At 73.9% G+C, this 56,408-nt stretch carries 34 protein-coding genes, 3 tRNA genes and 2 pseudogenes; 23 read left to right on the top strand and 16 right to left on the bottom strand.

Going from position 1 to position 56,408, the window contains the following annotated elements; genetic code table 11:
- Nucleotides 1-337: 337 nt before the first annotated feature.
- The 3 genes from AB0D08_RS19775 to trpS form a co-directional block, all read right to left on the bottom strand.
- A complete protein-coding gene (locus AB0D08_RS19775) occupies nucleotides 338-1,072 on the bottom strand; it encodes a nucleoside/nucleotide kinase family protein (RefSeq protein ID WP_359890224.1) in 735 nt (244 codons plus the stop codon).
- Nucleotides 1,073-1,112: 40 nt separating this feature from the next.
- On the bottom strand, nucleotides 1,113-2,132 hold the full coding sequence (locus tag AB0D08_RS19780; protein ID WP_359890227.1) for an LD-carboxypeptidase: 1,020 nt from the start codon (nucleotides 2,130-2,132) through the stop codon (nucleotides 1,113-1,115).
- Nucleotides 2,133-2,262: 130 nt separating this feature from the next.
- Complete coding sequence (gene trpS, locus AB0D08_RS19785) at nucleotides 2,263-3,273, bottom strand: tryptophan--tRNA ligase (protein ID WP_359890229.1); 1,011 nt, start codon at nucleotides 3,271-3,273, stop codon at nucleotides 2,263-2,265.
- Nucleotides 3,274-3,597: 324 nt separating this feature from the next.
- Here trpS and AB0D08_RS19790 point away from each other — a divergent pair, with 324 nt between their 5' ends.
- On the top strand, nucleotides 3,598-4,554 hold the full coding sequence (locus AB0D08_RS19790; RefSeq protein WP_359890231.1) for a hypothetical protein: 957 nt from the start codon (nucleotides 3,598-3,600) through the stop codon (nucleotides 4,552-4,554).
- Nucleotides 4,555-4,657: 103 nt separating this feature from the next.
- Here AB0D08_RS19790 and AB0D08_RS19795 read toward each other — a convergent pair whose 3' ends face one another.
- Entirely contained in the window at nucleotides 4,658-5,206 is a 549-nt protein-coding gene (locus AB0D08_RS19795) for an NUDIX domain-containing protein (RefSeq protein ID WP_359890233.1), read from the bottom strand.
- Between the two features lie 118 nt (nucleotides 5,207-5,324).
- Here AB0D08_RS19795 and AB0D08_RS19800 point away from each other — a divergent pair, with 118 nt between their 5' ends.
- Nucleotides 5,325-6,203: an ATP-grasp domain-containing protein gene (locus AB0D08_RS19800; protein ID WP_033818170.1), complete on the top strand. Its 879-nt coding sequence runs from the start codon at nucleotides 5,325-5,327 to the stop codon at nucleotides 6,201-6,203.
- A gap of 116 nt (nucleotides 6,204-6,319) precedes the next feature.
- Here AB0D08_RS19800 and AB0D08_RS19805 read toward each other — a convergent pair whose 3' ends face one another.
- Together AB0D08_RS19805 and AB0D08_RS19810 are read right to left on the bottom strand one after the other, a co-directional pair.
- Nucleotides 6,320-10,354, bottom strand: coding sequence for an ABC transporter transmembrane domain-containing protein (locus AB0D08_RS19805; protein WP_359890236.1), 4,035 nt, complete (start codon nucleotides 10,352-10,354; stop codon nucleotides 6,320-6,322).
- 357 nt (nucleotides 10,355-10,711) lie between these two features.
- A complete protein-coding gene (locus AB0D08_RS19810; RefSeq protein ID WP_149037910.1) occupies nucleotides 10,712-11,359 on the bottom strand; it encodes a TetR/AcrR family transcriptional regulator in 648 nt (215 codons plus the stop codon).
- A 129-nt stretch (nucleotides 11,360-11,488) separates the two neighbouring features.
- Between AB0D08_RS19810 and AB0D08_RS19815 the strand changes: the two genes are divergently transcribed.
- From AB0D08_RS19815 to AB0D08_RS19830, 4 genes are all read left to right on the top strand, one after another.
- A complete protein-coding gene (locus AB0D08_RS19815) occupies nucleotides 11,489-13,246 on the top strand; it encodes a carboxyl transferase domain-containing protein (protein WP_082526213.1) in 1,758 nt (585 codons plus the stop codon).
- A 154-nt stretch (nucleotides 13,247-13,400) separates the two neighbouring features.
- The gene (locus tag AB0D08_RS19820; protein WP_359890240.1) at nucleotides 13,401-15,692 is read left to right on the top strand and encodes a biotin carboxylase N-terminal domain-containing protein; all 2,292 of its coding nucleotides are present in this window, start codon (nucleotides 13,401-13,403) and stop codon (nucleotides 15,690-15,692) included.
- A 107-nt stretch (nucleotides 15,693-15,799) separates the two neighbouring features.
- Nucleotides 15,800-16,756, top strand: a complete 957-nt coding sequence (locus AB0D08_RS19825) for a hydroxymethylglutaryl-CoA lyase (RefSeq protein ID WP_033818167.1) — start codon at nucleotides 15,800-15,802, stop codon at nucleotides 16,754-16,756.
- 261 nt (nucleotides 16,757-17,017) lie between these two features.
- Nucleotides 17,018-18,208 (top strand): acyl-CoA dehydrogenase family protein, encoded by a 1,191-nt coding sequence (locus tag AB0D08_RS19830; protein ID WP_359890242.1) that lies wholly within the window; start codon nucleotides 17,018-17,020, stop codon nucleotides 18,206-18,208.
- A gap of 393 nt (nucleotides 18,209-18,601) precedes the next feature.
- Here the strand turns inward: AB0D08_RS19830 and AB0D08_RS19835 are convergent.
- Nucleotides 18,602-19,027, bottom strand: a pseudogene (locus AB0D08_RS19835) (universal stress protein); the annotation flags it as partial.
- Nucleotides 19,028-19,904: 877 nt separating this feature from the next.
- On the opposite strand from AB0D08_RS19835, the gene AB0D08_RS19840 reads away from it, so the two are divergent.
- The gene (locus AB0D08_RS19840; RefSeq protein WP_199520248.1) at nucleotides 19,905-20,834 is read left to right on the top strand and encodes an HAD family hydrolase; all 930 of its coding nucleotides are present in this window, start codon (nucleotides 19,905-19,907) and stop codon (nucleotides 20,832-20,834) included.
- A 190-nt stretch (nucleotides 20,835-21,024) separates the two neighbouring features.
- Here AB0D08_RS19840 and AB0D08_RS19845 read toward each other — a convergent pair whose 3' ends face one another.
- Nucleotides 21,025-21,879 carry a GNAT family N-acetyltransferase gene (locus tag AB0D08_RS19845; protein WP_359890245.1) on the bottom strand — a complete coding sequence of 285 codons (855 nt, stop codon included), beginning with the start codon at nucleotides 21,877-21,879 and terminating at the stop codon, nucleotides 21,025-21,027.
- 1,400 nt (nucleotides 21,880-23,279) lie between these two features.
- Between AB0D08_RS19845 and AB0D08_RS19850 the strand changes: the two are divergent.
- The 5 genes and pseudogenes from AB0D08_RS19850 to AB0D08_RS19870 form a co-directional block, all read left to right on the top strand.
- Nucleotides 23,280-24,227 (top strand): annotated as a pseudogene (locus AB0D08_RS19850) (helix-turn-helix domain-containing protein); the annotation flags it as partial.
- 962 nt (nucleotides 24,228-25,189) lie between these two features.
- Nucleotides 25,190-25,792 (top strand): oligoribonuclease, encoded by a 603-nt coding sequence (orn, locus tag AB0D08_RS19855; protein ID WP_033818153.1) that lies wholly within the window; start codon nucleotides 25,190-25,192, stop codon nucleotides 25,790-25,792.
- 100 nt (nucleotides 25,793-25,892) lie between these two features.
- Nucleotides 25,893-25,968: transfer RNA gene (locus tag AB0D08_RS19860), tRNA-His, on the top strand.
- Nucleotides 25,969-26,098: 130 nt separating this feature from the next.
- Nucleotides 26,099-26,545 (top strand): DUF4442 domain-containing protein, encoded by a 447-nt coding sequence (locus AB0D08_RS19865; protein ID WP_033818152.1) that lies wholly within the window; start codon nucleotides 26,099-26,101, stop codon nucleotides 26,543-26,545.
- Nucleotides 26,546-27,032: 487 nt separating this feature from the next.
- Nucleotides 27,033-28,004: a hypothetical protein gene (locus tag AB0D08_RS19870; protein ID WP_359890250.1), complete on the top strand. Its 972-nt coding sequence runs from the start codon at nucleotides 27,033-27,035 to the stop codon at nucleotides 28,002-28,004.
- Nucleotides 28,005-28,153: 149 nt separating this feature from the next.
- Here AB0D08_RS19870 and AB0D08_RS19875 read toward each other — a convergent pair whose 3' ends face one another.
- Both AB0D08_RS19875 and AB0D08_RS19880 read right to left on the bottom strand, forming a co-directional pair.
- Nucleotides 28,154-29,101: a fused MFS/spermidine synthase gene (locus AB0D08_RS19875; RefSeq protein WP_359890253.1), complete on the bottom strand. Its 948-nt coding sequence runs from the start codon at nucleotides 29,099-29,101 to the stop codon at nucleotides 28,154-28,156.
- A gap of 88 nt (nucleotides 29,102-29,189) precedes the next feature.
- Entirely contained in the window at nucleotides 29,190-29,711 is a 522-nt protein-coding gene (locus tag AB0D08_RS19880) for a hypothetical protein (protein WP_359890256.1), read from the bottom strand.
- Between the two features lie 344 nt (nucleotides 29,712-30,055).
- Between AB0D08_RS19880 and AB0D08_RS19885 the strand changes: the two genes are divergently transcribed.
- The gene (locus AB0D08_RS19885) at nucleotides 30,056-31,441 is read left to right on the top strand and encodes a hypothetical protein (protein WP_033818150.1); all 1,386 of its coding nucleotides are present in this window, start codon (nucleotides 30,056-30,058) and stop codon (nucleotides 31,439-31,441) included.
- 84 nt (nucleotides 31,442-31,525) lie between these two features.
- Here the strand turns inward: AB0D08_RS19885 and AB0D08_RS19890 are convergent, their stop codons facing one another.
- Entirely contained in the window at nucleotides 31,526-32,164 is a 639-nt protein-coding gene (locus AB0D08_RS19890; RefSeq protein WP_033818149.1) for a histidine phosphatase family protein, read from the bottom strand.
- Between the two features lie 245 nt (nucleotides 32,165-32,409).
- On the opposite strand from AB0D08_RS19890, the gene AB0D08_RS19895 reads away from it, so the two are divergent.
- The 6 genes from AB0D08_RS19895 (at nucleotide 32,410) to AB0D08_RS19920 (ending at nucleotide 38,228) form a co-directional block, all read left to right on the top strand.
- Nucleotides 32,410-33,681 (top strand): hypothetical protein, encoded by a 1,272-nt coding sequence (locus AB0D08_RS19895; protein WP_359890260.1) that lies wholly within the window; start codon nucleotides 32,410-32,412, stop codon nucleotides 33,679-33,681.
- Nucleotides 33,678-35,258, top strand: coding sequence for a hypothetical protein (locus AB0D08_RS19900; RefSeq protein WP_033818147.1), 1,581 nt, complete (start codon nucleotides 33,678-33,680; stop codon nucleotides 35,256-35,258). Before AB0D08_RS19895 ends, AB0D08_RS19900 begins: the two co-directional genes overlap by 4 nt.
- Entirely contained in the window at nucleotides 35,255-36,670 is a 1,416-nt protein-coding gene (locus AB0D08_RS19905; protein ID WP_359890263.1) for an AAA family ATPase, read from the top strand. Before AB0D08_RS19900 ends, AB0D08_RS19905 begins: the two co-directional genes overlap by 4 nt.
- A gap of 179 nt (nucleotides 36,671-36,849) precedes the next feature.
- The gene (locus AB0D08_RS19910; RefSeq protein ID WP_233288901.1) at nucleotides 36,850-37,248 is read left to right on the top strand and encodes a hypothetical protein; all 399 of its coding nucleotides are present in this window, start codon (nucleotides 36,850-36,852) and stop codon (nucleotides 37,246-37,248) included.
- A gap of 90 nt (nucleotides 37,249-37,338) precedes the next feature.
- Nucleotides 37,339-38,025, top strand: a complete 687-nt coding sequence (locus AB0D08_RS19915; RefSeq protein ID WP_199520249.1) for a bifunctional DNA primase/polymerase — start codon at nucleotides 37,339-37,341, stop codon at nucleotides 38,023-38,025.
- Nucleotides 38,026-38,154: 129 nt separating this feature from the next.
- Nucleotides 38,155-38,228, top strand: a tRNA-Lys gene (locus tag AB0D08_RS19920).
- A gap of 372 nt (nucleotides 38,229-38,600) precedes the next feature.
- Here AB0D08_RS19920 and pgi read toward each other — a convergent pair.
- Nucleotides 38,601-40,262 carry a glucose-6-phosphate isomerase gene (gene pgi / locus AB0D08_RS19925; RefSeq protein ID WP_359890265.1) on the bottom strand — a complete coding sequence of 554 codons (1,662 nt, stop codon included), beginning with the start codon at nucleotides 40,260-40,262 and terminating at the stop codon, nucleotides 38,601-38,603.
- A 214-nt stretch (nucleotides 40,263-40,476) separates the two neighbouring features.
- Nucleotides 40,477-42,057, bottom strand: a complete 1,581-nt coding sequence (locus tag AB0D08_RS19930) for a Na+/H+ antiporter (protein ID WP_033819474.1) — start codon at nucleotides 42,055-42,057, stop codon at nucleotides 40,477-40,479.
- 171 nt (nucleotides 42,058-42,228) lie between these two features.
- Between AB0D08_RS19930 and AB0D08_RS19935 the strand changes: the two genes are divergently transcribed.
- A tRNA-Lys gene (locus tag AB0D08_RS19935) sits at nucleotides 42,229-42,302 on the top strand.
- A gap of 67 nt (nucleotides 42,303-42,369) precedes the next feature.
- On the opposite strand, the gene AB0D08_RS19940 is transcribed toward AB0D08_RS19935, so the two are convergent.
- Both AB0D08_RS19940 and AB0D08_RS19945 read right to left on the bottom strand, forming a co-directional pair.
- Nucleotides 42,370-42,747 carry a VOC family protein gene (locus tag AB0D08_RS19940; protein WP_033819479.1) on the bottom strand — a complete coding sequence of 126 codons (378 nt, stop codon included), beginning with the start codon at nucleotides 42,745-42,747 and terminating at the stop codon, nucleotides 42,370-42,372.
- Between the two features lie 23 nt (nucleotides 42,748-42,770).
- Nucleotides 42,771-47,198: a hypothetical protein gene (locus tag AB0D08_RS19945; protein WP_359890268.1), complete on the bottom strand. Its 4,428-nt coding sequence runs from the start codon at nucleotides 47,196-47,198 to the stop codon at nucleotides 42,771-42,773.
- 161 nt (nucleotides 47,199-47,359) lie between these two features.
- Here AB0D08_RS19945 and AB0D08_RS19950 point away from each other — a divergent pair, with 161 nt between their 5' ends.
- Nucleotides 47,360-47,566 carry a hypothetical protein gene (locus tag AB0D08_RS19950; protein WP_359890271.1) on the top strand — a complete coding sequence of 69 codons (207 nt, stop codon included), beginning with the start codon at nucleotides 47,360-47,362 and terminating at the stop codon, nucleotides 47,564-47,566.
- Nucleotides 47,567-47,634: 68 nt separating this feature from the next.
- Here AB0D08_RS19950 and AB0D08_RS19955 read toward each other — a convergent pair whose 3' ends face one another.
- Entirely contained in the window at nucleotides 47,635-49,308 is a 1,674-nt protein-coding gene (locus tag AB0D08_RS19955) for a glycosyl hydrolase family 18 protein (RefSeq protein ID WP_359890273.1), read from the bottom strand.
- Nucleotides 49,309-49,608: 300 nt separating this feature from the next.
- Here AB0D08_RS19955 and AB0D08_RS19960 point away from each other — a divergent pair, with 300 nt between their 5' ends.
- Nucleotides 49,609-49,944, top strand: a complete 336-nt coding sequence (locus AB0D08_RS19960) for an acyl carrier protein (RefSeq protein WP_033819471.1) — start codon at nucleotides 49,609-49,611, stop codon at nucleotides 49,942-49,944.
- A 69-nt stretch (nucleotides 49,945-50,013) separates the two neighbouring features.
- Nucleotides 50,014-56,298, top strand: a complete 6,285-nt coding sequence (locus AB0D08_RS19965; RefSeq protein WP_359890276.1) for an SDR family NAD(P)-dependent oxidoreductase — start codon at nucleotides 50,014-50,016, stop codon at nucleotides 56,296-56,298.
- Nucleotides 56,299-56,408: the final 110 nt, after the last annotated feature.

Raw genomic sequence — 56,408 nt, forward strand, 5'->3', positions numbered from 1 at the left:
GGAACGGACACTTCCTTCGGACCGCCTTCCAGCGGGCCCTCCGGGCGCTTCGTTCTTTCGTGTTTCAAGCTTATCAGATGTTTTCCGCTCCGTTTCCGGGGCTTCATTCTCCGACTTACTCTCAGTCGAGCCGGCCTGACGGCCTGTCCGACGTTTCAAACCTTAGCCGATCCACGCTCCGAAAAGCGAATCCGGCCGCAATCCATAAAAGCGCTCACGCCAATTCGCACTGGAGCACGACAAGACGCGCCCAGTCGAATGGGAAGTGGTGTTTCAAGGGATTGGCCGCTCCGGGACCGTCCGCGTAGACACGTGTCCGGTGCTCCCAGCCGAGCGACTAGAGAACAGTACGCCCGTCCGTGGCCGAAGGCAAATGCCCACTTGGGACGGCCCAGTCGCACCCCGCAGCGCCCGGCCTCACGTACTCGCCGTTGGGGTGGTCGTTGACGGCGATCCGCTGCTCGGCGCTCTCGCGGGTCTCGCCGGTGCTCCGGTGGCGGCGGAGCAGGCGTTCGGCGCGGACGGTGTCGTGGGCCTCGACCCACCAGAGTTCGCGCAGGAGCCCGCGGACCGTCTGCCAGGGGGCGGCCGGCACGGCGAGGTAGTTGCCCTCGGTCACCACCAGGCGGGTGTGCGGCCGGATGATGTGGCGGGCGGCGATCGGCTCGTCGAGGTCCCGGTCGAAGTCGGGGACGTAGATGTCCCGGAAGCGCTCGGTGGCCGCACGGGTCACCAGGGCGGCGTACCCCCAGGCGTCGAAGGTCTCGGGGGCGCCCTTGCGGGTCCGCAGGCCGAGGCGGTCGAGCTGGGTGTTGGAGAGGTGGAAGCCGTCGAGCGGGAGGTGGGCCGCGGTGTCCGGGCCCTCCCGGCGGTTGACCTCGTCGACGAGGTACCGGGCCAGGGTGGACTTGCCCGCGGCCGGCGGGCCGGCCAGGCCCAGGATGATCCGGCCTGTGCGCCCGGCCCGCCCGTGCAGCAGGCGCAGCGCCCGTTCCAGTGCGGCGGCGGGCGGGTCCGCCGGGTCGGTGGGGGTGGTGGCCGCTCCGCCGTCCTGGCCGGCTTTCTCGTGCATGGCCGCACCTTACCCACGCAGTGCCGGCTCCGGACGGCCCTCACCCGGTCGTCGGCGGTGCGCCGTCCGGACGGGCGGGGGCGGAGGCTGAGGCGGGGGCGGGGGCGGGGGCGGCCAGGGCCGGCTCGTCGAGGGTGAGGGTGCCGGTGCCCGCGTCGAGGGTGACGGTGACGCCCAACGGGACGGTCAGGGTGGACGGGCTGTGGCCGAAGCCCAGTTCCCACAGGACGGGGACGCCCAGGGGCGCGAGGCGGTCCAGCATGACCGCGCGCACCCGGTCGGCGGGGCCGCAGCCCGCCCAGGAGCCGAGGGCGATACCGGCCACACCGTCCAGTGCCCCGGAGCGCAGCAGCTGGGTCAGGATGCGGTCGAGTTGGTAGGGCTGCTCGTTGACGTCCTCCAGCAGCAGGACGGTGCCGGCGAAGGAAGGGCGGGCGGTGCGGGTGCCCCGCTCGGCGGCGAGCACGGCGGCGCAGCCGCCGGCGGTGGTGCCTCGGGCCCGGCCGGGGACGAGGGGGGCGGCGGTGCGGGAGGTCAGCACCGTAGTGCCGGCGGGCTCGAACAGGGTGCGGCGCAGGTGCTCGGCGGTCGGGGGGTCGGCGGAGAAGGAGACGGCGCCGGGCATGGGTCCGTAAAGGGTGGGGATGCCCAGGTGCCGGGCGACCGCCTCGTGCAGGACGGTGGCATCGCTGAAGCCGATCAGGATTTTGGGGGGTGCGGCGCGCAGCGCGTCCCAGTCGATCAGCTCGACCATGCGCTGGGTGCCGTAGCCGCCGCGGGCGCAGAAGACCGCCGCCGTTCTGGGGTCGAGCCAGGCCGACTGGAAGTCGGCCGCGCGGTCGGCGTCGGTGCCGGCGAGGTGGCCGAGGACAGGGTGGCGGTCAAGGAGGTGCGGTGCGGGGCGCGGCCGCAGGCCCCAGGACCGGAGGATCCGGGTGCCGAGTGCCAGCCGGGCGGGGTCGACCGGGCCGCTGGGCGCGACCAGCGCCACCTGGTCACCGGGGACCAGGTGGCGCGGTCGGGGGCCGCGGTCGGCCGGCGGGGACGGTAGCTGAACCATCGACAGGCCCTTCCGGTCGTCGGTGCACTGCCGATGACGTTATCCCCCTTAGGCGGGCCGGAATTCGCGGCGGACTCCCCCGTGCCCCACGGACTCCGGCGGACTCCGCGGCCTCGGCGTCCCGGGCGCGTCAGAGCGAGCCCATGGCGGCCCGTACTTCGTCGAGGGTGGCTTTCGCGACGGCGTTGGCCCGTTCGCTGCCGGCGGCGAGGACGGCCCTCAGGTGGCCCCGGTCGGTGGCGAGTTCGGCGCGTCGGCGGCGCAGCGGGCGCAGGTGCTCGTTGACCGCCTCGGTGACGGTGGCCTTGAGCCGGGCGGCGCCGCCGGATCCGATCTCCGCGGCCACGTCGTGCGGGTCGCGGTCCTGGCAGAGCGCGGCGAGCTGGAGCAGGCCGGCGACTCCCGGCCGGTTCCGGGGGTCGTAGCCGATGTGCCGGTCGGCGTCGGTGGTGGCGCCGCGGATCAGCCGGGCCGTCTCGTCCTCGGTGGCGCCCAGCGCGATGGCGTTGCCGCGGCTCTTGCTCATCTTGCCGCCGTCGGTGCCCGGGAGCAGGGGGGCGGTGGAGAGCAGTGCCTCGGGTTCGGGGAACAGGCCGGTCCGGTAGCGGTCGTTGAAGCGCCGGGCGATGGTGCGGGTGGTTTCCAGGTGCGGGAGCTGGTCCTGGCCCACGGGGACCAGGTCGGCCTTGCAGAACAGGATGTCGGCCGCCTGGTGGACCGGGTACGTGAACATCAGGCCGCTGACGGCGGACTGCCGGGAGTGTGCGATCTCGTCCTTGACGGTCGGGTTGCGGCCGAGTTCGGCGACGCTGACCAGGCTGAGGAAGGGCAGCAGCAGTTGGTTGAGCGCGGGGACGGAGCTGTGGGTGAAGACCGTGGCCCGCTGGGGGTCGACTCCGGCCGCCAGGTAGTCGAGCACCAGGTTCTCGGCGTGCTCGGCCGGGCGGTCGGCGACGTCCCGGTCGGTGAGGACCTGGTAGTCGGCGATCACCAGGAAGAGTTCGACCCCGGCGTCCTGGAGGCGGATGCGGTTCTGGAGGGTGCCGAAGTAGTGGCCGAGGTGGAGCGGGCCGGTGGGGCGGTCGCCGGTGAGGACACGGTGGGCGTGCGGGCTGCGGCGGACGGATTCGACGGTGTGCACGGGGGTGGACCTCCGGTGACGGGCGCGGGCGCGGGGTGGGTGCGGCCGTCCGCGGCGGTCGGGGACCTGTCCGTCAGGAGATGCAACAGGGCCGTCCGAGCGGACGGCCCTGGTCGTGCTGAAGGGGTGGCCGTCCTAGGACGGCCACCAGCTCAGGCGGGAAGCGAGGTGCGGGGGCTTCATGCCGCCGATGCTACGCCGGGGGCGGGCGGCGGCGGTGGGGGTTTTCTGCCGGTGGTGTGCCGTGGGGCCGGGGCGCCCTTGGCCCGTCACGGCTTGTGGGGCAGGATCGTCGGTGTCCCGCACACGGAGGGCCCGTAACCGATGACCACGCTCGACCGGACCAGGTCCACGTCCGAACCTGCCCAGCCCGACCGGCCGTCAGCTGACGGACCGGTACGCGACCGGCCGGAGCTCTGGCAGGCCGGTGACGCGCTGCCGGCCGGCAGCGCCGACGTCGAGGCGCGGACGGCCGCCAAGCTGCTCGGCGCGCTCGGTGCCCGGCTCCGGACGGCCTACGAACGGGGCGCGGACGTCGGGGAGTTGGCCGCTGCCTGTCACCAGCCGGAGGCGGAGGTGCGCCGTCTGCTGGAGGCCGCCGGGGTGGATCTGTCGCGGGAACTCCCGCCACCGGACCACCGCTCGACGGCGGACCGGGGCGCGCGGCCGGGTGCGGGGCCGGGTGCGGCCGGGCCGGTGGCGGAGTACGGACCGGGAACGGGCGCGCGGGTGGGTGCGGAGGCCGTCGGCGGGCAGTTGCGGCGGCTGCGGCGGCCGACGCCTTCGCGCCGGCTGAGCCGGATCCATCCGCAGCCGGGGTCCCCGGAGAACGGCGCGCGGGCGGCCGGGCCGGTGGCAGAGTACGGCCCCGCCGAGGCGTCGGTGGGGTCGCCGGTCCAGGACGGGACGGCCGACGGGACGGCTGACGGGACCACCGACGGGACCGCCGCGGTGAAGGCGGGCGCGCCGCTGGGGGTGCTGATCGGTGCCTCCCCCGCCCATCTGGAGGTGGCGGCCCAGTCGAGCGGCCGGCCGCCGCTGCGGGTGGCCGCCACCCTGGTGCGGGCCGGCCGTGGAACCAGCCTGGTGGTGCTGCCCTCGTGGCGGGCCGCGATCGTGGTGTCGGTGCCGACCGAGTTGCTGCTGGCCGCGACCGGGCTCGTGTTCGAGCAGTTGGCTGGGGTGCGGCTGTCGGTGCTGATCAATCCCGACGCGCTGCACGACCGGGAGCTCGACCTGCACGGCTGGAAGGCCGAGAACCGCCGGCCGCGGAACTTCTGAGACCAGCGGGCCCCACCCGGCCGATCCGCCGCCCGCCCGCCCGCTGCCGATCAGCAGCCCGTCCGCGGCGGGGTCGCGGCGGGGTCGCGGCGGGGTCGCGATGTCAGCGCCCTCGCGGTGGCCCGTTCGGGACGTACCCGAGGTGGACCGGTTCGGTCGGCGCGAGGCCGTTCGACCAGTCCGGGCGCACGGTGTCCAGCAGCGCAGGCAGGTTCGGCGGCCAGAACGGTCCGGCGTCGGCGCGGGCCAGCTCGGCGGGGCTCCACCAGCGCCAGTCGAGGATCCCGTCGGTCCGGTGGACGGCGCTCAGGTCGCCGGCCGGCTGCCTGCGCGGGCCCCGGCCGAGGAAGATGTGCTCGTGCTGGCGGACGGGGATGCCGTGCCAGGTGAAGTCGTGCTCCCAGGTGCACAGCAGCGGGCCGGGTGCCAGGTCGGTCCAGCCGGTCTCCTCGTGGAGTTCCCGGCACGCCCCGTCCTGCGGGGACTCGTCCTCCTCCAGGCCGCCGCCGGGCATGTTCCAGTGCACGCCGACCTCGCTGTTGTCGGAGCGCAGCAGAAAGACCCAGCCCTGCGGGTCGAGGACGGCCGTCCGGGCCGCCTGCCGGGGCCGGCGCCGGACCGGCGGGTTCGGCCGTAGCCGCGGAATGCGCATCGGGCCACCCTGACAGCCGCCGCCGGGGCGTGTCGACCGGTTTCGGTGGCTGTGGCGCGTGTCCCACCGGACCGGAACCGCCCTGTCAGCAGGGCGGTTCCGCCGTACCCTGATCCACATGCAGGCACCCTCGATCCTCTTTCCGGCGGACCCGCTCGCACCGCGCCGCCCCGACCCGCACTACGTCTGGGAGGCGCAGCAGGTACGGGAGTTGGGCGGCGAGAGCGTCCTGGTCGACCATGACGCGCTGCTCGCGGGCGACGCCGAGCAGGCCGTCCGGCGGGTCCCGCCCGGGCAGGGGCCGCTCTGGTACCGGGGGTGGATGATGCCGGTCGCGGCGTACGCGGCGCTCGGCGAGGCGCTCGCCGCCCGGGACTGCAGTCTGCTGACCACCCCGGCCGGCTATGCGGATGCGCACCAACTGCCCGGCTGGTACGAGGTGTTCGACGGTGTGACGCCGGCGAGCACCTGGATCCCGGGTGGCGCACCGGACAGCCGGGCGCTCGCGGCGGCGGCCGAGCTGCTGGGCGGACGGGGTCCGGCGGTGGTGAAGGACTACGTGAAGTCCCGCAAGCACGAGTGGGACGAGGCCTGTTACGTTCCGGACCTCGCCGACCTGGAGGGGCTCGGGCGGGTGGTCGGGCGCTTCGTCGAGCTGCAGGGCGAGTTCCTGGCGGGCGGGGTGGTGCTGCGGCGGTACGAGGAGTTCGCGCGCGACGAGGCGGGCCGCACCCAGGAGGCCCGGGTCTGGTGGGTGGACGGCGAACCGGTGCTGGTCGGGCCGCACCCGGACGTTCCCGAGCTGGAGCCCGAACCGGATCTGTCCGAGGTCCGGCCGCTGGTCCGCCGGCTCGGCTGCCGTTTCATCACCACCGACCTGGCCCAGCGCGCGGACGGCGGCGGGTGGCGGGTGGTCGAGGTGGGCGACGGCCAGGTCAGCGACCTGCCGAAGGGGATGCGCCCGGGGTCGCTGCTGACCTCGTTGATCGCCGCCTGACCGCTACCCGACCGCTACCCGATTGCCGCCTGACCGCTGGTCGAGTGCTGGTCGACCGTTGGCCGGTCTGCCCGTACCCACCGGGGGTAGGGGCGGGCCGGCCGGGCCGACGGGGCTCAGGTGCCGACGGGTGCCGGGTGGCCGTCCGCGATGAACGCCTCCCACAGGCGGGTGTAGGTGCCGCCGAGGGCGAGCAGTTCGCTGTGGGTGCCGTCCTCCACCACCCGGCCGTGGTCCAGCACCACCACGCGGTCGGCGCGTTCGGCGGTGCTGAGCCGGTGGGCGATGACCAGGGTGGTGCGTCCGCCGCTGAGCCGCTCGGCGGCCCGGTTGACGGCGGCCTCGCTGGCCAGGTCCAGGGCCGCGGTCGCCTCGTCGAGCAGCAGCAGGTCCGGGTTGACCAGTTCGGCCCGGGCCAGCGCGATGAGCTGGCGCTGCCCGGCCGAGAGGTTGCGGCCGCGGGCGGCGACCGGGTGCCCGTAGCCGTCGACCAGCCGCATGATCATCTCGTGCGCGCCGACCGCCCGTGCGGCCTCCTCGATCTCGGCGTCGGTGGCCTCGGGCCGGCCGTACGCGATGGCCTCGCGCACGGTGCCCGCGAACAGGTACGCCTCCTGCGGGACGACGCCCAGGCGGTGCCGGTACTGCTCCAGGTCGTACGAGGTGACGTCGCGGCCGTCGATCCGGACCGTGCCGACCGTCGCGTCGTAGAACCGCGCGACCAGCTTGACCAGGGTCGACTTGCCCGCGCCGGTCTCGCCGACCAGAGCGACGGTCTGCCCGGCCGGGATCCTCAGGTCGATGCCGGTGAGCACCTGCGGGTTGCCCTCTCCACCGCCGTTGTAGGCGAAGCCGACCCCGGCGAACTCGATCTCGCCGCGCAGGTCCGCCACCGGAACGGGCCGCTCGGCCTGCGGGGTGCTGGTCGGGGTGCGCAGCAGGTCGCGGATCCGGCCGAGGCCGACTGCGGCCTGCTGGTAGCCGTCGAAGACCTGGGAGAGCTGGTTGACCGGTGCGAAGAACAGGTCGATGTAGAGCAGGTAGGCGACCAGGGCGCCGATGGTCAGGGTGCCCGCCTCCACCCGGGAGGCGCCGACGATCAGCACCAGGGCGGCGGCGACGCTGGACAGGAACTGGACGAACGGGAAGTAGAGCGAGATGTAGAGCTGCGCGCGGGCCCGGGCGTCCCGGTAGGCGAGTCCGTTGGCGACGAACCGGTCGGTGTTGATGTCCTGGCGGCGGAACGCCTGGACGATCCGCATCCCGGCGACGTTCTCCTGGAGGTCGGCGTTGACGGTGCTGATCAGGTCACGGGAGATCTGGTACTGCGCCGCCGACTTCTTGCGGAACACCAGGGTGGCCACCACCAGCAGGGGCAGCACGGCGAACACCACCAGGGCCAGCCCGGCGTCGATGACCAGCAGCGCGACGAAGATGCCGAAGAAGGTCAGCAGGCTGACCACCGCGGTGACCACGCCGGTCTGCAGAAAGGTCGAGATCGAGTCGACGTCGGTGGTCATCCGGGTCATGATCCGGCCGGTCAGCTCACGCTCGTAGTAGTCCAGCCCGAGCCGGTTGAGGTGGGCGAAGATCTTGAGCCGCAGGGTGTACAGCACCCGCTCACCGGTCCGGCCGCTGATCCTGGTCTCGGTGGTCTGCACCAGCCAGTCGAGCAGCACGATCACCAGCGCGGCGAGCGCGGCGACCGCCACCCCGGACATTGCGGCCTTGGTCACACCGTCGTCGATGCCGTGCCGGATCAGGATCGGGATGGCCAGACCGGCCGCCGTGTCCAGGGCGACCAGCGCCAGCGCCAGCGCCAGTGGACGCCGGAACGGGGCGAGCAGCCGGCGGAGGCTGAAGTCCGGGTCGCCGGCCTCGGCGGCGGCGACCGGGACCTCCGGTGTGTCGGTGGCCGGAGGAAGGGCGGCGACCTTGGCGAGCAGGTCGGGGGTGGCACCGGCCGGACCGCGCGGGGCCCGGGCGGCGGGGCCGGTGGACTCGGCCGGGGCGGCCGAGCCGGTGGAAGCAGCCGGGGTTCCGGCCTGGTCGGCGGGGGCTGCGGCGCCTGCGGGGTCGGCGGCGTCGTCGAGCGGGGGCTCCGGCTCGGCGAGCGCGTCCGGGTCGGTGATGAGCGCCCGGTACAGCGGACATCGCTCTTCCAGCTCGTCGTGGGTGCCGAGGTCGACCAGGCGGCCGCGGTCGAGCACCGCGATCCGGTCGGCGAGCTGGAGGGTCGAGCGCCGGTGCGCGATCAGCAGGGTGGTGCGGCCCTCCATCACGCTGCGCAGCGCCTCGTGGATCTCCGCCTCCACCCGCGGGTCGACGGCCGAGGTCGCGTCGTCGAGCAGCAGGATCCGCGGGTCGCTGAGGATCGCGCGGGCCAGGGCGATCCGCTGGCGCTGACCACCGGAGAGGGTGAGGCCCTGCTCGCCGACCTTGGTGTCGTACCCGTCGGGCAGTTCGCGGATGAAGCCGTCCGCCTGGGCGGCCCGGGCGGCCGCCGTGATCTGCTCCTCGGTGGCCTCCGGGTGGCCGTAGGAGATGTTGGTCCGGACGGTGTCGGAGAACAGGAAGCTGTCCTCCGGCACGATGCCGACGGTGGAGCGGACCGAGTCGAGGGTCAGCTCGCGCAGGTCGTGCCCGAAGAGCCGGATCTCACCGGCGACCGGGTCGTAGAAGCGCGGGACCAGCTGCGCCACGGTGGACTTGCCCGAACCGGAGGCACCGACCAGGGCGACGGTCTCGCCGGGGGCGACGCTCAGGTCGAGGCGGTGCAGGACGGGCTCGGCCTTCCGTGCCGCCTGCTCGCTGCGCGCGGGCCCGGCGGACGCGAGGCCGTCGTCGTGACCGTCGTGACCGTCGGGCTCGGGCTCCTCGTGATCCTCGTTCTCGTCGTTCTCGTCGTGCTCGTCGTGCTCGTGGTCGTAGTGGAAGTCGACGCCGGCCAGTTCGAGGGCGGGGGTGCCGGGCGCGGCGAGCGCGGGGTCGAGCGCGTGGGCATCCGGGCGTTCCTTAATCTTCGGCTGCTGGTCGACCAGCTGCATCACCCGCTCGACACCGGCCCTGGCCTGCTGGCCGACGGTGATCACCATGGCCAGCATCCGTACCGGGCCGGTCAGCTGGGCGACGTAGGTCGAGAAGGCGACGAAGGTGCCGAGCGAGACGTTGCCGCGGACCGCGAGCCAGCCGCCCAACGCGAGCACGGCGACCTGCGCGAGCGCCGGTACGGCCTGCATGGCCGGGGTGTAGCGGCTGTTCAGCCGGATCGAACGGAGCCGGGCCGCGTACAGGTCGCGGGACACCCGTTCCAGCTTGGTCCGCTCCTGGGCCTCCTGGCCGAAGCCCTTGACCACCCGGACACCGCCGACGGCCGCGTCGACCACGCCGGCGACCGCGGCGGCCTCCTGCTGCGCGGCCCAGGTGGCCGGGAACAGGCGCTTGCGGCTCAGGGTGCTGAGCCACCACAGCACGGGGCCCATCACCAGGGCGATCAGGGTGAGCGGCGGCGAGAGCCACAGCATCACGCCGAGGGACATCCCGAACATCAGCAGGTAGCCGGTCATCATCGGGAGCATCGACAGCAGCCCGTTGACCAGCTGGAGGTCGGAGGTGGCCCGGCCGACCACCTGGCCGGTGTCGAGCCTGTCCTGCCGGGCACCGTCCAGACGGGTGAGGGAGCGGAACAGGTCGGCCCGCATCTCGTGCTGGACGTCCAGTGCGAGCTGGCCACCGTAGTAGCGGCGCACCTGGGTCGAGACGAAGACCAGCAGCGCGGCCAGCACCAGCACGATCGCCCAGGGGGCGAGCGGCCGGGTGTGCGCGGTGATCACGTCGTCGATGATCAGCTTGGTGACCAGCGGGACGACCGCGGTCACCGCCATGCCGAGGAGCGAGGCGCCGAACGCCAGCAGAACGTTGCGGCGGTAGTGCCAGCAGTAGCCGGACAGGCGTCGCAGCCACCCCGCGCCGGCCCGGGAAGCGGGCGCGGTCGGCGACGGGGCCGGGGTCCCGCGGGAGGGCTTCGGCTGCCCGGTGGACGGCGTCGGCCGCCCGGTGGCTGCGTGCCCGTGGCGGCTGCTGCCGGTGTTCTCGCTGGTCCTGCCGTTTCGCCGGGATATCTCCGCGGTGGAACCTTGATTCTCAGGCATATTTAGGGATGCTAACCATTCGCAGGTGGGGCGTCCATCGCGGTCGAACGAGATGAACGGACGGCAGGCTCAACGACCGGTGGCCGCGGTTCCTTCCCGCCCTCCCACCATGCCCCGCCCGGCCGCCCCGCCGCAGCGGACGGGCGGCCTCGGCCGGATCCCCCGTTGGTCCTAGATCTGCCGACCGCCGGCGCCGTCCGGCGCGGTCGACGCCAGGGTGGGCCGGCCGATGTGCCGACGCCGCAGGAAGGTCGCGCCGCCGCGCGAAGGTCGCGACGCCGCAGGGGCGCCCGAGGGGCGACGGGGGCGTGAGGAGCCTTTGCGGGGAGCGTGCAGGGCGGTTGGGCGGTGCGGGGCTCAGGCTGCGGCCGGGCTCCCGGCGGCGTCGGCGGCCGCCGCGAACGCCCCCTGGGCCAGACCGCGCAGCAGGGTCGCCATGCCGTCCCGCGGCAGGGCCGAACGGTCCGGCTGGGCCTGGCTGGACCCGGCACTGTGCGGGGTCGAGTTCAGCAGCCCGAAGACCGCGTGCACGGCGGCCCTGGCCAGCGGCTCGGCCCCGGGGTCGGCGAGGCTCGGGTACGCCTCGCGGACGATCTCCACCCAGAGCTCCACGTACTTGCGCTGCAGCCGGCGCACCCGCCGCCGGTCGTCCTCCTTGAGGTGCAGCAGCTCGCGGTCGTGCAGAGTGATCAGATCCGGGTCGTCGAGCGCGAAGTCGACGTGGCCGCGGATCAGGGCGTCCAGTACGGCGACGGGGCCGTCGGCCTGGGCGGCGCGGCGGCGGCCCTCGTCCAGCAGCCGCTCGCTGATCCCGACCAGCAGGTCGGCGAGCATGGCGTCCTTGCCCGCGAAGTGGCGGTAGAGGCCGGGGCCGCTGATGCCGACGGCTTTGCCGATCTCGTCGACCCCGACCCCGAGGAAGCCGCGGGCCGCGAACAGCCGGGCGGCCTCCTTGCGGATCTGATCGCGACGGGTGAGCCCGGAGGCGGCTGGGGCGTTCGACATGCCGCCCATCGTAGACAGCCGGGTTATCGCCGGTTAACCTGACGGCAGGAGTTAACGGTCATTAACATGGGGGCGCGGGCACCTCCGTCCGCCCACCTCTTCGGCTCCGAGGGCAAGGGAGCTCTTGGGATGGTCCTCTCAACCTTTGGATCGACGACCGGTGCGGCGGTCGGCGCCAACGCCAGCGTGGCGGCCCGTTCCGGGCTCGGCCTCGACGGCGTCGCCGACCTCGACGGAGCGGCCGGCTCGGGCCGCAGCAGCGCTGCCGCCGCGCCCGCGCCCCGGCTGGAGAGCGCGGCGGACCCGGGGTCCGCGGCCTACAAGGCCAATGTCGAGGCGCACCGGGCCCTGGTCGCCGAACTCCGGGCGAAGCTCTCGGCCGCCGCGCTCGGCGGCGGCGCCAAGGCGCGGGCCCGGCACACCTCCCGCGGCAAGCTGCTCCCGCGCGACCGGGTGGACACCCTGCTCGACCCGGGCTCCCCCTTCCTGGAGCTCTGCCCGCTGGCGGCCGACGGCCTGTACGACGGCGCGGCGCCCGCCGCCGGCGTGATCGCCGGGATCGGCAGGGTGGCCGGCCGCGAGGTCGTGGTGGTGGCCAACGACGCCACCGTCAAGGGCGGCACCTACTACCCGATGACGGTCAAGAAGCACCTGCGCGCGCAGGAGGTGGCCCTGGAGAACCGGCTGCCGTGCATCTACCTGGTCGATTCGGGCGGCGCTTTCCTGCCGATGCAGGACGAGGTCTTCCCGGACCGGGACCACTTCGGCCGGATCTTCTACAACCAGGCCCGGCTGTCGGCCGCCGGCATCCCGCAGATCGCCGCGGTGCTCGGCTCCTGCACGGCGGGCGGGGCGTACGTCCCGGCCATGAGCGACCAGGCCGTGATCGTCCGCAACCAGGGCACCATCTTCCTCGGCGGCCCCCCGCTGGTGAAGGCCGCGACCGGTGAGGTGGTGACGGCCGAGGAGCTCGGCGGCGGCGACCTCCACTCCCGCACCTCCGGGGTGACCGACCACCTGGCCGAGGACGACGCACACGCGCTGTCCATCGTCCGCACCATCGTCGCCGGGCTCGGCCCGCGCGCGCCCCGGCCCTGGCCGCTGGCGCCGGTGGAGCCGCCGGCCGTCGACCCCGCCGGGCTGTACGGCGCGGTGCCGGTGGACCCGCGCACGCCGTACGACGTCCGCGAGGTGATCGCCCGGCTGGTCGACGGCAGCCGCTTCGCCGAGTTCAAGGCCGAGTACGGGAACACCCTGGTGACCGGGTTCGCCAAGATCCACGGGCACCCGGTGGGCATCGTCGCCAACAACGGCGTGCTGTTCGCCGAGTCCGCGCTCAAGGGCGCGCACTTCATCGAGCTGTGCGACCAGCGCGGTATCCCGCTGCTGTTCCTGCAGAACATCACCGGTTTCATGGTCGGCCGCCAGTACGAGGCCGGCGGGATCGCCAAGCACGGGGCGAAGATGGTCACCGCGGTGGCCTGCACCCGGGTGCCCAAGCTGACGGTGGTGATCGGCGGCTCGTACGGTGCCGGTAACTACTCGATGTGCGGCCGGGCGTACTCGCCGCGGTTCCTGTGGATGTGGCCCGGGGCGAAGATCTCGGTGATGGGCGGCGAGCAGGCCGCGTCCGTGCTGGCCACCGTGCGCCGGGACCAGTTGGAGGCCCAGGGCGAGCAGTGGCCCGTCGAGGCCGAGGACGAGTTCAAGCGTCCGGTCCGGGAGCAGTACGAGCGCCAGGGCAACGCGTACTACGCCACCGCCCGGCTCTGGGACGACGGCGTGATCGACCCGCTCGACACCCGCACGGCGCTCGGCCTCGCCCTCACCGCCTGCGCCAACGCACCGCTGGCCGAACCGCGGCCGTACGGCGTCTTCCGCATGTGACCGGCGGCCGTCCCCGGCCGTACCGCCCGAACTGCCTGGGTCGCCCGAACTGCCTGGACCGTCCGGACCGACCGAACCCGAACCGCACACCCTCGCTGCCCCACCCCGGCCGCCACACCCAGGCGGCTCTCCTCGACCAGGAGGAACACCTCCCATGTTCGACACCGTTCTCGTCGCCAACCGGGGCGAGATCGCCCTGCGGGTGATCCGCACACTGCGGCGGCTCGGCGTCCGGTCGGTCGCGGTCCACAGCGACGCGGACGCCGACGCGCCCCACGTCCGCGCCGCCGACCTGGCCGTACGCCTCGGACCGACGGACCGCAGCGACAGCTCGGCCGCCGAGACCTACCTGCGCACCGACCAGATCCTGGCCGCGGCCCGGCGGACCGGTGCCCAGGCCGTCCACCCCGGGTACGGGTTCCTCGCGGAGAACCCGGGTTTCGCCCGGGCCTGCGCCGAGGCCGGGCTGGCGTTCATCGGCCCGCCGCCGGGTGCGGTGGAGCTGATGGGCGACAAGATCAACGCCAAGGAGGCCGTCCGGGTCGCCGGCGTGCCCGTGGTCCCGGGCAGCCAGGGCGGCTCGCCGACCGACGAGGACCTGACCCGGGCGGCGGACGAGATCGGCTACCCCGTCCTGCTCAAGCCGTCCGCCGGTGGCGGCGGCAAGGGCATGCGACTGGTCCGCGACCCCGCCGACCTCCCGGCCGAGCTCGCGGCGGCCCGCCGGGTGGCCCGCACCGCGTTCGGCGACGACACCCTGCTGCTGGAGCGCTGGGTCGACCGCCCACGGCACATCGAGGTCCAGGTCCTGGCCGACACCCACGGCCGGACCGTCCACCTCGGCGAGCGCGAGTGCAGCCTGCAGCGCCGCCACCAGAAGCTGATCGAAGAGGCACCCTCCGTCCTTCTGAACCCGGAGACCCGCGCGGCCATGGGCGAGGCCGCCGTCCGGGCCGCCGAGGCCTGCGGCTACACCGGGGCCGGCACGGTGGAGTTCATCGTGCCCGGCCTGGACCCGGACCGGCCCGCCCCCGAGGGGGTCATGGACTTCTTCTTCATGGAGATGAACACCCGGCTCCAGGTCGAGCACCCGGTCACCGAGCTGGCCATCGCCGTGGGAGCGGACACCGCGCACCCCCAGCGGCTGGACCTGGTGGAGTGGCAGCTTCGGGTCGCCGCCGGCGAGCCGCTGCCGTTCGAGCAGACGGACGTCTCCTTCCTGGGCCACGCCGTCGAGGCCCGGATCTGCGCCGAGGACCCCGACCGCGACTTCCTGCCCACCGGCGGCCGGATCCTGTACCTGAGCGAGCCGACCGGCGAAGGCATCCGGGTGGACAGCGGTGTCACGGCCGGCACCGAGATCGGCAGCCTGTACGACCCCATGCTGGCGAAGGTCATCGCGTACGGGCCCGACCGCCCGACCGCGCTGCGCAGACTGCGCGCCGCACTCGCCGACACCGAGATCCTCGGCGTGACGACCAACACCGGTTTCCTCCGGCGCCTGCTGGCACACCCGGACGTCGTCTCCGGGCACCTGGACACCGGACTGGTCGAACGGACCACCCAGCAGACCCCTGTACTGCTGGCCTCTCCGTACGCCCAGACCGACACCGACGCCGGCACTTCCACCGACGCTCGGGGTGGCTCGAACGAGCCGTCACCCGCGGCCGGATCCGAAGCGCCCGGCCCCGAAACACCGGCCTCCGAGGCGACTGCGGTGGAACTGCTCCTCCACGCCGCCGCCTTGGCCCGGCAACTGGAGCTCGACCCCGCCACGGCGGGCGGCGGCTGGACCGATCCGTTCTCCCTTCCGTCCGGGTGGCGCATGGGCGGCGAGGCCGCCTGGACCACCCACCACCTCCGGCTGCCGGGCCGGGACCCGGTCACCGTCCAGGTCCGCCCCAGCACCGCGGCCACCCTTGCAGACGCCACTGACAATCCGTCAGGCGGTGGCGCTGACCTGGACGTCCGGCTCGGCGACGGACCGATCCGGCGCGCCCGGGCCACCCGTGCCGGACACCGGCTCACCGTCACCGTCGACGGGTTGCAGACGACGTTCGCACACACCACTGACAACGCGCCGTTCCACCCGGTCCGCTGGCTGGGTCTGGCGGGCGACGCCGCGGCGGTCCACCCCTACGACCCGGTCGCCGAGCGCACCGCCGCCGGCGCCACCCAGCACGGCGCCCTCACCGCGCCGATGCCCGGCACGGTGACGGTGGTCAAGGCCGCCGTCGGCGAGCAGGTCAAGCGCGGGCAGGCCCTGCTGGTCCTGGAGGCGATGAAGATGGAGCATGTGATCGCGGCCCCCTACGACGGCACGGTCAGCGAACTCCGGGCCACCGCGGGCGGCACCGTCGCGATGGACGAGTTGCTCGCCGTGGTGACGGCGCCCGAGGACGCCGCAGCCGCCCAGGCAGGTTCACCCGTGGAGGTGGCATCGTGACGGCGCAGGCGCAGCACGAGCCCGCGCCGGACACCGCCACCGCGCAGGCGGCGACCGCTGCGGACGCCGGTACCACCGCGGCGGGGGACGGCGGCCGCGAGCCGGGCGTGCTCGAACTCGGTCTGCCCGACCCGGTGACCGACCCGACACTGCCGGCCCGGGTGCGGATCCACGAGGTCGGGCCGCGCGACGGGCTGCAGAACGAGAGCGCCCTGGTGCCGCTGGAGGTGAAGGCCGAGTTCATCGCCCGGCTCGCCGCCGCCGGGCTCCGCACCGTGGAGGCGACCAGCTTCGTCCACCCGAAGTGGGTGCCCCAGCTGGCCGACGCCGAACAGCTGATGCCCCGGCTGGCCGACCTGCCCGGGAAGCACCCGGGACTCCGGTTGCCGGTGCTGGTGCCGAACGAGCGCGGCCTGGACCGGGCGTTCGAGCACCAGGTCTCCGACGTCGCGGTCTTCGCCAGCGCCACCGAGACCTTCGCACGGCGCAACCTCAACCGGTCCGCGGACGAGGCGATGGCGATGTTCCGGCCGGTCGTCGAGCGGGCCACCGCGGCCGGGGTGCCGGTCCGCGGCTACCTCTCGATGTGCTTCGGCGACCCGTGGGAGGGCCCGGTGGCCGCCGAGCAGGTGGTCCGCCACGGTCTGCAGCTGCTGGAGTTCGGCTGCACCGAGCTGAGCCTCGGCGACACCATCGGGGTGGCCACCCCGGGCCAGGTGCAGGGCCTGCTGGCCGCGTTCGTGCGGGTCGGCGTGCCGATCGAGCGGCTCGCGGTGCACTTCCACGACACGTACGGCCAGGCGCTGGCCAACACCCTCGCCGCGCTCAGGAGCGGCGTGACGGTGGTGGACGCGTCGGCGGGCGGCCTGGGTGGCTGCCCGTACGCCAAGAGCGCCACCGGCAACCTCGCCACCGAGGACCTGGTCTGGATGCTGCACGGCCTGGGCATCGAGACCGGGGTCGACCTGACCTCCCTCGTCGCGACCAGTGGCTGGATGGCCCGGCAGCTCGGCCGACCCAGCCAGTCGCGGACCGTCCGCGCCCTGCTCGGCCCGGGCGACTGAGCCCGGCCGACCGAGCCCGGCCGGGTCCGCGACCGTCACAACCCGCACTTCCGCCCCGGGTGCTCCCCCGGACGCCGGCCACCCCGGCGTCCGGGCCCCGGACCGACAGCTGAACACCACGGTCGGGCCCGACGGCTGACCCCGCCGACCCGGCAACGGCCACCGGCCCGCCCCGGACCGACCGGTCCGCGCCGGACCCTCCGGCCTCCCACCGAATCTCCCTCACCTCGGCCTCATCGGCCCGATCCCAGGAGGATCCCCATGCTCGACCACCGACTGGACCACGAGTACGAGCAACTGCGCCGCACCGTCGAAGAGTTCTCCCAGGACGTGGTGGCGCCGAAGATCGGCGACTTCTACGAGCAGGGCGAGTTCCCGTACGAGATCATCCGGGAGATGGGTCGGATGGGCCTGTTCGGCCTGCCCTTCCCGGAGGAGTACGGCGGCATGGGCGGCGACTACTTCGCGCTCGGCCTGGTGCTGGAGGAACTGGCCCGGGTGGACTCCTCGGTGGCCATCACGCTGGAGGCCGCGGTCTCGCTCGGCGCGATGCCGATCTACCGGTTCGGCACGGAGGAGCAGAAGCGGACCTGGCTGCCCAAGCTGACCTCGGGCGAGATGCTCGGCGCCTTCGGCCTCACCGAGCCCGAGGGCGGCAGCGACGCCGGCGCGACCCGCACCACGGCCCGCTTCGACGAGGCCACCAACGAGTGGGTGATCAACGGCACCAAGTGCTTCATCACCAACTCCGGTACCGAGATCACCGGGCTGGTCACGGTGACCGCCCTGACCGAACCGATCGCTCGTTCGAGTGAAGGTGGCACGGAGTCCTCGCCAAGCCGCGAGATCTCGTCCATCATCGTGCCCACTGGAACTCCGGGGTTCCAGGTGTCCAAGAAGTACTCCAAGGTCGGGTGGAACGCCTCCGACACCCGCGAACTGTCCTTCACCGACTGCCGTGTCCCCGCTGAAAACCTGCTCGGCCCGCGCGGCCGCGGCTACGCCCAGTTCCTGCGGATCCTCGACGAGGGCCGCATCGCCATCGCAGCCCTGTCCACCGGCCTGGCGCAGGGATGTGTCGACGAGTCACTCAAGTACGCCGGCGAGCGCCGAGCCTTCGGCCGCCCGATCGGCGCCAACCAGATCATCCAGTTCAAGCTTGCCGACATGGAGATGCGCGCCCACACCGCCCGCCTGGCCTGGCGGGACGCCGCCTCCCGGCTGCTGCACAACGAGCCGTTCAAGAAGGAGGCTGCGATCGCCAAGCTGTACGCGTCCGAGGCCGCCGTCGACAACGCTCGCGAGGCCACCCAGATCCACGGCGGCTACGGCTTCATGAACGAGTTCCCGGTCGCCAGGTTCTGGCGAGACTCCAAGATCCTGGAGATCGGCGAGGGTACCTCCGAGGTGCAGCGCATGCTCATCGCGCGCGAGCTGGGCATGAAGTACTGAACCGGCTTGCCGGTAAGGACATCCGTCGCCGACCGGCTGCCGGGAGCCCATCCACCGGGGGCAACCGGCTGTCGGAGGCACGCCCCCTCGGGGCCGGCCATCAGGTCGGCCCCGGGGGGCCACACCGACCCGCCGACCCGCCAACCAGTCCGCCCGTTCCACCGATCCAACCGACCCGCCGACCGGTGCGCGGCCACGCCGGCCGCACGCTCGATCCCGTGGCCGATTCCGCCCTCACTCTCACCAGCCGCTATACCCTGACGCCGGTCGGCGACCGGAGGCGACCCGGGCGGCACCCGGGCAGGCGGCCGGAGAGATCAACGCGCTGCCGGCCGGCCGGTCAGGCGCCGGACCGCCTACTTCGGCGGTGCGTCCGTCGGCGCCGACACCCCGTCAGGGGATCACGATGACGGGCCGGTTGGCCCTGCGGGCCAGCCGGCTCGACACCGATCCGAACAGCTTGCCCAGCAGCCCGTGGGTGCTGCCGACGACGATCGCGTCGGCGGCGTACTCGCGGCCGACCTCCTCGATCTCATGGCAGATGTCCCCACCACGCTCGACCAGGATCCACGGCACGCCGGCCAGGAAGTCGGCACAGGCGAGTTCCAACCCCAGGATCTCGGTGCGGTGGTCGGGTAGATCCACGAAGACCGGCGGCTCGCATCCCGCCCAGACCGTGGCCGGCAGCCGGTTGGCCACATGGACGATCACCAGCCCGCACTGTGAGCGCCTGGCCATGCCGACGGCGTAGGCGAGCGCACGCTCACTCGACAACGATCCGTCGAAGCCGACGACCACGCCGTGCTGGAAGGCCGGATCCAGTTCCCGCGCGGCCTGCTCCTGAACGCCCGGCTCCCCGTCCATCGGGCCGCCGACCGGACCGGCATCGGTCCGCCGTCCTGGCACGGCCCCGGCACCGCCGGTCTGTGCGGCGTCGCCGGCGCCGTCGCGGCGTACGGCTTCCGCCCGGGGCGCCGGCATCCCTGACACCCGCTGCCGCCCCGACACCTGTCCCTTCAACGTCACCCGGTTCGTCCGACCCAACCGGACGAGCTCACGCACCCATGCCAGGGCAAGCCACCGGGGCGCCCTGGGGCTCGGTACGGAGTCATCGACCCGTCGCGCGGCGGCATCCGCAGGGGCGGATCCGGGAGGCTCAAAACCAACCATGGCTCAAAGCTCTTCACACTGAGGCGGGCCGACAGGAGAGGCCTGAACGGCCCCGACAACAGATCCACTCCGCGGCATCGCGCCGGTCCACGCCGAGCACCACTGAATGCGACCTGTTCCTTTCAGAGTACGACGAGCCGGGGCTCCGGCCCAGCGCCGGAGACCGGATCCGGCGGACGATCCCGCCAATGGCGGGGTGCACGCCGAACCGAACGCGCCCCCTCCGCCGACCGGAGCCGGAGGCGGTACCGAGCCCCGAACGGAGAGAAGGTTCCCTGGAGCTTGACCGAACAGTCGCCCGCACGCAACAGGACATACACACAACGTGACCCGACCGTCATCCCCCTGCGTCCTGTCCCTTCCGCCCGCCCCCGCGGCCGATCCGTCCTGAACCCTTTCGCCCCACCCGACCCGCGTATCCCTCCCGTCACACAGTGTCGACTCGATCCGGCCATTCCCCTGCATTTCGGGCCGCCCGTTGGCAATTGCCAGATGCATACGGTTCGTCACTGGCAGCATGCTGCGCATGTCGCTGCTCCTGTTCGACCTCGACAACACGCTCCTCCCGAGGGACGCCGCCTACCGATCCTGGGCACAGGACTTCCTGGCCGAGCACAGCCTGCCGGCCACCGACATCGAGTGGATGTCCACCATCGACGGGAGCGGCTACGTGCCCCGGGAGACGGTGTTGGGTGCCACCAAACGCCGTTACGGACTCGACCACTCGCTCGACCTTCTTCTTGCCCACTACCGCCGGGGAATCAACTCCCATATCGCCTGTCCGGATTCACACGTCCAAGCCCTCCGGGCCGCCCGCTCGGCAGGCTGGACACTCGGCATCGTCAGCAACGGGGGCACCCGCCCGCAGTTGGAGAAGATCCGGCGTACCGGGCTCTCCGCCCTCGTCGACGGCTGGGTGATCTCGGAGGAGGCGAACTGCGTCAAACCCGACCCGTTGATCTTCGAGATCGCCGCACAGCGATGCGGCGTACCGCCGATGGCCGACTGGGTCGCCGAAACGTGGATGGTGGGTGACCATGCACCGGCGGACATCGCGGGCGCGGAGGCGACGGGGCTGCGCAGCGTCTGGCTGCACCACGGGCGCCCCTGGAGCGAACAGGGGTACCGGCCGACCCTGAAGGCCCGCGGGCTGCCCGAGGCCGTCGGGATGGTCCTGACCGCGCGCAACGCCCCGACCGCGGTCGGCTCCCGGGCTGCCCGGACACCGGCCCGACCCCGGCTCCGGCCCCAACTGGCCCGTGCCGCACGGATCGTCCAGGGTGTCGCCCAGGGCGTCCAGGGCGTGGGACCGGAGACGCAGGTCATCCCGGGCATCCCCGGCGTACCGGCCACGCCGCTCCCCCGTCCGCTGAAGCTTCCCCAGACCGCGCAGCTCCCCCAGACCACACAGCTGCCGCAGACCGCCCAGGGCCGCCAGGCCGCCCAGCCCGCATAGATCGGGACCGGGCCGGCGACCGGGAGCGAGACCGGGACCGGGACCGGTACCGAGTCAGCCGGCCACCGCACCGGTCCGGGGTGCCCGGAGCGTGCTTGCTCCGGCCTCCGGTCGATCAGGACGCGGGTGGCGATGCCGATCGCCACGCAGACCGCCTACGTCGAGTTACGTCGGGCTACGTCGAGTCCACCTACCTCGGGCCCGCGGCCGATGACGCCGCGGGAACGGTCCGCGGGTAGCGCCACCAGCGGCTCACGCCCTGTTCCCGGAAGCCCATCCGGCGGTAGAGCGGTTCGCCCGACTCGGTGGCCGTCAGAGTGGCGAGCCGGTCAGGGTGGGCCGCGAGGGCCTGGCCGATGACGGCTCCGGCGGCTCCCTTCGAGCGGTGTTCCGGGAGTGTGGCGACCCAGTACACGCCCACGGCCGCTCCGTCGTCGTACGTCACGCAGGCGCTGGCCGGCGTACCTCCGCGCCGGGCCAGCCAGACCCGGTAGCCGGGACGTTCCAGCAGCGCGGCCGGGAACAGGCCGCCGCGCTGCCAGGGCAACCGGGCGAGTTCGGGGAAGCCGTGGACCACGGTGCGCTCGGCCTCCGCGAGGTCGTCCACGCCGATCACCTCATGGACCGTCAGGCCGACGTCGGCCGGATAGCGGCGCCGGCCGGCGTCAGCATTGGCGCCAGCGTCGGCGTCGGCATCGACATCGGAATCGGGCGGACCTGGCGGGCGGGCCATCACCGGCTTCCCTCGCGCCGCCTCGCAGCCGAAACGGGAGAGGTCCAGGCGCCCGTACGGGTCCTCGAGACAGAGGTGGCCGGTGTCCCACTCCTTGAAGAGCTCCACGAGTTCGGCTTCCAGCGCGCTCGGGTCGGCGTACGGCCGGGTCACCACGACGCGGTCGGCCTCCACCTGCTCGGGGCCGCGGTCCGGCCGGACCGCGGCGAACCCGGGACGCCGGAGAGCGAGCCACCCCCGGGCCTCGGCCTGGGCGAGTTGGAACGCGGCCGCGTTGTCGTTGGCCAGTTCGAGCCGGCCCGGTATCTCCATGGCCCGACGATAACGGGCTCACGGGCGGGCACCGGCCGGCCCGTCAGCCGGCCACTGCAGCGCACCTTCACCGGCAGCCGCCGCCGCAGAGCACCGCCTGCACCCCGCGCACCCGCGCACCCGCGCGCCCGCGGTCACCACTCCCCAGGCTCCCGGCGACTCCCGGCGCCCCACGGCGCCCCACGGCGCGTTCATCGTGCCCGGCACGCGGCACGGTGAGGCCGTCGCGCCCGGCCACCTGTCCGCCCCACGGGTCCTGCCGGGAACCGTGCGTGAGCTCGGACGCCAACCCCGCCGCTCCGACTCGTGCGCCTACGGCGGAACCCCTGTGTCGTCAGGCCTCAGGAGGCGCGCGTGAATGGCCTGCGCGCCCCTGTCTCCCACCGCCTATTTTCGGTCAATCTGCAGACACCCCCTTCCGCTTGGACAAAGCCGCAGCCCAAGCCGATGACAGAGGGGTGGCGGTCGGCGACGGCGGGTGATCGGTCGTGTGACAACCAGCCACCATTGCGCCCGCCCCCTTCACAGGGGGGTCGACGGGTGCCACGCTTCGTGATCGAATGCATCGCGCCAAATTGCCATGTCGACATAGCGTCGGATGGTGAACTTGTCACAACGGCAACGGTCCACCAAGTAGATTCGATCTTGGCGAGCAGCGCGGCACCACCACACCACACCACCGAGGGGGCTGGAGCGCCTTGAGCAGGGTGAGCAGGAGCGACACGGGTCCTGACAGCGGCCAGCCGTCGACCAGTCTCCCGGGCCGGGCCTCCAGAACTGGTGCGTCCAGGCCGAATCGGGTCGCCCCGGCGAGTCCCGGCCACCCGACCGGCGGTCAGATCGGCTACCGTCCCGCCGATTCCGCCACCTCGCCCGCCGCCCCGACCGCAGCCACCGGCTCAGTCCTCGGCACCGGAAGCGGCCCCGGCCCCGGCCCCGCTCACAGCGCAAGCATCAACACCGGGCTCGGCACCGGCTCCGGCCTGACGCACGGCCAGTTCCCGTCCGGCGCGCGGGCCTCGGCGGCGTACGCTCCGTCCACGCACCTCACCCCGCGCGGCGCCGGGCCCGGCCTGCCGTCCGGACCGCCGTCCAACGGCACGGCTCTCAGCGGCGGAACCACCGGCAGCATGGGCGGCGGCAGCGGCTACGGCACCTCCCTGGGCCACCCGGCCGGTCCGTACGGGACCCCGGGGCCGGCCGCCACCGGCCTGCCCACCGGCTCCGCTGTCTCCTCGTCGGCCCTGAGCGGTCCGGGTGGAGTCGGTAACGGAGGCGGCGCCACCACCGGCTCCGGCACCGCCCTCGCCGGCGGCAATGGCGGCACGGGGACGAACGGACCCGTCCCGCTCTCCGGCCCCGCCCCCCGCAAGCTCTCCGGTCGACGCCGCCGGGAGACGGTGGCGGTGCTGATCTTCAGCGGCGCGCCGATCTTCGAGAGCTCCATCCCGCTCTCCGTCTTCGGCGTGGACCGCCAGGACGCCGGGGTGCCACGCTACCGGCTGCTGGTCTGCGCCGGTGAGGAGGGCCCGCTGACCACCACGGGCGGCCTCACCCTGACCGCGCCGTACGGGCTGGAGGCGCTCGCCCGGGCGGGCACCATCGTGGTCCCGGCCTGGCGGTCGATCTCCCAGCCGCCGCCGGCCGAGGCGATCACCGCCCTGCGCAAGGCGCACCACGAGGGCGCCCGGATCATCGGCCTGTGCACGGGCGCGTTCGTCCTCGCGGCGGCCGGCCTGCTCGACGGCCGTCCGGCCACCACGCACTGGATGTACGCGCCGACGCTGGCCAAGCGGTACCCGCGCGTGCATGTCGACCCGCGCGAGCTCTTCGTCGACGACGGGGACGTGCTCACCTCCGCGGGGACGGCGGCCGGCATCGACCTCTGCCTGCACGTGGTCCGCAGCGACCACGGCACCGAGGCGGCCAACGCCCTGGCCCGCCGTCTGGTGGTGCCGAACCGGCGCAGCGGCGGCGGTCAGGCCCAGTACATCGATCAGTCTTTACCTGAGGAGATCGGCAACGACCCGCTGGCCGAGGTGGTCACCTGGGCGCTGGAGAACCTCAACCAGCAGTTCGACGTGGAGGTGCTGGCCGCGCGCGCGTACATGAGCCGGCGCACCTTCGACCGGCGGTTCCGCACGCTCACCGGCAGTGCGCCGTTGCAGTGGCTGATCACCCAGCGGGTGTTGCAGGCCCAGCGGCTGCTGGAGACGTCCGACCTGTCGGTGGACGATGTCGCGCGCCGTTGCGGTTTCCGGTCGCCGGTGGCCCTGCGGGGGCACTTCCGGCGCCAGTTGGGCGTGTCACCGGCCGCGTACCGGACCACCTACCGGGCCCGTCGGCCGGCACCGTCCGGCCTGGTCCCGGCGCAGGGGCTGCCCGGCGACCGTCCGGCTCCGAGCCTGGCCTCGGCAGGCCAGGGCGGCGTGACGGGCGGTCAGGGCATGGCGGGCGGGTACAGCGGACCGGGTGCCCAGGCGGGCACGTCGGGGTACCTCGGGGCGCCGTCGAACGCGCCCGGCGGCCAGGGGCTCCCGGGCGCGCCCGGCATCCACGGCGCCGTGGCCTCCGGACAGCCCGCGGGATCGCCGGCGGGCGCGCGCAACCGTGTCCGCCCGATGGTCCCGCCCCAGCCGGGTCCGTCCTCCACCGGCGGGCGTCCGGTCCGCAGCTCCGACCGGCTCCCGGACCGCATGCCGGACCGTGCACCGGACCGGGGGGCCGACCGCAGCGCGGACCGGGTGGGCGAGCGCCCGCTCGAACGGCCCCTGGAACGTCCGCTAGGCCGTACCGGCGGGCTCGCGCCCGACGCCCCGGGTCCGGGACGGCTCGGTCCACGGTTCGACCCTCGGACCGGCCTGCACACCGGTCCCCGGGAGGACCAGCGTCGGGAGGACCAGCGACGGGAAGATCTGCGACGGGATGACCTGCGGCCGGGCGACCGGCGCTCGGACGACCGGTCCGACGACCGCGGCAGCAACCGCGGCGGCGAAGACCGGGCGGGCGGCGGGATCGACGGCCGGACCAGGGGCAGGGGCGAAGGCAGGGCCGTGGAGCACGCGGTCGCCGACGACCAGGGCCAGGACCAGCCGAGCGCCCGCGACCAGGGTCTGGGCCACCGTCCGGACGGCGGCCCGGGACCGGCCGCTCCCCATCCGGACGAGGACGACGGGGCGGTCACCGGCGTCCCGGGTCCGGAGGCGGCGCCGCGTGCGGGCGACGAGCAGGCCGAACGCGGCGAGGCTCCGCACGCCCGTACGGCCCGACCGCTCTCCGCCACGCGTGATCGCGCCGTAGGGTGAGTGGCGTGAATGACCGCTTGGTATGGATCGACTGTGAAATGACCGGCCTCGACCTCGACCGGGACGCCCTGGTCGAGGTCGCCGCGCTGGTGACCGACTCGGAACTGAACATCCTCGGCGAGGGCGTGGAGGTCGTGATCCGCCCGCCCGCCGAGGCGGTGGAGACCATGCCGGAGGTGGTGCGCACCATGCACACCTCCTCCGGCCTGCTCGCCGAGCTGGAGGACGGCGTCACCCTGGCCGAGGCCGAGGAGCTGGTGCTCGCGTACATCCGCGAGCACGTGCCCGAGGCCGGCAAGACGCCGCTGTGCGGGAACTCGGTCGCGACCGACCGCGGCTTCCTGTCCCGGGACATGCCGACGCTCGAGGGGTACCTGCACTACCGGATCGTGGACGTCTCCTCGATCAAGGAGCTGGCCCGCCGCTGGTACCCGCGCGCCTACTACAACAGCCCGCAGAAGGGCGGAAACCACCGGGCCCTCGCGGACATCCGCGAGAGCATCGCCGAACTCCGCTACTACCGCGAGGCCGTGTTCGTCGAGCAGCCCGGGCCGGACGGGGACACCGCCCGGGCCATCGCGACCAGGCACCAGCTGCCGACGCCCTGACCAGCCCTCCGGTCCGGAGGGTGTGCGAAACCCTGGCGCGAGCACCCTTCCGGATCCTGTAGAGTTCTTCCTGTCGGAGCGGGAACGCCCCGGACAGATGGTGGGTGTAGCTCAGTTGGTAGAGCACCTGGTTGTGGTCCAGGTGGCCGCGGGTTCGAGTCCCGTCACTCACCCCATCGACCAGAGGGTCCGATCTCTTCACGAGATCGGGCCCTCTGGCGTTTCCGCGTACACAGACCGGCCGGCACCAACTCCACGTGCGGGCACCCCTCCCCGATGAAGCTACCCACTAGTAACATTGCTGCCATGACCACACCTTCGATCGGGCAGCTGCTCGACTCCACCGTCCCCATGGCTCACACGCTCAAGATCGAGTACCTGGAGACGACCCCCGAGCGGGCCGTGCTCCAGCTGCCCGATCAGCCCGCCTTCCACAACCACGTCGGCGGTCCGCACGCCGGTGCGATGTTCACCCTGGCCGAGTCCGCGAGCGGCTGCATCGTGCTCGCCGCCTTCGGGGACCAGCTGTCCCGCGCCGTGCCGCTGGCCGTCAACGCCGAGATCGCGTACAAGAAGCTCGCGATGGGCGTGGTCACCGCGACGGCCACGCTGGGCCGGCCGATCGCCGACGTGGTGGCGGAGCTGGACAAGGGCGAGCGCCCGGTCTTCCCGGTCACCGTGGAGATCACCCGTGCCGACGGCGACGTCACCGGTGTGATGACCATCACGTGGACCCTGCGCCCCAACTCCTGAGCCGCGTCCGCGCCTGACGCTCCGGGGGCCCCACTGGCAGCACGGCCAGGGCCCTCCGGAGCGTCCGCGCTACGGCCGCTCCCCGCCCCGTACGCCCAGCAGGGGCGGCAGGGCGCGGGGCAGGCGCCGCCGGTCCGGAGGGGCCGGTGCGTACGGCCGCGGCCGGGAGCACACCCGCCCGGGTCGGACGGCGCGGGTCGGACCGCGCGACCGGGCAGCAGGAATCGGGCCTCGGGCGGCGGGGAGCTGAGGCACCGCTGCCGGGAGTACGCCGCCTGTCCGAAGGGCTGCCAGATCGGCCGGAAATCGACCCTCGGGGGCGCCGGCCGCCCGCCAGGACATCCGGGAACGTCCAGGCCTTCCCATCCGGCCCGGTGCACCCCGGGGCGCGGAACGGCGCCGTGGTGACCGTTGAACACGCGCCGATGCTGACGCAGAGTCACCGCCGGGCGTGACCTTCGGCCCTGTCCGCTCGTTCTCCCCTCACGTGCGAGCCAATCATGCGAAGCCCCCGCCTCCGGATGCCGTCGGCAGTCCTCGCGCCACCGGAGGCAGCGGGGCGGACCTCGGCGTCACCGGCCGTAGCGGGCTCGACACCGGCCCCACCGGCCCCACCGGCCCCGCTGACCTCACCGGACCCGCCCGCACCCGCCCCGCCCGCGCCGGCATCGCCCGTGCGGGCGGCGTGGCCGGGCGGCTGCCCGGGGCGAGGGCGGGCTCCACGGCCCGGACGCTGGCCGCAGGTGGCGCCGTACTCGCCCAAGTCTGGGGGCTGGGGCTCGGGTTCAGCACCGCCGCGCACGCCACGACCGACACCGAGCGCCGCTCCGCCCACGCGGACGCCCCGGCGGGCGCGTTGCTCGACGGGCTGACCGATACCGTCGCACCGGTCCTGGACCGGTCGGCGCAGCCGGTGGAACAGGTGCTGCAGGACCGGATCCGGGCCGGCGGACTCCCCCTGCCCGGCCAGGCCACCACGGTGCCCGACGCCTTCGCCATCGCGACCGTGCTGCTTCCCTCCGTGCCGCCGCAGAGCCGGGCCGACGTCCCGGCCCGCGCGTCCCGTTCCCACCCGGCGGGCAGCGAGGAGGAGGGGGCCGACACGGCTGCGCCGCTGCCCGTGGTGCCGGTCGCCGGGAGCGGCCTCGGCGGTCCGGACGCGTCCGGCCCCGAGGAGGACCTGGGGACCGAGGTACCGGATCCGGGCGCGGTGTCGCTCCCGGGGTCCGGCCACGCGGGGGCGTTCCCGTCGGGGCGGGCGGTCACGGCGGTCCCCCCCGGCGTCGCCCAGGGCCTGGACGGGCAGGACGCTCCCACGGACGAACTGGCCCTCGCCGCCGCCCCGGGCCGGCGGGGTGGTGCGGAGAGCGGGACGGCGGTGCTGGTACCGATCGTCGCCGGACTACTGCTGACCGGCGCCGCCACGTACAAGCACCGTGGCCTGCCCCGCGGCCACTGACACGGCACCACGGCGGACCCGTCACCACCTGACCGGACACCCCGCACCGAGCATCCCGGACCGGGCACCCCGCACCGAGCATCCCGAACCCGTCACCACCTGACCGGGCACCCCGGACCGAGCATCCCGGCTGCCCGCCCACCCGTCCGTCAGCTGAAGACGCCGGGTGGCGGGGTGGGTGACGGGGCCGCCGTGGCGTCCGTCGCCGGGGCGGCCCCGGCCGTGAAGTCGGTCAGGGCGCGGCCGTGCTCGATCCGGCCGAGGTAGGAGTCGGAGGCCACCCGTCGGCCCAGTTCGGCGAGCGGCAGGGGCTGGTGGCCGGCCAGCAGGATCAGGTTGCCGAACCGTTTGCCGCGCAGCACCGCCGGGTCGGCGACCAGGCAGACCTCGGGGAAGACCGCGAGCAGGGTGGCGGCCTGGCTCCGGGCGAAGGGCAGCGTCGAGCCGTCGGTGATGTTGACGGCGAACCGGCCGCCGGGGGCCAGGGCCTTCGCGGCGAGCGCGGCGAACTCCACCGTGGCGCAGTGGGCCGGCACCCGGGCTCCGGCGAAGACGTCCGCGATGACCAGGTCGGCCGAGCCCTCCGGCGTCCGTTCGAGCACCGAGCGGGCGTCCGAGCCGCGCACCTTGATCTGCCAGCCCCGCTCCAAGGGAAGCTCCGCGCGCACCAGTTCGGTGAGCGCGGTGTCGATCTCGGCGACCTGCTGGCGGGAGCGCGGGCGGGTGGCGGCGACGTAGCGGGCCAGGGTGAGGGCTCCGCCGCCCAGGTGCAGCACGGTGGCGGGACGGCCGGGCGGGCCCGCGAGGTCGATCACATGGCCGAGCCTGCGCTGGTACTCGAAGCCGAGGTGGGCCGGGTCGTCGAGGTCGACGAGCGACTGGGGTGCGCCGTCCAGCAGCAGCTGCCAGGCGCGCGGGCGGTCCCGGTCGGGGCGCAGCTCGGCGTGGCCGGAGTCGACCGCGCGGACCAGCGGACCCTGCGCGTGGGTGCGGCCGCCGGGCGCGCCGGGGGACGCACCGGGCGATGCGCCGGTGGTGGCGGTGGTACCGGCCTGATCGGCCCTGTTCGAAGCCTTGCCGGCCCTGCTGCGTCCCATGCGGCCATTATCTGCCGACCGCGGGCGGGGGGTGACCGCCGTCCGCCGCCGTCCGGCGGTGCCGCCTGCACGTTCACCGCGGGCGGGGTCAGAACGGCCCGAGGCCGCCTGCGGTGAGCGTGCAGGCGGCCTCGCAGAGCGCCGAGCGCAGCACCCACGCATCGGTCGGCCTGGCTGGACCCTCGGGGCCGGTCGGAGGGATCACCCAGCGCGGATCGGAGGGGGCCAGCACGGAGGCGCCGGCGGTACAGGAGCTGCCGGGCAGGTGCCAGCTGTCGGCGGTGCCGGCCGGGACCAGGAAGGCGATGGCCGAGCCGCCCGCCGTCTGCAGCACTGCCCCGCAGGCACGGCGGAGCCGGAGGATGTCGACGGTCTCCAGGCCGTGCCGGACCGAGACCGTCACCAGGTCGTACCGGACCGGGGAGCGGGGCGACTTGGACGGCCGGCCCGCAGTGGCACCCTGGCAGACCGCCGGACGGACGGATCCCGCTCCGCCCCCGCCGAGGACCGCCCGCTCACCGCCCGGGGCCTCCGGCAGGAGTGCGGGGGCCACACCGGGCAGGACCCACTGGGTGGCCAGACGTCGATGGTGGGGCACTCCGATGGCCATGAGCCCTCCTGCTGTCACCTCGTCAGGTCGGAAGCCGGGTCACTCGGTCGGGTGGGGGCGGGTGACGGGGGCTTCCACGTATCAGGACAACGCACGGAGGGCGTCCGAGGCCACGGGGTGGCGTACAGCAAGGCATGGCATTTCATGGCGGATACCGGCACACCGGAGCGATATGTCCGCTATTGCCCGGAGATTGCGCGGCAACCCGCAGTAACCGGTGCGTGACGGCGGGTACTGTCTTGCCGACACCGGGAGGTCACCCGCACCACCCGGCCCCCGCCCGGCGTACCCGGATCACCCGGCACACCCGGCACACCTCCCGGTGCACGACCACGGAGCGCAGCATGACAGCGACCCGACCGGACGGGCCCGCGCCCGCGGCCCCCAACACCGTCATGCGCGAGCTGCGCGGCGACCTCTCCCCCGGGGAGTTCGCCACCGCGGTGCGCCGGGCGGCGCGGGAGATCGGCGAGCACGTGTCCTGCGACGCGCGCTACGTCGGGCGGGTCGAGGCGGGTGAGATCCGCTGTCCCAACTACGCGTACGAGCGAGTGTTCCGCCACATGTGGCCGGGACGTTCCCTGGCGGACCTAGGCTTCGCCCCGCGGACCGCGGTCCGCCGCCGGGCCACCGGGGGCGGACCGGCCGCACCGCCCCCGCTCGACGACCTGCACCGGCCCGATGAGGAGAACGACGACGTGCGTCGCCGGACATTCCTGAGCGGCGGCCCGACCGCCCTCGCGGCTGCGCTCGGCCTGGACGGCCCCGCGCAGGCCGCGGCCCCGCCGCCGTTCGACCCGCGGCCGGACCTGCCGGCCCCCCGCAAGGTGGGCGCCGCGGAGGTCCGGGGGGTGGAGCAGGCCGTACGGGAGATCAGGCTGCTCGACGACGCCGTCGGCGGCGACACCTTGTTCGAGCGGGCCGGGCAGTCGCTGCGCAACGCCTACCTGCTGCTCAACGACAGCGTCCACAGTGCCGCCACCGAGCGCCGGCTCCAGGCCGGGGCCGGTGAACTGGCCATCTCGGTGGGCTGGTTGGCGCACGATTCGAACCGGCTGATGGACGCCCGCTCGTTCTACTCGGAGGCACTGGCCACCGCCCGGATGGCGGGCGACGCGGCGCTGGAGGCCCATGTCTTCTGCAACAGCGCCTTTCTGGCCCGGGACGCCGGCCGGCCGCGGGAGGCACTGCGCGCGGCCCAGGCCGGGCAGGCCGCCGCCCGGCGGCTGGGCTCCGCCCGCCTGCTCTCGCTGCTGTCCATGCGGGAGGCCGGTGGCTGGGCCCTGCTGCAGGACCGGGCCGCCTGCGAGCAGGCGCTCTCCAGGGCGTACGCGCTGTTCGACCGCGGCGGGTCGGGCGCCGACCCGGAGTGGATGTCGTTCTTCGGCGAGGCCGAGCTGGCCGGCCTGGAGGCCCAGTGCCGGGCGGCGCTCGGTGAGTGGGACCTGGCGAGCGAGCGGGCCCGGCAGGCGATAGCGCTCCAGCAGCCGCACTTCGTCCGCAACCGGGCGCTCTACACCGCCGAGCTGGCCCACGACCGGCTCGGGCGCGGCGACCTGCGGGGCGCCGCCGAGCACGCCGACGCGGCCACCGGGCTGCTGGCGCAGGTCCGCTCGGCCCGGATCCGGGGGATGCTCGCGCACACGGCCGGGCGGCTGGTGGAGCACCGGCGGGTGCCGGAGGTGCAGCGGTTCCTGGAGTCCTACCGGACCGCCGTCGCGGCGGCCTGAGCACCCCCGCCGAAGCGGCCGGTCCGTCCCCTGGCACCCGGGCCGGGGCCAGCCGCCCGGGGCGGACCGGTGGCGCGGCGGTGGTCAGTCGAGGTGGCTGTGGTCGTTCCAGATCTCCACCGCAGGCAGGCCGTACTCCCAGGACAGCACCGACAGCGAGGCCGTGCCGAGCTTGAAGCGCTGGGCGTACTCCGGCGGCAGGCCGAGCCAGCGGGCGGTGAGGATCCGCAGCAGGTGGCCGTGGGCGAAGAGCACCACCTCGCAGTCGGCTGCGTGCATCGTGGTGGTGTCCGGATGCGGGAGCCCGTGCCGGGAGTTGAGGTCCTCGATCAGGCTGTCGACCCGGGCGGCCACCTCGGAGAGCTTCTCGCCGCCGGGCACGCCGTCGCGCCAGATCAGCCAGCCGGGGTGGTCGGTGGCGCGGATGTCCTGGCCGGTACGGCCCTCGTACTGGCCGTAGTCCCATTCGAGCAGTTCCGGCCGGTCGATGGCGCGGTCGCCGAAGCCGGCCAGTTCGCAGGTCTCCCGGGCCCGGGACAGCGGGCTGGTGTAGACGACGGCCTCGGGGAGGCCGTTCCACGGCGCCTCGGCCAGCCGGGCACCGAGAGCACGGGCCATCGCGCGGCCCTCCTCGGTGAGCGGGACGTCGGTGCGGCCGGTGTGCTGGCCGGTGGCCGACCACGCGGTCTCACCATGGCGGACGAGCACGATTCGGGCTGGCATGCGGTTTCTCCTCGCGGCTTGGTACGCGGCGGCCTGGCTCGCCGTTGAGGGCCCCCTCCTCATGATCTCGCACCGGCCGACTACCGGCGGGTAGGGGCGTCCTCCGGACCCGGACGACGCCGGTCCGGCCCGGGTCCGGCCCAGGTCCGGCACCGGACGCGGCCGGGTCCCCGAACGGCCGGGCGGCCGCCCCCGCGGGGGGAGCGCCCGGATTGTCGGTGCCGGGTGCGACACTGGGCCGCACCATGAACGTCTCGCACCCTGCGCAGGCCGACCCCCTGGCGCGACGGCTCGCCGAACTGCGCGGACCGACGCCCCAGCGCAGCCTCGACGCCCGCGCCCTCGCCGCCCTGGCCGCCAACCCCGGATGTCGCCGCCGGGCCGTGCTCGACGCCGCCGGTGTCGACAAGGCCGCCGTCGCCCAGCAGCTGGGCCGCCCCGCACCGTTCGGCCAGTCCCCCTTCGCCATCGCCCGCGGCAACGTGTTCGAGGCCAGGCTCAAGGACGACGGCTACGCGGCGCTGCTCGGCCCGCTGCGCCGGCTGCTCGGCCTGCCACCCGAGGGCGGCACCCCGCCCACCGTGCCCGACCTGCTGCCCCGGGCCACCCCGGCGGTGCGGGCCGAGCGCACCCGGGAGGTGCTCGCCGCCGCGGCCGCCGACCTCGACGGCTGGACGCTGCTGGACCACCCCATGCTGCGGCTCACCGTGGCCGGGAGCCTCGCCTACCTGGAACCGGACGCGGTGGTGGTGCACGGCGGGCGGTGCACCGTGGTGGAGATCAAGTCCTTCCCGGTGCTGGACGGCGTCGCCGACCCGGCCAAGGTCGGCGCGGCCGCCCGGCAGGCCGCGGTCTACGTGCTGGCGCTCCAGGAGACGGCCGCGCTGCTGGCCGGCCGCAGCGCCGCCGCCGGGCCGTACCAGGTGGACGAGTTCCCCGGCAGCCCGGCGCTGACCGTGCTGCTGGTCTGCCCGCAGGACTTCAGCAACCGGCCGACCGCCGCGGCCGTCGACGTCCGGCGCGAACTGGCGACCACCCGGCGCCAGCTGGCCCGGCTGACCAGGATCGACCAGCTGCTCGGCGCGCTGCCCGCCGGGACCACCTTCGACCTGGCCCCGGACAGCACCGGCGCCCCCGCCCGGCCCGCCGAGGAACTGGCCGCCGCGGTCGCCGCGGTGCCCGCCGCCTACAGCCCGGACTGCCTGTCGGCCTGCGAACTCGGCTTCCACTGCCGGGCGCAGGCCCGATGCGCGGACGCGGTGGAGCAGCTCGGGCGGGGGGTGCGCGGCGAGCTGGGTTCGATCCGGACGGTCGGCGAGGCGCTGGCCGCGGCCGAGGGCACCGGCTCCCCCGTCCCCGTCCCGATCCCGGTTCCCGCGCCGGCCTCCCGCGAGCGGGACGGCGGCGCGGATCCGGGCGGCCTGACCGACCCGGGGAGCGACGCCGACGAGGCCGCCGCCCGGCTGGCGTACGCGGCGGCGCTGCGGGCCGAGGCGCTGGGGAGGCCGGTCCGGTGAGCCTGCTCAACACCCTCGCCCGGCTGGAGGCGGTCCGCAGCGGCCGGGCCGAGCCGCTGGCCACCGTCCGGCACCGGCACCTGTCCGAGCGCCCGATGGTGGTCGTGCCGGTGGCGGCGGCCGGCGAGGAGGGCGCGCCGCTGGCGGTGCTGCTGGGCACCGACCGGCTGGCGCCGCGCCTGTTCATCGTGCCGCAGCCGCTCAACCGCACCCAGCGCTTCGATTTCCTGGCCGCCTTCGCGGGCGAACTGCTGCCCTACCTCGAGTCGTTCGCCGACGCGGTGGAACAGATCGAGGGGTCCGAGAAGGATCCGGAGTCCGGCGAGAAGATCCCCGTCGTCCGCGAGCTGTGCGCGGACGCCCCGCAGCTGATCGTCCCCAACCCGGGCGCGGTGCGGCACCTGGCCCTGCTCGGGCGGTCCACCCGGTTCCGGCGGACGGCCGAGGACGCGGACCCGGGACCGTACCCGGCGCCCCCTCAGGTCCCGCTGCTGGGCCGGTGGCTGACGCACCTGGCCGAGCGCGCCCAGGTCCCGGGCAGCAGCATGCTGCTGCCGATGACGGGGCTGCTGGCCCGGCACTGGGCCACCGGCCAGAGCCACCTGGAGGACCAGCACCTGGCCGCCCAGCTGGCCTGGCACCACCCGCCCGACGGGCTGACCGGCGCCGAGGCGGCGGAGCGCGCCGAGACCGGGCGCGACGGGGACGGCCGGCTGCTGCACCCGCCGGCCGGCCCGCTCACCGACCCCCGCTTCGACTCCCAGGTGCTGGCGCCCGCGATCACCCGCCACGACGCGGCGCTCGCCGCGCTCCGGCAGGCCGCTCCGGCCGACACCGACCGGGCAGCCCTGCACGTCAAGCGGGCGCTGGAGCGGCTGCACGAGGCGCTGGAGGCCGAGCTGCTGCCCACCTGGCGGGACCTGTGGCAGGGCCTGGACCTGCTGCGCGGCCTGCCGCCCGCCGCCCACCTGCCCGAGCGCTGGGAGGGCGACCGCTGGTCGTACACCGGCCACCGCGACCGGGTGGCCGCCGGCGAGCCGCCCCAGCCGCGCCGGGACGACGCGGTGACCGCCGCCCGCAAGCTGGCCCAGCGCGAGCGGGAGCAGGCCCGGCTGGACATCCAGGAGGCGCTGGACGATCCGCTGGCGATGGCCGGGCACCGGCTGGCCGGCGAGGCGTTCAGCGGCACCGTGACGGAGGTGGTCCCGGAGTACGACACCTCGGGCCGCTCCCCCAAGCCCCGGCCGCTGGTGACGCTCGCCACCCCGGACCGTCCGCACGCCGATCCGGGCCGCGAGGTGCACCGGGCCGGCGGCCCGCCGACCGCGCAGCGGGCGGAGATCGTCGCGGCGGCGCCGGGCGAGGTGACGGTGCGGCTGCTGTCCGGGATGGGCCGCAAGAAGGAGCCGGAGCCGGGTACCGTGCCGGAGGTCGGCGAGCGGGTGGTGTTCACCCTGTTCGAGCTGACCGCCCGTCAGTCCGCGCCGCTGCCCGAACCGGACGACACCCCGTGGACGCACGGCGGCCCGCCGGGCGCCGGGCAGAGTTCACCCGTCGGCTCCGAAGAGTGGGAATGACCACCGCCATGACCGTCCATCAGCCTCCGGTCCTGTTCGGCGTCCCCGGCCCCGGCGCCGGGCCCGACGGGCCCGTCCCGCCCGGTGCGGCCGCCGACGCCGCCGTCGCGGCGATCCTCGCCGAGACCGTGCACCCGGTGCCCGGCGCGCCGCGCGGCGTGGTGGTGGACTCCCCGCCGGGGGCGGGCAAGTCCACCCTGGTGGTGCGGGCCGCCCGGGAGCTGGTCGCGGCCGGTGAGCGGCTGATGATCGTGGCGCAGACCAACAGCCAGGTGGACGACCTGGTGGACCGGCTCGCCGAGAAGGGCCCGGACCTCACCATCGGCCGGCTGCACGCCGCCGACTCCCGGCCCGCCCCGGAGGCGCTGCGGCACGGCAACGTCACCGCCTCCGCCAAGGCCGGCGACCTGCTGGAGCTGGACGTGGTGATCTCGACCGCCGCGAAGTGGCAGTGGGTGAAGGACACCGACCCGTGGCGGCACGCGATCGTCGACGAGGCGTACCAGATGCGCTCGGACGCGCTGCTCGCGGTTGCCCGGCTGTTCGAACGGGCGCTGTTCGTCGGCGATCCGGGCCAGCTGGACCCGTTCACGGTGGTCGGCACCGAGCAGTGGGCGGGGCTGTCGTACGACCCGTCCGGCAGCGCGGTGGTCACCCTGCTCGCGCACAACCCGGCGATCCGGCCGCACCGGCTGCCGGTGTCCTGGCGGCTGCCGGCGACGGCGGCGCCGCTGATCTCCTCGGCGTTCTACCCCTACACGCCGTTCCGCTCGGGCACCGGCGCGGGCGAGCGGCGGCTGACCCCCGGGGTGCGGGCGGACGGCTCCGCGGTGGACGCCGCGATCGACGAGGCGGCCGAGCACGGCTGGGCGCTGCTGGAGCTGCCGGCCCGGCACACCGTACGGACCGACCCGCAGGCGGTGGCGGCGGTCGCGGCGACCGTCCGGCGGCTGCTGGACCGGGGGCTGTCCGCGCACTCCGAACAGGGTTCGACGCCGCTCACGGCGGGCCGGATCGCGGTCGGCACCGCCCACCGCGACCAGGCGGCGGCGGTCCGGGCGGCGCTGGCCGGGCTCGGCGTGCCGGTGGATCCGGCGGCCGGGCCCGCGGTGACGGTGGACACCGCCAACCGGCTGCAGGGCCGCGAGTACGACGTGACGGTGGTGCTGCACCCGCTGTCCGGGCGGCCGGACGCCACCGCGTTCCACCTGGAGACCGGGCGGCTGTGCGTGCTGGCCTCCCGCCACCGGCACGCCTGCATCGTGGTGGCCCGGGCCGGGATCGCGGAGCTGCTGGACGAGCACCCGTCCACCGAGCCGGTCCAGCTGGGGGTGGCGGTGAAGTTCCCCGACGGCTGGGAGGCCAACCACGCGGTGCTGGCGCACCTGGCGGAGCACCGCGTCCGGCTCTGAGGGGAGAGCGGGCGGGCGGCGGCGCCCCGGGGCGTGCGGCGGCGCCCGCGCCACCCGAAACGGGGAATAGCAACCGCACGCGCACCGTTCCGCTACCGGTGGCCGCGGAGTGACAATGGACGGCGGCCCGGTCCCGACCGGCCGGCCCCCGGGTCGGCCGACCATCTGGAGGAGCGTTCATGCCCGATCCCCGTACACCGGCGTCCGACCGCAGCGGCGTGCCCGCACCGGCCGCCCAGGATCAGGGCGGCACCGCACCCCGCCGGCTGCGTCCGGCCCAGCTGATCTTCGAACCGCAGGCCGCCGAACCCGAGGCGGAGCGTTTCTTCGACCTGGAGTCGATCGACGACCCGACCGAACTCCTGCGCCGCTCGACCGAGTTGACCGTGGCCTTCCGCGCGGCCGCCGAGCGGGCCACCGACTTCCAGGCACTCGCCGCGGCCCAGCTGGCGGATCCGCGGCGCTTCGACGCCCTGACGCCGGCCGAGATCGGCGCCCGCGCCGACTGGACCCCGGACTACGCGGCCCGGATGGTCGAGTACGGCCGCGGGCTGCAGCGCCGCGGCGAGCAGCTCTGAGCCCGTCCCCGTACCACCCCTGACCTGCGGGAGAAGCGGTTCCGCGCCGGGCCGGGGGCGGTCCGTCGACCAGTTCGAATCGCCACTGGCATATGCGGCCGGGAAGGGTACGCCGTCACCCCCCGATTTGTCCGCCGAACGTCACTTCCCGCGCGCGCGGCTCGCCGCGCGGGCCAGGCTGCTGCCGTGGACATCTGGACGTATCAATCCGTGGAGTACGTCACCGTCGCCGGGGAGACCTGGCTGGCCTCGGCGAGCGAGTACCCGCGCAGCATGCGCGCCCTGTGGGAGTCGCGCCCGTGGGCGCCGGCGGTGCTGCCCTGCGGCAGGGTCTTCGACGTGATCAGCATGCCGGCGCTGTTCGGCCGCCGGGTGCTCGACGAGCTGTGGGCCTCCGGGCCGGGCTGCGGTCCGGTGGCCTCCTTCCGGGGGCGCACCCTGCTCTTCGTGCAGCCGGGCGCGGCGGCCCGGCTGCGCTCGCTGCTGGCCTGGGAGGAGTGGGCCCGGGACGTGCCGCCACTGCTCTGCCACGGGCAGGGCGACGCGGTGACGGTGCCGCCGGTGCAGCGGATGCTGAACGCTCCGGACTCCCCCGGGCAGGGCCCCGGGCGGTGGATCGTCGCGCCGGACACCCAGGATCCGTGGCTGCCCGGCGCCGCCGTGGTGCTCTGGGCCTGCGTGCGGGCCGCCCGGGCCGCCCACGGCAGCGGGGCCGGCTCCGGGGCTGCCGACGGGGTGCCGCCCGCCGGGCTTCCGGCGCCCACCCCGCTGCGGTGAGCGCGGCGGCCATGGTCAAGGCGGCGGGGTGACGGGCGGCGCAACGCCCGTTGAACCCCGGGTGCCCGGGCGGCCGTATTCGATTTTGGTTCCGCGCCCGGCCGCTGCTAAAGTCTTCCACGTCAGCAGGCGCCGCTAGCTCAGTTGGTTAGAGCAGCTGACTCTTAATCAGCGGGTCCGGGGTTCGAGTCCCTGGCGGCGCACCGACGGTCGAAGGCCCCCTTGCGAGAGCAAGGGGGCCTTCGGCGTTCCCGGGCCGGAATTCGGCGGCGCCACCGTCGGGTCCGCTGCTGGTCTCCGCGGCCATGACAGCCGATGATCAACGGGCCGGGTGGGAGCCGTGGCTCCGTGCCGAGCCGGCCGCCCCGGAGGCGGCCGCCCTGCGGCGCACCGCGCCGCCCGGCGGTGGTGGCGCCCGGCGGCCGGGGCGGCGGTGCTGGCGGCGGTGGTCCTGGTCGCCGTGGAGCTGTCGCTGCCCGGCCCGGCCGGTGCACCGCGGCCGGTGCCGACGGCCTGACCGCCCTGCCGCCCCGCCGTGCTCAGTGCCCGGCGGGGCGGCGGGTCGGCATCCGGCGTCAGCGGCCGCGCAGCTCGCGGTAGCGGTCCACCAGCGCGGCGGTGGAGCTGTCCAGCGCGTCCGCGCCCGCACCGGTGAGCAGCACCGGCTCGATCCGCTTGGCCAGCACCTTGCCGAGCTCGACGCCCCACTGGTCGAAGGAGTCGATGTTCCAGACCGCGCCCTGGACGAACACCTTGTGCTCGTAGAGGGCGACCAGCTGGCCGAGCACCGACGGGGTGAGGCCGGTGGCCAGCACGGTGGTGGTCGGGTGGTTGCCGCGGAAGGTCTTGTGCGGCACCAGTTCGGCGGGCACCCCTTCGGCGGCGACCTCCTCGGGGGTCTTGCCGAAGGCGAGCGCCTGGGTCTGGGCGAAGAAGTTGGCCATCAGCAGGTCGTGCTGGGCGACCAGGCCGGGCAGCAGGCCGGGGACGGGCGCGGCGAAGCCGATGAAGTCGGCGGGGATCAGCTTGGTGCCCTGGTGCAGCAACTGGTAGTAGGCGTGCTGGCCGTTGGTGCCGGGGGTGCCCCAGACCACCGGGCCGGTCTGCCAGCCGACCGGATTGCCGTCGCGGTCGACGGACTTGCCGTTGGACTCCATGTCCAGCTGCTGGAGGTAGGCGGTGAACTTGGACAGGTAGTGCGAGTACGGCAGCACGGCGTGCGACTGGGCGTCGAAGAAGGCGCCGTACCAGACCCCGAGCAGGCCCATCAGCAGCGGCACGTTCTGCTCCGGCGGGGCGGTGCGGAAGTGTTCGTCGACCAGGTGGAAGCCGTCCAGCATCTGCCGGAAGTTGTCCGGGCCGATCGCGACCATCAGCGAGAGGCCGATCGCCGAGTCGTAGGAGTAGCGGCCGCCGACCCAGTCCCAGAACTCGAACATGTTGGCCGGGTCGATGCCGAAGTCGGCGACGCCCTGGGCGTTGGTGGACAGCGCGACGAAGTGCCGGGCCACCGCCTCCTGGCCGGCGCCGAGTTCGGCGAGCAGCCAGCTCCTGGCGGAGACGGCGTTGGTGATGGTCTCGATGGTGGTGAAGGTCTTCGAGGCCACGATGAACAGGGTCTCGGCCGCGTCCAGGCCGTGCAGCGCCTCGTGCAGGTCGGCGCCGTCCACGTTGGAGACGAAGTGCAGGTCCAGGCCGCGGTCGGTGTAGGCGCGCAGCGCCTCGTAGGCCATCGCCGGGCCCAGGTCCGAGCCGCCGATGCCGATGTTGACGACGTGCCGGATCCGGCGGCCGGTGTGGCCGGTCCACTCGCCGCTGCGGATCCGGTCGGCGAAGGCGGCCATCTTGTCGAGGACGGCGTGCACGGCGGGCACCACGTTCTCGCCGTCCACCTCGACCACGGCCCCGCGGGGCGCGCGCAGCGCGGTGTGCAGGACGGCGCGGTGCTCGGTGATGTTGATCTTCTCGCCGCGGAACATGGCGTCCCTCAGCTCCGCCACCCCGGTGGCCGCGGCCAGCTCGCGCAGCAGCGCCAGCGTGCGGTCGGTGACCAGGTGCTTGGAGTAGTCGACCTGGAGGTCGCCGACGCGCAGCGTGTAGCGGCGGCCCCGGTCCGGGTCGGCGGCGAACAGCTCGCGCAGGTGCTGCTCACCGAGCTCCGCCCGGTGCTTCCCCAGCGCGGCCCACTGCGGTGTGCGGTCCAACGGGGTACGGCCGGTGGCGGGGTTCTCCGACATCGGTTTGCTCCTCGAGTCATCCGGTTTGCGGTTACCGGCAGGGCCCAGCGGAGGGTTGCGCGAGGTCCGGCGGTACAGCGGTGCGTGCGCCGACTCCGTTGACGGCCTTGCCCACGGCCAGCCTAAGGCCAGCCCGGCCCGTGGCCGCCACGGCCACGCGACGGCGGCTCACCGGGTGTCATCCGGGCCCGGCCGCGCGGCCGGTCACCCGCCGTCACTTGCGGTGCGAGCGCAGGTCGAGCTGGCGCAGCACCTGGTCGGCGACCTCGGGGTCGGCGCCGGGTTCGCCGCGGGCGGCCAGCACCTCGCGGCGGGAGGCGGCGATCATCTCCTGTTCGATGCCGTAGGCCTTGCGCCACAGCGAGATCCGGCGCTTGGCCTCGGCCGCCTCGCCGTCCTCGTACCGCTCGGGGTAGAGCCGGGTCAGCCGGTCGTGCTGGCGCTCCCGCAGCCGTTCGACCAGTTCGGACGGCAGCTGTTCCTCGTCCTCCAGTTCGTTGAGCCGCCGCAGTCCGGCTTTGGAGGCGCGCCACCACAGCTGTTTGGCGGCCTGTTCGTGGGCGTCGCCGCCGGTGTCCAGGCCGATCCGCCTGACCAGCCAGGGCAGGGTCAGGCCCTGGACGAGCAGGGTGAAGAAGACCACGCTGAACGCCACGAAGATCAGTTCGCTGCGGCCGGGGAAGGCGGTGCGGTCGTGCAGGGTGAGCGGGACGGCGAGGGCGAGGGCGACGGTGGCCACGCCCCGCATCCCCGACCACCACAGCACCACGGTCTCCCGCCAGCTGAGCGGGGTGTCCTCGTCGCTGCGGCTGACCCGCCGGGACAGCCAGGCGGCCGGCAGCAGCCAGACCAGCCGGACCAGCACCACGGTGGCGATCACCGCCGCGGCCTCCCCGAGCATGCCCCGCCAGCTGTCCTTGACGTCGGCGAGCACGGTGGACAGCTCCAGGCCGATCAGGCCGAACGCAACGCCGGTGATCAGCGTCTCGACGATCTCCCAGAAGGCGTTCCCGACCAGCCGGTAGGCAACGTCGTCGGCGTCCGCGGCCCGGTCGGCGAGGTACAGGGCGCAGACCACCACCGCCAGCACGCCGGAGCCGTGCCCCTCCTCGGCCAGGGTGTAGGCGGCGAACGGGACCAGCAGGTTGAGCGCGACCTGGAGGGTGGGGTCGTCCAGCAGCCCGGCGAGCTTGGCGTTGAGCCAGCCGAGGGCGATGCCGATCAGCACCGCGACCACCGCGGACAGCACGAAGCGGGCCAGCGCGTGCGGCACCGAGAGGTCGTGGCTGACCACGGCGTCGATGGCGAGCGAGTAGATCACGATCGCGGTGACGTCGTTGAACAGGCCCTCGCTCTCCAGGACGGCGACCAGCCGGCGGGGCAGTCCGACGGCGTTGGCCACCGCGACGGCGGCGACCGGGTCGGGGGGCGAGACCAGGGCGCCGAGGGCCACCGCGACGGCCAGCGGCACCGCGGGGACCAGCCAGTGGTACACCCCGGCGACGGCCGTGGTGGTGACCACCACCAGGGCGACCGCGAGCAGCAGGATGGACCGCAGGTTGGTGCGGAAGTAGTGGACGGAGGAGCGCCGGGCGACCGCGAAGATCAGCGGCGGCAGCACCAGCGGCAGGATCAGCTCCGGTTCGACCTTCACGTCGGGGATCTGCGGGACCAGGGCCATCACGATGCCCAGCAGTGTCATCAGCACCGGCTGCGGGATCCCGGAGCGCCGGGCGACCGGGACCGTCACCACCGCGGCGAGCAGCACCAGGAAGAGCAGCGACAGCTGGGCCACCGGGGTGCTCCCTCTCCTCGGCTCGGCCCGGGACCGGCTCCGGGCGCTCCGATCAGAGTAAAAGCGGCAAAGCGCACCGATCCCGCGGCTCGCCGGTCCGGCCCCGCCCGGCGGCCTGGAACCGATTGGGAGTTTCGGCCGCTGACCAGGTAATGTTCTCTCCGTCAGCAGGCGCCGCTAGCTCAGTTGGTTAGAGCAGCTGACTCTTAATCAGCGGGTCCGGGGTTCGAGTCCCTGGCGGCGCACCGACGATCGAAGGCCCCCTTGCGAGAGCAAGGGGGCCTTCGGCGTTCCGGGGTCCTTCCCGGCCGGTCAGTCCGGCACCTGGTTCACACAGAGGATGTTGCCCTCGCTGTCCTTGAACCAGGCCGCACGCATCCCGTCGGCCTCGGCGACCCCGTCGACCGTCTTCAGGCCCGGCAGGTCGTACTCCTCGAAGACGATCCCCCGGCCGCGCAGGTCCGTCATCTCGGCGTCCAGATCGGCCACCTTCCAGCTGGCCAGGGTGTGGGCCGCCTGGCCCCCGCTCGGGGTGCGGTAGACGGCGAGCTGCGTACCACCGCACTCGAACGCGATGTCCTCCGTACCCTCCCGGGCGACCTTGAGACCCAGCGTGTCGCGGTAGAACCGCTTCGCCCGGTCGAGGTCCCCGGCAGGGATGACCGCCACCAGCGGCGCGTCCGCCAACATGGTCACCACCTCCTGTCTCCAGGCTAGGCCCGCGGTGACGGGGGCCGCATGCCGGTGGCGGCCCCCGACGGCGCCGCCCACGGCACCAGGGCGAGTGCCCGTCGGACGGTCTCGGCCGGGTCGGCGACCTCGTGCCCGAGCACCCTCAGGCGGTCCGCGATCTCCTTCAACGGCCGTTCGAACAGTCGGGCCGCGGACGCCAGGTGGTACAGCGGCACCGGCACGCCCTCGGCGAGGTACGGCGCCCGGCCGTCCAGTTCGGTGCTGAGCAGGACCAGATCGTCCCGGGTCGCCTCGTCGCCGACCGGCACCCGGGCATCGATCCCGAGGCGCCGTAGCCGGCGTGCCACCTCGGCCACGGGTACGCCCAGGTGCAGTGCTCCCCGCACCACGTGGCCGTACCCGACCGGGCTGCCGGGGGTCAGCCACGGCGCCCGCTGGTCCAGGTTTCGACTCAGCAGGTTGAGGTCACCGGGCCGGGTGCCCGCCGTCAGTGCCTCCCCGTGCCGGACGGTGAACCCGAGCTCCGTCAGCCGGCGGACCGCCTGCTCCGGCGCCATCCCGACGGCCTGTGCGGCCCGCAGCACCCGGCCCGTCGCGAGGGTGTCCCACGGCAAGGACTCGTCCTTCTCCTCGTCGTCCTGCGCATCACCGAGAACGGCCTTCCCGAGCAGCCGGAGGTCCCGCTCCGACTCCTTCCCGGCCGGCGGCTCGGATTCCAGGTCGAAGCCGAGGCCCACCAGGCCGGCCGCCACCGTCCGCACCGTACGGTCGGTACGCCACGCGGCCAAGGCCAGTCGCGCGAGCGGCACGGGCTGCCGGATGTCGAACCACGGCGCCTCTTCGTCGGCGTTGACGCTGATCAGCATCCGGTCGACGTCCGACCAGGTGAGGCCGGGCGGCACGGGGTCCGGCTCGAAGCCGTAGGCGGCCAGCCGTTCCCGCACGTACTCGGCCGGAGCCCCGACGGACGACGCCGCCAGCAGGACGTGGGTCGCCGACACGGGTTCGCCGGGAGCGAGCCAGGGCTCCTCGCCGTCGACGTCCCGGCTGAGGACGACCAGGTCGCCGTCGACCGGTTCGGGGAAGGCCGTCCCCACCACGAAGCCGTAGCCGCGGAGGCGGGCGGCCACGTCGTCGCAGGACAGCCCGGCTTCCCGGGCCGCCGTCACGATCCGGCCCGCCGGAACGGGGTCATCGTCATCGAGCCACGGCACCCTGCCGTTCCGGCCACGGCTGAGGATCAGCCGGTCCACCGGACCGATCAGGTCCGGCAGGGCGTCCGCGAGGGGGACCGGGCAGCCGAAGCCGCGGAGCCTGCGGACGATCTCGTGCACACCCGTGCCCAGGTCGACGTGCATCTCCAGGATCCGCCCGATCGGCACCGGCCGCCCCACCTCCGGCCGGCCCATTTCCGGCCGGCCCCGGGCCCTGTCACGGTCCGGATCGAGGCCGAGCAGCTTGCGGTCCACCCGATCGGGCACCGGCCGGTCGGCGAAGAGGTCCGGTCCGAACCCGAGAACCCCGAGGGCGGACATCCGCGCAGCGACCTCCGCGGGCGGGCGGCCCAGATCATCGGCGAGGGTGAGGACCAGGCCGGGTTCGACCACGGAGTGCGGTTCCCTCCAGGTGCGGTCCGTTCCGAGCAGCCTCCCGTCGCTGGGCAGGGCCGGCAGCAGCGGGCCCAGGGCCTCCCGGTCGCCGATCTCCTCGGCCAGCTGCGGCCACTCGTCGAGCAGGTCGAGTGCGAGCAGGCGCCACAGCAGCAGGTGGTCGGGAATGCTGTTCAGCTTGATCCGCTCGACCCCCAGGCGCGTGGTCTCCAGCAGCGCGAGGTCCGACTGGAAGAAGCCGGCGGCCGACAGATCGAGCTTCCTCGGCCCCACCGCCAGCAGCCGTCGCCGCGAGACGGCCGCCTCGGTCACGATGTCCCCCAGCGCCGGACCGAGTGACCAGATCCACCGGTGGCCGAGCAAGCCGGATTCGACCACGTCGACGGCGGCTGCACGCAGCAGGAGTTCGACCCGGTCCGTCACGTCCTCCACGATGGTCTTCCGGTCCACCGACAGGGCCACCGGGTCCGGCCCGCAGAGGTTGACGAAGGCGCCGGCCGGCCGGCCATCGCCCAGCTCGATCCCCTCCGGGACCAGCCAGCTCGCCTCGGAGCCCGAGACGAGACCGCTGCGGACGGCCGGCGCCGCCCGTACGCCGTCGACCAGGAGCTCCATCCGGCCGGAGCGCCAGATCACCTGCCCCTGCGGGTGCCGCCGAGCGTGCACCAGCGGCTCGGACGCCTTCCGCCCGGCGCCGCCCGACGCGGCCCCGCGGCTCGCGCTCCGGGACGCCGGGTTGAGCGTCCACGGCGTCCACCGTGCCGTCAGCCCGCGGGTCAGGTCGACCGCGTGCAGCGTGAACTCGGAGACCTTGACCAGGTCCTGCAGCACGTCGACGCAGGACTCCGTGAGCTCGCCCTCCCTGAGGTAGAGCCGGACGACGGTGTGCGGCGTCGCCGCACAGCCGCTCGGGGACTCGATCCGGAACAGGTGCCCGGGGCCTGCGATGATCGCTTCCAGGGTCGGGCCCTGGCCGCGCAGGCGGTGCATCCGGCAGGTGGTCACCCGGATCTCGTCGGCCAGCATGAAGTAGCTCAGGACGCCGATCCCGAACCGGCTGTTCGGGAACATCCGGATGCCGTGCCGTTCCCAGTCGGCGGACTCCTGGACGAACTCGTCGGTCCCGGTGAAGCTGGAACCGGCCCGCGAGAACACACCGAGCAGTTGCTCCTCCCCCATGCCGACTCCGTTGTCACGGCACTCCAGGTAGGGGCGGCCGTCCTGGTCGACGTCCTGGAGGAAGGTGATCTCGCCCCGGTAGGAGTCGGGATGCACGTCGAGGCCTTGGGAACGCAGCTGGTACTCCACCCGGGCCCGCCGGTAGCGGCACGCGTCGAGGGCGTTCTGGTACATCTCGCGGATCGCCAGGGTCGGGCTGCCGTACAACCGGCTGCCCATCAGCAGCTCCCGGAGTTGCCGCTCGTCCACGGTGAACCTCGCCGTCCGGTCGCTGAACCGCGGGCTCCGGTCCTCGCCGCGGGCTGGCTGCACCTCGGCGGGGGACGCGTGGGTCGGCAGCCTGCGCAGTGGGGCGAGCGGGGGATGCCGGTCCGCCAGCCGGTGGACCACCCGCAGGAGGGCGTCGACCCGCTCCACCTGCTCGCGCAGGGCCGACAGGGTCGCCGGGTCGTCGCAGAGCGCCTCGAGCCGGCAGTCCTTCGGCGGGTCCTGCGGACCGTACCGGCGCCAGGTCGCGGACCCGACGGTGTCCCGCAGCCGGTCCAGGTCGACGGCGTGCGGGACGCCGAGGTGTTCCACGAGGACCATCGGCAGGTCCGACGGTTCCAGGGCCATCACCCGGGCAACGGCCAGCAGCAGCCCGATCAGACGCAGCCGGACCGTCCCCGGCCGGTGACCGCCGTACGGTTCGAGGTGTTCCTGGACGGCCAGGCCGAGGGCTTCGTCGTCGGCGAGCCGCCCCGGCCCCAGGCGCAGCGCGTGCAGCAGGCCGGCGACCCGGCGAGGTCTGAGGAGCTCCCGCAACGCGGGGTCGTCGTCGGCCCCGGCCGCGGTGAGGAGGTCGGCGACCGCCGCCTCGGGCAGATCGCGCTTCTCCGCCATCCACCGGTGGAAGAGCCACCAGCCGATCTCCCGCGCGGCCGGCTCCCGCCCCGGCAGCTCGCGTTGGCGCGCGCGGCGGACCAGCCAGGGGTACCCGAGCAGATAGCTGTGGAAGCCCCGGACCTCGCCGCTGCCGTCGGCGCTCGCGCCCAGGTCCTGCGGCCCGACGGCGGCGGCGGTCCGGACCGCGGAGGTGCTCCGGTACGCCTGGTCGAGCAACGGGGTGAGGGTCAGCAACGCCGCCTCGGCGGGGGTGCAGTGCTCCGGCGCCATCCAGTTCAGCAGGGTGGTGACCCGGTCGAGGTGGCGGGCGGGCAGCCCCGGGTCCAGCCATGGGTCGTCCTGGCTGAACTGCCGGACGAGCTCCAGCCTGCGGGCGAACTCCGCTACCCGCGCGAGCAGTCGGCCGTCATCGCACTCAGGTGGGACCGGCGCCCAGACCGGGTGGCGGCGGATCAGCTCGGCCCAGTCCGGTCCGCCGCGGTCGGGCTCCGGCTCCCGGCGCGGCCGGGCCGCCCGGTGCTCCGCGTGCCAGCCGCGACGGACGTCGGGGGTGACGGGATCGCCCGCCCAGCGGAGGTAGAACTCGATGAGCGGCCAGATGTCGTCGAAGTCCGGCGGGACGTTCCTGCCGAACCATCCCGAGACCGTCTGCTTGGCCAGGTTCAGCTCGCGCAGGACCGGGGTGCGGCTGCCGTCGTGGCCCGCGGCCGTTCTCGCCGCCTTCGCCCTGCGCTCCAACTCCTTGAGCGAGCCGAACCAGTCGCCGCCGTCCATGCCGTCCGTCCCCCACCGCCGGTACCTCGGACGCGGTCCTTCGGACCCCGCCGTGACCGTGAGCCTAGCCGCCTCGGACGGTCCGGGGTCCGGGATCGCTGTCCTGGTCACCGGGTCCGGACCGAGGCTGGGCACGGCCCCACCGACCCGAGGAGACAACCGTGTTGACGTTCCTGAACCATCCGGCCGGCTGGCAGCGGGTGGCCCTGGTGGCGCTCGCGCTGCTGCCGCTGCTGCTCGTCTGCCTGGCCTGCGCGCCGGCGCTGCTGGTGCTGCCGTTCCGCCAGGACGGCACCGAGCGGGCCGACCGGCTGATCCGGACCCTGACGGGGTGGTTGCGGGCCGCGCTCAGCGGCAGCCGCGGCTGACCCGCGCCGCCGGCCTCCGGCGCCCTTCGCAGGGGCCGGAGGCCGGCGGTGCCCGTCGTCGGGGCGGGTCAGCCGAAGTAGCTGTCGAAGTTCCGGGAGAACTCCTTGCCGCCGAACTGGTCCCAGTTGATCGACCAGGTCATCAGGCCGCGCAGGTTCGGCTGGACGCCGCTGCGGGGGACGTAGCTGCCGCAGTTGGCCGCCTTGGTCAGGCAGTCCAGCGCCTTGTCCACCTCGGCGGGGGCGAGGTAGCCGTTGCCCGCGTTGACGGTGGCCGGCATGCCGATCGCCACCTGGGAGGGGGCGAGTGCGGGGAACACGTTGGCGGTGTTGCCCGCCACCGGGAAGCCCTTGAGCAGCATGTCGGTCATCGCGACGTGGAAGTCGGCGCCGCCCATGGAGTGGTACTGGTCGTCCAGGCCCATGATCGAGCCGGAGTTGTAGTCCTGGACGTGCAGCAGGGTGAGGTCGCCCCGCATCGCGTAGATCACCGGCAGGTACGCGCCGGCCCGCGGGTCCTGGCCGCCCCACGGTCCCGAGCCGTAGTACTGGTAGCCGAGCTGGACGAAGAAGGTCTCCGGGGCCATGGTCAGCACGAAGTCGGGACCGTACTTGGCCTTCAGGGTCTTCAGCGCCGAGATCAGGTTGACGATCACCGGGGAGGTCGGGTTCTTGAAGTCGGTGTCGCCGGTGTTCAGTGACAGCGAGTGGCCTTCGAAGTCGATGTCGAGGCCGTTGAGGCCCCAGCGGTCGATGATCGCGGAGACCGAGGAGACGAAGGCGTCCCGGGCGGCCGTGGTGGTCAGCTGGACCTGGCCGTTCTGGCCGCCGATCGAGATCAGCACCTTCTTGCCCTGCGCCTGCTTGGCGGCGATGGCCGCCTTGAAGTCGGCGTCGGACTCGACCGAGGCGCACTCGCTGACCGGGCAGCGGTTGAACCGGATGTCACCGGAGGTGACCGAGGTCGGCTCGCCGAAGGACAGGTCGATCACGTCCCAGGAGGCCGGCACGTCGGCCATCCTGGTGTAGCCGGCGCCGTTGGCGAAGCTGGCGTGCAGGTAGCCGACCAGCGCGTGGGCGGGCAGCCCGCCGCCGGGCGGCGGGGTGGTGGGCGGCTGGCTGGTCGGCGGCTGGGACGTCGGCGGCTGGGACGTGGGCGGCTGGCTGGTCGGAGGCTGGGACGTCGGGGGCTGGGTGGTCGGCGGGTTGGTGGGAGCCCCCGGGCCGTCCAGTGAGACGTCGTCCGCGTAGTAGGTGCCCTGGCCGTACCAGCCGTGGGTGAAGACGGTCGCGCTGGTCTGCCCGGCCGCGGTGGTGAAGGAGACCGTGAGCTTCTGGTACGCCCCGCCGGTGCCCGGGGTCCAGGTGGAGGCGCCGCCGTTGACGCCCAGGTAGACGTACGCGCCGTTGACGTAGGCGCTGAGCGTGTACGTGGTGCTCGGCTGCACCGTGACGGTCTGGATGCACTGGGCGTTGTCGCTCGCCGAGGCGGCGCCGGCCAGGGCGTGACTGCCGCTGTGGGACTGGCCGGTGACCACGCTGCCGGTGGCGCCGGTGCAGCTCCAGGGGCCGAGCGAGCCGGTCTCGAAGCCGCCGTTGACCAGGAACTCGCCGGCGCTGGCCGAGGGGGCCAGGCCGAAGCTGAGCGCGACCGCGCCGGCCGCGGCGACGGCCCAGGCGGTGCCGGCCGCGAGCGTGCGGCGGCCGCCGCGGCGCAGAGCTGTTCTTCGGGGAGTACGCATGTGGGGGATGCTCCTGCCTCAGGACATGGGGGTGCCCAAATGCCTTGTGGGGGAAGGCCGGACGCGCGACGGCGTCACCGGTTTGGACTAGACCACTGAAGCGAATCCGGCAGTCCCTGTCAATGGATCCCGGACCGGGCCGCGGCCACCGCCGCCCGCCCGAGTCAGTCGCTGGTCAGGGCGTGGTCAGCCGCCCGTGTTCGCATGTTGCCCACGTGGGGCCGGCAGGGACGACGGCCCAGAACCGACGGAGGCGGTCGCTTTGCCGAACTTCTCCCCGCGCGGAAACGGGTGCACGCGATGAGTGAATCCATAGCGACGATCGAACTGCTCCGGTCGCTGCCCCGGTCCGAGCGCCGGGAGGCCCTGGAATCCCTCGTGGTGACGGAATTCAAGGCCAGCCTGCTGATGGACGAGGACGAGTACCTGCCCACCGACGAGAGCTGGTTCCAGCTGGGCTTCACCTCGCTGCGCATCGTCGAGGTGAAGACCCGGCTGGAGGCGCAGCTGGGCATCGCGGTCAGCACCACCACCCTGTTCAACAGCCCGACGATCGACCAGCTGCTGGACCACCTGACGGGCGATCTGCTCGGCGACCTGTTCGACGAGCTGCCGGCCGGGTCCGGCTCCCTGTAGACGGGCGCGCCCGGCACCTCAGCGACCTGCCGCAGCACGGCGGCCGACCTTTGAAAGGGAAGAACGGGAATGTCGAACAAACCGGAGCAGAACGAGCCCATCGCGATAGTCGGTATCGGCCTGCGCTTCCCGGGTGGGAACGAGTCTCCCGAGGGGTTCGCCGAGTTCCTCGGCCAGGGCCGCTCCGGTATCCGCCCGGTGCCCGAGGACCGCTGGGACGTCCCGGCGTTCAAGCCCGCGGATGCCGAGGAGAAGGGGAAGGTCCACACCACCGGGGCCGGATTCCTCGACCAGATCGACCAGTTCGACGCCCAGTTCTTCAACATCTCCCCCAAGGAGGCGAACTTCGTCGACCCGCAGCAGCGGCTGCTGCTGGAGACCGCCTGGGAGGCGCTGGAGAACGCCAACATCGACCCGGGGACGCTGCGCCACAGCAACGGCGGCGTCTACATCGGCGCCAGCTCGATCGACTACGCGCTGGAGATGGAGGGCCTGCCGTACGAGGAGCTGGACGGCCACCTCGCGGCGGGCATCACGCTGTTCCCGCTGTCGGGACGGCTGTCGTACTTCCTCGGCCTGCGCGGTCCGAGCCTGAGCGTGGACACCGCCTGCGCCTCCTCGCTCACGGCGATGCACCTGGCAGTCGAGGGGCTGCGCAGCGGCGCGACCGACATCGCGCTCTCCGGTGCGGTCAACTGCCTGCACCACCCGCGGATCTTCGTGATGTTCTCGCAGGCCAACATGCTGGCCCCGGACGGGCGTTGCAAGACCTTCGACGAGTCGGCGGACGGCTACGTGCGCGCCGAGGGCTGCGCCGTGCTGGTGCTCAAGCGTCTCTCGGACGCGGAGCGGGACGGCGACCGGGTGCTCGCGCTGATCCGCGGCACCGCGATCGGCGAGGACGGCGAGAGCGCCGGGCTGACCGTGCCGAACGGCACCGCCCAGGAGATCGTGATCCGCTCCGCGCTGCGCAACGCGCACCTGGAGCCGGCCGACATCCAGTACGTCGAGGCACACGGCACCGGCACCCCGCTGGGCGACCCGATCGAGATGGGTGCGATCAGCGACGTGTTCGCGAAGTCGCACACCAAGGAGAACCCGGTCACGGTCGGCTCACTGAAGACCAACCTCGGGCACATGGAGCCGGTGGCCGGCATCGGCGGCGTGATCAAGACCGTGCTGCAGATGCGGACCGGCACCGTCTTCCCGCACCTGAACCTCTCCACCCCCTCCGGCCGGATCCCGTGGGACTCCATCCCGGTCACCGTGCCGACCGAGGCGCGGCCGTGGAAGGCCGAGACCCGCCGCGCGGTGGTGAACAGCTTCGGCTTCGCGGGTTCCATCGCGGCCGCCGTGCTGGAGGAGGCACCCGCGGTCGAGGACATCGCCCCGGCCGCCGCGCCCGAGGAGCACGAGGGCGGCCACGTCTTCACGCTCTCCGCCAAGACCAAGCGCTCCCTCCAGCTGCAGGTGGAGCGCTACCGGCGCTACCTGGAGCAGCACCCCGAGCTGGACGTCGCGGACCTCTGCTTCACCGCCAACACCGGCCGCAGCCACTTCGCCCAGCGGATCGCCGGCAACGTGGCCGACCGCGAGGAGCTGGCCGCGCTGCTGGCCAAGCACGCGGGCACCGAGCCGGCCGGCCCGCGCGGCGACATCCGCAAGGTGGCGTTCCTGTTCACCGGCCAGGGCTCGCAGTACGCGGGCATGGGCGCCGCGCTGTACCGGCAGTTCCCGCTGTTCGCGGAGCACGTCGACGAGTGCGACCGGCTGTTCGCGGGGCACCTGGGCCGCTCGGTCCGGGAGATCATGTTCGACCTGGACGGCCAGGGCGAGGCGCTCGGGCAGACCCTGTACGCGCAGCCGGCGCTGTTCACGCTGGAGTACGCGCTGGCGAAGCTGTGGATGTCCTGGGGCGTGAAGCCCAATGTGCTGATCGGGCACAGCATCGGCGAGGTGGTGGCGGCCGCGGTGGCCGGCCTGTTCGGCCTCGCCGACGCCGCCGCGCTGGTGTCGGCCCGGGCCTCGCTGATGCAGTCGGTGACGGCGCCCGGCGGGATGGCCGCGGTCTCCGCGCCGGTGGAGGAGGTGGCGCCGCTGCTGGAGCCGTACCCCGACCTGGCCGTGGCGGCCGTCAACTCGCCGCAGCAGACCGTGATCTCGGGCGGCTCCGAGTCGCTGGCCACCGTGGTGGCGCAGCTGACCGACGCCGGGCTGACGGTCAAGCAGCTGAAGGTCTCGCATGCCTTCCACTCGCCGCTGATGGCCGAGGTGTTCGACGACTTCCGGGCCGCCATCGCGCACGTGCGGTTCCGCGAGCCGTCGCTGACCCTGATCTCCAACCTGACCGGCAAGGTGGCCAGGTTCGCGGAGCTCAGCGACCCGGAGTACTGGATCCGGCACATCGGTGAGGCGGTCGAGTTCTCCGCCGGGATGAAGACGCTGGAGCGGCGCGGCAAGCACGCGATCGTCGAGATCGGGCCGTCCCCGGCGCTGACCGGTGCGGCCAAGCAGTCGGTCACCCCGCAGGACCACCTGTGGATCGGCGGGCTCAGCCCGAAGGAGACCGCCGGCCGGACCATCCGGGCCGCGATCGCCCAGTTCTACGCGGCCGGGCTGGCCTTCTCCTGGAGCGGCTACCACGCGGGCCGCCCGCACCGGCTGGTGTCGCTGCCCGGCTACGCCTTCGACCGCAAGTCGTACTGGCTGCCGAACCGGGCCAACCGGCACGGTCTGCGGGCCGCCGGGGTGGACGGCCGCACGGCGAGCCACCCGCTGCTCGGCAGCGAGACCACCACCCCGGAACAACTGGCCGACGGCATCCGGGAGTTCAGCAGCTCGGTGAGCCCGACCCAGCCGGCCTACCTGGGTGACCACGTGGCCATGGGCCAGGTCGTCTTCCCCGGCACCGGCTACCTGGAGATCGTGCTGGCGCTGCTGGACGCGGTGCACGGCCACACCCGCCGGCCGGTGCGCGACGTGGGCTTCCGCGAGGCGCTGTTCCTGGACGAGGAGCGGGCCACCCGGCTGCGCACCCGGCTGCGGACCGGGCCGGACGGCACCGGCTCGGTGGAGATCATGTCGCTGGCCGAGACCCGGGACGCCCAGGGCGAGCCGGCCGTGATCGAGCGGCTGCACGCGGTCGCCGTGATCGGCGCCGAGGCCGAGGTGTCCGACGAGCTCACCGGGGCCGCGCAGGAGCTGCTGGCGCTGGCGGAGGCGGCCGAGCGGCCGGAGGACGTGCTGCGCGCCGAGGACGTGTACGCCGCGTACTCGGGCGCCGGGCTGGACTACGGCCCGGAGTTCCGGCTGATGCGCTCGGTGCACCGCTACCCCGGCGACCTGACCGTCGGCGACCTGGAGGGCCGCAGCGCCGGGGCGCTGGAGCACATGCCGCCGGCCCTGCTGGACGCGGCCATGCACAACATGGCGGCGCTGGCGGACGACGGCAACGACTACCTGCCGGTGCGCTTCGGCCGGTTCCGGCTGTTCCGCAAGCCGAAGGCGGACACCCTGCGCACCCTGCTGCGGGTGGTCCCGGCCGACACCGACGAGGTCGACCTGTCGGCCGACCTGCTGGCGCTCGACGGCGACCGGCCGGTGTTCGAGCTGAAGGGGCTCGGGCTGAAGCGGGTCGCCGAGACCTTCTCGGGCGCGCGCCGCAGCTTCTTCCACGAGATGCGCTGGGTGAAGCGCTCGCTCGCCGGGGCGAACAGCGTGGCCGGCCGGCACCTGCTGGTGGTCGGCCGGGACGCGGCCGAGTTCGAGGGCGCGCTGCCGCGCCTGGCCGAGCAGGGCGGGAGCCTGAGCTTCGCCGCCACCGCGGCCGAGGTCACCCGGGTGCTCGCCGGGCAGCAGGTCACCGACCTGGCCTGGTACTGGCAGCACGGCGACGGGGGCACCGGCGCCGAGGCGCTGCGGGCCGAGTCCGAGCTCAACTACCGGGCGCTGCTGGAGCTGCTGGCCGCCCTGGAACAGGCCGGTTTCGGCCGCAACCAGCGGCTGTGGCTGGTCACCGAGCGCTCCCAGGTGCTGTACGGCGACGAGCCGGGCAGCGGGTCGCAGCTGGCCGCGTCCAGCCTGTGGGGCTTCGGCCACACCCTGCTGAACGAGTTCCCGGCGTACCGCACCACGCTGCTGGACCTGCCGGGCACCGGTGGCCACCTGCCGCTGCTGGACGAGCTGCACGCCCGGGAGACCGGCGAGTTCCAGGTGGCGTACCGGGAGGGCTTCCGGCACGTGCGCAGGCTGCTGGCGGTCGACCCGCGGGCCAGGCAGGACGCCAACTTCGGGCTGGCCATCAAGGAGTACGGCCAGTTCGGCGGGATCAAGCCGGTGCCGGCGGAGGAGATCGCGCCGGTCGGCGACCAGATCCAGGTCGAGGTCCACGCGGCCGGCCTGAACTTCAAGGACGTGCTGAACGCGCTCGGCATGCTGAAGGACTTCGGTGACCAGCCGCTCGGCTTCGAGTGCGCAGGAACCGTGCTGGCGGCGGGCCCCGAGGCGCGGTTCGCGGTCGGCGACGAGGTGATCCTCAACTACCTCGACCTGTTCAAGCGGCGGGTCACGGTGCCCTCGGCGGTCGCGGTCCGCAAGCCCGCCAACATCGACTTCACCGCCGCGGCGGGCCTGATCTCGGTGTACGTCACCGCCTACTACGCGCTGCACCACCTGGCCGGGATCAAGCAGGGCGACCGGGTGCTGGTGCACGCGGCGGCCGGCGGTGTCGGGCAGGCCGCGGCGCACCTGGCGCGCCTGGCCGGGGCGGAGGTCTTCGCCACCGCCAGCCCGCACAAGTGGCCGCTGCTGAAGGCCCAGGGCATCGAGCACGTGATGAACTCGCGCACCCTGGACTTCGCCGACGAGATCGAGCGGATCACCGGCGGCCGCGGCGTCGACATCGTGCTGAACAGCCTGAACAAGGACTACATCCCGGCCGGTATGCGGGCGCTGGGCACCGGCGGCCGGTTCATCGAGCTCGGCAAGGTCGGCGCCTGGACCCCCGAGCAGGTGGCCGCCGAGCGGCCCGACGTGACCTACCACAACTTCGACCTGAGCGAGCTGCCGCAGGACCAGCTGATCCCGCTCAACCAGGAGATCATGCGCACCGTGATCGCCCTGGTCGAGTCCGGCCAGCTGCCGCCGATCGTGGCGACCGCGTACACCCTGGACGAGGTCGAGGAGGCCTTCGGGGTGCTCAGCCGGGGCGCCAACGTCGGCAAGCTGGTGCTGGACTTCGCCGGCGAGCGGGCGCCCGCCGCCCGCGAGGTGGCGATCTCCCCGGACCGCACCTACCTGATCACCGGTGGTCTGGGCGCGCTCGGCCTGGTCACCGCGGAGAAGCTGGTCGACCTCGGGGCCCGGCACCTGGCCCTGGTCAGCCGCCGCCCCGAGCCGGTCGAGGACGTCAAGCACCTGTTCGACCGGCTGGCCGAGCGGGCCGAGGTGACCGTGCTGCAGGGCGACATCGCCGAGCCGGCCGACGTGGCCCGGATCATGGCGGCGCTGGCCGGCGGTGCCCACCCGGTGGCGGGCATCATCCACTCGGCCGGCACCGTGGACGACCGGCCGGTCCCCGCGCAGACCTGGGAGAGCCTCGACGAGGTCTTCCGGGCCAAGGTGTACGGCACCTGGCTGCTGCACGAGGCCGCGGCCGCCCTGCCCGACCTGGACTTCTTCGTCGGGTACTCGTCGGCGGCCTCGGTGGTCGGCGCGCCCGGCCAGTCCAACTACGCGGCGGCCAACTACTTCCTGGACACCCTGCTGCACTGGCGGGCCGGGCAGGGGCTGCCCGCACTGTCGGTCAACTGGGGGCCGTGGGCCGAGGTCGGCATGTCGGCCCGGCTGGACGACTCGCTGATCAAGAAGTGGGAGGACGAGGGGATCCGGCTGTTCACCCCGGCCAAGGGCACCCGGGCGCTGGCCTCGGTGCTCGGCCGGCCGGTCGCCCAGGTGGTGGCCGGTGAGGCGGACTGGGACCGGTTCACCGCGGCCAAGCCGGTCAGCGACGCGCTGTACGAGCTGCTGGTGAAGGCCGGCGCCGACTCGGCGCGGACCCTCGACCTGGACGCGCTGACCGCCCTGCCGAAGGCCGAACGGCTCGTCGTGATCGACGAGTTCGTCCGCTCCAAGGTGGCCGACGTGCTGCACTTCGAGGACGCCGACGCGATCGACTCGTACACCGAGTTCGTCCAGCTCGGGCTGGACTCGCTGGTGGCGGTCGAGCTGAAGAACTCGCTGGAGGCGGCCTTCCGGGTGCCGCTGCCGCCGTCGCTGGCCTTCGACCACCCGTCCGCCGGGCAGCTGAGCGAGTTCCTGGAGCAGCAGATCACCCCGGCGCCGGCCGCGGCCTGACGCCGGTCCGGTGGGGGCCGCAGCCAGCTGCCCGGCGGACGGGTGGTCGAAGGCCAGCGACGGCGGCAGCGGCACCCGGACGGCCGCCTCCAGCGAGTTCTTCAGCTCGA

The sequence above is a fragment of the Kitasatospora sp. NPDC048540 genome, assembly GCF_040651175.1.
Lineage (GTDB): Bacteria > Actinomycetota > Actinomycetes > Streptomycetales > Streptomycetaceae > Kitasatospora.

Bases quoted from the DNA above. Each gene is read 5' to 3' on its own strand.
- AB0D08_RS19805 (WP_359890236.1), bottom strand. From the start codon at position 10,354: ATGCCTGAGAATCAAGGTTCCACCGCGGAGATATCCCGGCGAAACGGC.
- AB0D08_RS19845 (WP_359890245.1), bottom strand. From the start codon at position 21,879: ATGGAGATACCGGGCCGGCTCGAACTGGCCAACGACAACGCGGCCGCG.
- AB0D08_RS19940 (WP_033819479.1), bottom strand. From the start codon at position 42,747: ATGTTGGCGGACGCGCCGCTGGTGGCGGTCATCCCTGCCGGGGACCTC.
- AB0D08_RS19780 (WP_359890227.1), bottom strand. From the start codon at position 2,132: ATGGTTCAGCTACCGTCCCCGCCGGCCGACCGCGGCCCCCGACCGCGC.
- AB0D08_RS19820 (WP_359890240.1), top strand. From the start codon at position 13,401: ATGTTCGACACCGTTCTCGTCGCCAACCGGGGCGAGATCGCCCTGCGG.
- AB0D08_RS19885 (WP_033818150.1), top strand. From the start codon at position 30,056: ATGACAGCGACCCGACCGGACGGGCCCGCGCCCGCGGCCCCCAACACC.
- AB0D08_RS19865 (WP_033818152.1), top strand. From the start codon at position 26,099: ATGACCACACCTTCGATCGGGCAGCTGCTCGACTCCACCGTCCCCATG.
- AB0D08_RS19960 (WP_033819471.1), top strand. From the start codon at position 49,609: ATGAGTGAATCCATAGCGACGATCGAACTGCTCCGGTCGCTGCCCCGG.
- AB0D08_RS19775 (WP_359890224.1), bottom strand. From the start codon at position 1,072: ATGCACGAGAAAGCCGGCCAGGACGGCGGAGCGGCCACCACCCCCACC.
- AB0D08_RS19830 (WP_359890242.1), top strand. From the start codon at position 17,018: ATGCTCGACCACCGACTGGACCACGAGTACGAGCAACTGCGCCGCACC.
- AB0D08_RS19895 (WP_359890260.1), top strand. From the start codon at position 32,410: ATGAACGTCTCGCACCCTGCGCAGGCCGACCCCCTGGCGCGACGGCTC.
- AB0D08_RS19955 (WP_359890273.1), bottom strand. From the start codon at position 49,308: ATGCGTACTCCCCGAAGAACAGCTCTGCGCCGCGGCGGCCGCCGCACG.
- AB0D08_RS19890 (WP_033818149.1), bottom strand. From the start codon at position 32,164: ATGCCAGCCCGAATCGTGCTCGTCCGCCATGGTGAGACCGCGTGGTCG.
- AB0D08_RS19945 (WP_359890268.1), bottom strand. From the start codon at position 47,198: ATGGACGGCGGCGACTGGTTCGGCTCGCTCAAGGAGTTGGAGCGCAGG.
- AB0D08_RS19965 (WP_359890276.1), top strand. From the start codon at position 50,014: ATGTCGAACAAACCGGAGCAGAACGAGCCCATCGCGATAGTCGGTATC.
- AB0D08_RS19910 (WP_233288901.1), top strand. From the start codon at position 36,850: ATGCCCGATCCCCGTACACCGGCGTCCGACCGCAGCGGCGTGCCCGCA.
- AB0D08_RS19880 (WP_359890256.1), bottom strand. From the start codon at position 29,711: ATGGCCATCGGAGTGCCCCACCATCGACGTCTGGCCACCCAGTGGGTC.
- pgi (WP_359890265.1), bottom strand. From the start codon at position 40,262: ATGTCGGAGAACCCCGCCACCGGCCGTACCCCGTTGGACCGCACACCG.
- AB0D08_RS19840 (WP_199520248.1), top strand. From the start codon at position 19,905: ATGTCGCTGCTCCTGTTCGACCTCGACAACACGCTCCTCCCGAGGGAC.
- AB0D08_RS19810 (WP_149037910.1), bottom strand. From the start codon at position 11,359: ATGTCGAACGCCCCAGCCGCCTCCGGGCTCACCCGTCGCGATCAGATC.
- AB0D08_RS19875 (WP_359890253.1), bottom strand. From the start codon at position 29,101: ATGGGACGCAGCAGGGCCGGCAAGGCTTCGAACAGGGCCGATCAGGCC.
- AB0D08_RS19800 (WP_033818170.1), top strand. From the start codon at position 5,325: ATGCAGGCACCCTCGATCCTCTTTCCGGCGGACCCGCTCGCACCGCGC.
- AB0D08_RS19790 (WP_359890231.1), top strand. From the start codon at position 3,598: ATGACCACGCTCGACCGGACCAGGTCCACGTCCGAACCTGCCCAGCCC.
- AB0D08_RS19815 (WP_082526213.1), top strand. From the start codon at position 11,489: ATGGTCCTCTCAACCTTTGGATCGACGACCGGTGCGGCGGTCGGCGCC.
- AB0D08_RS19905 (WP_359890263.1), top strand. From the start codon at position 35,255: ATGACCACCGCCATGACCGTCCATCAGCCTCCGGTCCTGTTCGGCGTC.
- AB0D08_RS19795 (WP_359890233.1), bottom strand. From the start codon at position 5,206: ATGCGCATTCCGCGGCTACGGCCGAACCCGCCGGTCCGGCGCCGGCCC.